Source organism: Arthrobacter sp. EPSL27, from assembly GCF_001512305.1.
Taxonomy (GTDB): Bacteria; Actinomycetota; Actinomycetes; order Actinomycetales; family Micrococcaceae; genus Arthrobacter.
The window spans coordinates 593,774-650,153 of record NZ_LNUT01000005.1 but is presented as its reverse complement, the minus strand read 5'-3'; the positions used below and the strand labels follow the sequence as shown (position 1 = coordinate 650,153).

At 69.0% G+C, this 56,380-nt stretch carries 53 protein-coding genes and 1 tRNA gene (1 of these 54 only partly in view); 34 read left to right on the top strand and 20 right to left on the bottom strand.

What is annotated here, in order from left to right:
- A protein-coding gene (glgA, locus tag AR539_RS13920) for a glycogen synthase (protein ID WP_066438012.1) crosses the window boundary here: on the top strand, positions 1-302 show its 3' end. 904 nt of this gene lie to the left of the window's left edge; 302 of the gene's 1,206 nt are visible here — the last part of the coding sequence; its start codon lies beyond the left edge, outside the window; it ends in the stop codon at positions 300-302.
- Between the two features lie 88 nt (positions 303-390).
- On the opposite strand, the gene AR539_RS13915 is transcribed toward glgA, so the two are convergent.
- Positions 391-2,583 (bottom strand): acyl-CoA dehydrogenase family protein, encoded by a 2,193-nt coding sequence (locus tag AR539_RS13915; RefSeq protein ID WP_066438008.1) that lies wholly within the window; start codon positions 2,581-2,583, stop codon positions 391-393.
- Positions 2,580-3,299: a TetR family transcriptional regulator gene (locus tag AR539_RS13910; protein WP_442854413.1), complete on the bottom strand. Its 720-nt coding sequence runs from the start codon at positions 3,297-3,299 to the stop codon at positions 2,580-2,582. The genes AR539_RS13915 and AR539_RS13910 overlap by 4 nt, the downstream gene beginning before the upstream one ends.
- 131 nt (positions 3,300-3,430) lie before the next feature.
- On the opposite strand from AR539_RS13910, the gene AR539_RS13905 reads away from it, so the two are divergent.
- From AR539_RS13905 to AR539_RS13895, 3 genes are read left to right on the top strand one after another with little or no spacing between them, the layout of a single operon-like run.
- Complete coding sequence (locus AR539_RS13905) at positions 3,431-4,825, top strand: acetyl-CoA C-acetyltransferase (RefSeq protein WP_066438004.1); 1,395 nt, start codon at positions 3,431-3,433, stop codon at positions 4,823-4,825.
- A gap of 9 nt (positions 4,826-4,834) precedes the next feature.
- Positions 4,835-6,220, top strand: a complete 1,386-nt coding sequence (locus AR539_RS13900; protein ID WP_066438001.1) for a 3-oxoacyl-ACP reductase — start codon at positions 4,835-4,837, stop codon at positions 6,218-6,220.
- Complete coding sequence (locus AR539_RS13895; protein WP_066437999.1) at positions 6,217-7,128, top strand: MaoC family dehydratase; 912 nt, start codon at positions 6,217-6,219, stop codon at positions 7,126-7,128. The genes AR539_RS13900 and AR539_RS13895 overlap by 4 nt, the downstream gene beginning before the upstream one ends.
- A 108-nt stretch (positions 7,129-7,236) precedes the next feature.
- On the opposite strand, the gene AR539_RS13890 is transcribed toward AR539_RS13895, so the two are convergent.
- The 4 genes from AR539_RS13890 to AR539_RS13875 form a co-directional block, all read right to left on the bottom strand.
- Positions 7,237-8,370: an FUSC family protein gene (locus tag AR539_RS13890; RefSeq protein WP_082699370.1), complete on the bottom strand. Its 1,134-nt coding sequence runs from the start codon at positions 8,368-8,370 to the stop codon at positions 7,237-7,239.
- A 63-nt stretch (positions 8,371-8,433) separates the two neighbouring features.
- Entirely contained in the window at positions 8,434-9,498 is a 1,065-nt protein-coding gene (locus AR539_RS13885) for a glutathione S-transferase family protein (RefSeq protein ID WP_066437994.1), read from the bottom strand.
- A 9-nt stretch (positions 9,499-9,507) separates the two neighbouring features.
- A complete protein-coding gene (locus tag AR539_RS13880) occupies positions 9,508-10,287 on the bottom strand; it encodes a M50 family metallopeptidase (RefSeq protein WP_066437991.1) in 780 nt (259 codons plus the stop codon).
- Positions 10,284-10,661, bottom strand: a complete 378-nt coding sequence (locus AR539_RS13875) for a TraR/DksA family transcriptional regulator (protein WP_066439992.1) — start codon at positions 10,659-10,661, stop codon at positions 10,284-10,286. The genes AR539_RS13880 and AR539_RS13875 overlap by 4 nt, the downstream gene beginning before the upstream one ends.
- 227 nt (positions 10,662-10,888) lie before the next feature.
- Between AR539_RS13875 and AR539_RS13870 the strand changes: the two genes are divergently transcribed.
- From AR539_RS13870 to AR539_RS13855, 4 genes are all read left to right on the top strand, one after another.
- Complete coding sequence (locus AR539_RS13870; RefSeq protein WP_066437988.1) at positions 10,889-11,428, top strand: hemerythrin domain-containing protein; 540 nt, start codon at positions 10,889-10,891, stop codon at positions 11,426-11,428.
- A gap of 9 nt (positions 11,429-11,437) precedes the next feature.
- A complete protein-coding gene (gene malQ, locus AR539_RS13865) occupies positions 11,438-13,624 on the top strand; it encodes a 4-alpha-glucanotransferase (RefSeq protein WP_066437986.1) in 2,187 nt (728 codons plus the stop codon).
- A gap of 112 nt (positions 13,625-13,736) precedes the next feature.
- On the top strand, positions 13,737-14,138 hold the full coding sequence (locus AR539_RS13860; protein ID WP_066437979.1) for a hypothetical protein: 402 nt from the start codon (positions 13,737-13,739) through the stop codon (positions 14,136-14,138).
- A gap of 26 nt (positions 14,139-14,164) precedes the next feature.
- Positions 14,165-14,902: a hypothetical protein gene (locus tag AR539_RS13855; protein ID WP_066437977.1), complete on the top strand. Its 738-nt coding sequence runs from the start codon at positions 14,165-14,167 to the stop codon at positions 14,900-14,902.
- 104 nt (positions 14,903-15,006) lie between these two features.
- On the opposite strand, the gene AR539_RS13850 is transcribed toward AR539_RS13855, so the two are convergent.
- A tRNA-Leu gene (locus AR539_RS13850) sits at positions 15,007-15,089 on the bottom strand.
- A 163-nt stretch (positions 15,090-15,252) separates the two neighbouring features.
- On the opposite strand from AR539_RS13850, the gene AR539_RS13845 reads away from it, so the two are divergent.
- Positions 15,253-16,557 (top strand): M20/M25/M40 family metallo-hydrolase, encoded by a 1,305-nt coding sequence (locus tag AR539_RS13845; RefSeq protein WP_066437974.1) that lies wholly within the window; start codon positions 15,253-15,255, stop codon positions 16,555-16,557.
- A gap of 15 nt (positions 16,558-16,572) precedes the next feature.
- Positions 16,573-17,748 (top strand): acyl-CoA dehydrogenase family protein, encoded by a 1,176-nt coding sequence (locus AR539_RS13840; protein WP_231728617.1) that lies wholly within the window; start codon positions 16,573-16,575, stop codon positions 17,746-17,748.
- Between the two features lie 30 nt (positions 17,749-17,778).
- Here AR539_RS13840 and AR539_RS13835 read toward each other — a convergent pair whose 3' ends face one another.
- Positions 17,779-18,012: a DUF5703 family protein gene (locus AR539_RS13835; protein ID WP_024366712.1), complete on the bottom strand. Its 234-nt coding sequence runs from the start codon at positions 18,010-18,012 to the stop codon at positions 17,779-17,781.
- A 39-nt stretch (positions 18,013-18,051) separates the two neighbouring features.
- Between AR539_RS13835 and AR539_RS13830 the strand changes: the two genes are divergently transcribed.
- A complete protein-coding gene (locus tag AR539_RS13830) occupies positions 18,052-18,318 on the top strand; it encodes a dehydrogenase (RefSeq protein WP_066437971.1) in 267 nt (88 codons plus the stop codon).
- Between the two features lie 28 nt (positions 18,319-18,346).
- Here AR539_RS13830 and AR539_RS13825 read toward each other — a convergent pair whose 3' ends face one another.
- Positions 18,347-19,282 (bottom strand): aldo/keto reductase, encoded by a 936-nt coding sequence (locus tag AR539_RS13825; protein ID WP_066437970.1) that lies wholly within the window; start codon positions 19,280-19,282, stop codon positions 18,347-18,349.
- 52 nt (positions 19,283-19,334) lie between these two features.
- Here AR539_RS13825 and AR539_RS13820 point away from each other — a divergent pair, with 52 nt between their 5' ends.
- Together AR539_RS13820 and mshC are read left to right on the top strand one after the other, a co-directional pair.
- Complete coding sequence (locus AR539_RS13820; RefSeq protein WP_066437967.1) at positions 19,335-20,168, top strand: undecaprenyl-diphosphate phosphatase; 834 nt, start codon at positions 19,335-19,337, stop codon at positions 20,166-20,168.
- Positions 20,169-20,183: 15 nt separating this feature from the next.
- On the top strand, positions 20,184-21,464 hold the full coding sequence (gene mshC, locus AR539_RS13815) for a cysteine--1-D-myo-inosityl 2-amino-2-deoxy-alpha-D-glucopyranoside ligase (RefSeq protein WP_066437965.1): 1,281 nt from the start codon (positions 20,184-20,186) through the stop codon (positions 21,462-21,464).
- A 64-nt stretch (positions 21,465-21,528) separates the two neighbouring features.
- Here the strand turns inward: mshC and AR539_RS13810 are convergent, their stop codons facing one another.
- A complete protein-coding gene (locus AR539_RS13810) occupies positions 21,529-22,434 on the bottom strand; it encodes a PAC2 family protein (RefSeq protein ID WP_066437963.1) in 906 nt (301 codons plus the stop codon).
- 129 nt (positions 22,435-22,563) lie between these two features.
- Between AR539_RS13810 and AR539_RS13805 the strand changes: the two genes are divergently transcribed.
- From AR539_RS13805 to AR539_RS13720, 18 genes are all read left to right on the top strand, one after another.
- Positions 22,564-23,310 carry an HAD family hydrolase gene (locus AR539_RS13805; RefSeq protein ID WP_066437960.1) on the top strand — a complete coding sequence of 249 codons (747 nt, stop codon included), beginning with the start codon at positions 22,564-22,566 and terminating at the stop codon, positions 23,308-23,310.
- A complete protein-coding gene (locus tag AR539_RS13800) occupies positions 23,303-24,505 on the top strand; it encodes a site-2 protease family protein (RefSeq protein WP_066437957.1) in 1,203 nt (400 codons plus the stop codon). The genes AR539_RS13805 and AR539_RS13800 overlap by 8 nt, the downstream gene beginning before the upstream one ends.
- Before the next feature lie 47 nt (positions 24,506-24,552).
- On the top strand, positions 24,553-25,644 hold the full coding sequence (locus AR539_RS13795; RefSeq protein WP_066437948.1) for a tRNA (adenine-N1)-methyltransferase: 1,092 nt from the start codon (positions 24,553-24,555) through the stop codon (positions 25,642-25,644).
- 82 nt (positions 25,645-25,726) lie between these two features.
- Entirely contained in the window at positions 25,727-27,517 is a 1,791-nt protein-coding gene (gene arc / locus AR539_RS13790) for a proteasome ATPase (protein ID WP_066437946.1), read from the top strand.
- Between the two features lie 38 nt (positions 27,518-27,555).
- On the top strand, positions 27,556-29,166 hold the full coding sequence (gene dop / locus AR539_RS13785; protein ID WP_066439990.1) for a depupylase/deamidase Dop: 1,611 nt from the start codon (positions 27,556-27,558) through the stop codon (positions 29,164-29,166).
- Positions 29,167-29,254: 88 nt separating this feature from the next.
- On the top strand, positions 29,255-29,458 hold the full coding sequence (locus tag AR539_RS13780) for a ubiquitin-like protein Pup (RefSeq protein WP_024365265.1): 204 nt from the start codon (positions 29,255-29,257) through the stop codon (positions 29,456-29,458).
- 88 nt (positions 29,459-29,546) lie between these two features.
- Entirely contained in the window at positions 29,547-30,371 is an 825-nt protein-coding gene (prcB, locus tag AR539_RS13775; RefSeq protein WP_066437945.1) for a proteasome subunit beta, read from the top strand.
- A gap of 1 nt (position 30,372) precedes the next feature.
- Entirely contained in the window at positions 30,373-31,080 is a 708-nt protein-coding gene (gene prcA / locus AR539_RS13770) for a proteasome subunit alpha (RefSeq protein WP_066437943.1), read from the top strand.
- A gap of 1 nt (position 31,081) precedes the next feature.
- Positions 31,082-32,446 (top strand): Pup--protein ligase, encoded by a 1,365-nt coding sequence (gene pafA, locus AR539_RS13765; RefSeq protein ID WP_066437939.1) that lies wholly within the window; start codon positions 31,082-31,084, stop codon positions 32,444-32,446.
- A 110-nt stretch (positions 32,447-32,556) separates the two neighbouring features.
- On the top strand, positions 32,557-33,489 hold the full coding sequence (locus AR539_RS13760; protein WP_066437936.1) for an FKBP-type peptidyl-prolyl cis-trans isomerase: 933 nt from the start codon (positions 32,557-32,559) through the stop codon (positions 33,487-33,489).
- A gap of 44 nt (positions 33,490-33,533) precedes the next feature.
- A complete protein-coding gene (locus tag AR539_RS13755) occupies positions 33,534-33,929 on the top strand; it encodes an FKBP-type peptidyl-prolyl cis-trans isomerase (protein ID WP_066437934.1) in 396 nt (131 codons plus the stop codon).
- Between the two features lie 155 nt (positions 33,930-34,084).
- Positions 34,085-36,085, top strand: coding sequence for a helix-turn-helix transcriptional regulator (locus AR539_RS13750; RefSeq protein WP_066437932.1), 2,001 nt, complete (start codon positions 34,085-34,087; stop codon positions 36,083-36,085).
- Positions 36,086-36,111: 26 nt separating this feature from the next.
- Entirely contained in the window at positions 36,112-36,498 is a 387-nt protein-coding gene (locus tag AR539_RS13745) for a hypothetical protein (protein WP_066437928.1), read from the top strand.
- 41 nt (positions 36,499-36,539) lie between these two features.
- Positions 36,540-36,809: a Sec-independent protein translocase subunit TatA gene (gene tatA, locus AR539_RS13740; RefSeq protein ID WP_066437925.1), complete on the top strand. Its 270-nt coding sequence runs from the start codon at positions 36,540-36,542 to the stop codon at positions 36,807-36,809.
- Between the two features lie 6 nt (positions 36,810-36,815).
- Entirely contained in the window at positions 36,816-37,652 is an 837-nt protein-coding gene (gene tatC, locus AR539_RS13735) for a twin-arginine translocase subunit TatC (RefSeq protein WP_157361019.1), read from the top strand.
- 24 nt (positions 37,653-37,676) lie between these two features.
- Positions 37,677-40,589 (top strand): DEAD/DEAH box helicase, encoded by a 2,913-nt coding sequence (locus AR539_RS13730; RefSeq protein ID WP_066437920.1) that lies wholly within the window; start codon positions 37,677-37,679, stop codon positions 40,587-40,589.
- Between the two features lie 92 nt (positions 40,590-40,681).
- Positions 40,682-42,334, top strand: coding sequence for an amidohydrolase (locus AR539_RS13725; protein ID WP_066437917.1), 1,653 nt, complete (start codon positions 40,682-40,684; stop codon positions 42,332-42,334).
- A gap of 453 nt (positions 42,335-42,787) precedes the next feature.
- Positions 42,788-43,531: a polyprenol monophosphomannose synthase gene (locus tag AR539_RS13720; protein ID WP_066437914.1), complete on the top strand. Its 744-nt coding sequence runs from the start codon at positions 42,788-42,790 to the stop codon at positions 43,529-43,531.
- Positions 43,532-43,620: 89 nt separating this feature from the next.
- On the opposite strand, the gene AR539_RS13715 is transcribed toward AR539_RS13720, so the two are convergent.
- The 4 genes from AR539_RS13715 to AR539_RS13700 form a co-directional block, all read right to left on the bottom strand.
- The gene (locus tag AR539_RS13715; RefSeq protein ID WP_056429445.1) at positions 43,621-43,968 is read right to left on the bottom strand and encodes an RNA polymerase-binding protein RbpA; all 348 of its coding nucleotides are present in this window, start codon (positions 43,966-43,968) and stop codon (positions 43,621-43,623) included.
- Between the two features lie 347 nt (positions 43,969-44,315).
- Positions 44,316-45,347 carry an SPFH domain-containing protein gene (locus tag AR539_RS13710; RefSeq protein ID WP_082699368.1) on the bottom strand — a complete coding sequence of 344 codons (1,032 nt, stop codon included), beginning with the start codon at positions 45,345-45,347 and terminating at the stop codon, positions 44,316-44,318.
- A 97-nt stretch (positions 45,348-45,444) separates the two neighbouring features.
- Positions 45,445-45,906 (bottom strand): NfeD family protein, encoded by a 462-nt coding sequence (locus tag AR539_RS13705; RefSeq protein WP_066437912.1) that lies wholly within the window; start codon positions 45,904-45,906, stop codon positions 45,445-45,447.
- A 128-nt stretch (positions 45,907-46,034) separates the two neighbouring features.
- Positions 46,035-46,928, bottom strand: a complete 894-nt coding sequence (locus tag AR539_RS13700) for a methyltransferase domain-containing protein (RefSeq protein WP_066437909.1) — start codon at positions 46,926-46,928, stop codon at positions 46,035-46,037.
- A 115-nt stretch (positions 46,929-47,043) separates the two neighbouring features.
- Here AR539_RS13700 and AR539_RS13695 point away from each other — a divergent pair, with 115 nt between their 5' ends.
- Positions 47,044-49,134: a S9 family peptidase gene (locus AR539_RS13695; protein ID WP_066437906.1), complete on the top strand. Its 2,091-nt coding sequence runs from the start codon at positions 47,044-47,046 to the stop codon at positions 49,132-49,134.
- A 6-nt stretch (positions 49,135-49,140) separates the two neighbouring features.
- On the opposite strand, the gene AR539_RS13690 is transcribed toward AR539_RS13695, so the two are convergent.
- Together AR539_RS13690 and AR539_RS13685 are read right to left on the bottom strand one after the other, a co-directional pair.
- A complete protein-coding gene (locus AR539_RS13690; protein WP_066437903.1) occupies positions 49,141-49,803 on the bottom strand; it encodes a peptide deformylase in 663 nt (220 codons plus the stop codon).
- 9 nt (positions 49,804-49,812) lie between these two features.
- Positions 49,813-50,841, bottom strand: coding sequence for a hypothetical protein (locus AR539_RS13685; RefSeq protein WP_231728616.1), 1,029 nt, complete (start codon positions 50,839-50,841; stop codon positions 49,813-49,815).
- Positions 50,842-50,967: 126 nt separating this feature from the next.
- Here AR539_RS13685 and AR539_RS13680 point away from each other — a divergent pair, with 126 nt between their 5' ends.
- Positions 50,968-51,387 (top strand): nuclear transport factor 2 family protein, encoded by a 420-nt coding sequence (locus AR539_RS13680; protein ID WP_066437896.1) that lies wholly within the window; start codon positions 50,968-50,970, stop codon positions 51,385-51,387.
- Positions 51,388-51,423: 36 nt separating this feature from the next.
- On the opposite strand, the gene AR539_RS13675 is transcribed toward AR539_RS13680, so the two are convergent.
- Genes AR539_RS13675 through AR539_RS13665 form a run of 3 tightly spaced genes read right to left on the bottom strand, consistent with a single transcriptional unit; the run spans position 51,424 to position 54,517 of the window.
- Positions 51,424-52,566 carry an FAD-dependent oxidoreductase gene (locus AR539_RS13675; protein ID WP_066437894.1) on the bottom strand — a complete coding sequence of 381 codons (1,143 nt, stop codon included), beginning with the start codon at positions 52,564-52,566 and terminating at the stop codon, positions 51,424-51,426.
- Positions 52,559-53,281, bottom strand: a complete 723-nt coding sequence (locus AR539_RS13670; RefSeq protein ID WP_082699367.1) for a class I SAM-dependent methyltransferase — start codon at positions 53,279-53,281, stop codon at positions 52,559-52,561. The genes AR539_RS13675 and AR539_RS13670 overlap by 8 nt, the downstream gene beginning before the upstream one ends.
- Positions 53,282-53,287: 6 nt before the next feature.
- Positions 53,288-54,517: a type III polyketide synthase gene (locus AR539_RS13665; RefSeq protein ID WP_066437888.1), complete on the bottom strand. Its 1,230-nt coding sequence runs from the start codon at positions 54,515-54,517 to the stop codon at positions 53,288-53,290.
- Between the two features lie 524 nt (positions 54,518-55,041).
- Between AR539_RS13665 and AR539_RS13660 the strand changes: the two genes are divergently transcribed.
- On the top strand, positions 55,042-55,344 hold the full coding sequence (locus tag AR539_RS13660) for a hypothetical protein (protein WP_066437885.1): 303 nt from the start codon (positions 55,042-55,044) through the stop codon (positions 55,342-55,344).
- Between the two features lie 14 nt (positions 55,345-55,358).
- Here the strand turns inward: AR539_RS13660 and AR539_RS13655 are convergent, their stop codons facing one another.
- Positions 55,359-56,066, bottom strand: coding sequence for a hypothetical protein (locus AR539_RS13655; protein ID WP_157361018.1), 708 nt, complete (start codon positions 56,064-56,066; stop codon positions 55,359-55,361).
- Positions 56,067-56,380: the final 314 nt, after the last annotated feature.

The window sequence follows — 56,380 nt, the reverse complement described above, 5'->3', positions numbered from 1 at the left end:
TGGCCTGCGGCGCCGCCGTCGTGGCCAGCGCCACCGGCGGGATCCCCGAGGTGGTGCAGCACGGCGAGACCGGCCTGCTGGTCGACATCGAACAGGTCACGGACGGGACCGGCACACCGCTGGACCCGGAAAAGTTCGTCTCGGAGTTCGCCGCGGCACTCACCGAGGTGGTCTCCGATCCTGAGCGGGCCCGCGCCATGGGCCAGGCCGGACGCCGCCGGGCAGAGGAGCACTTCTCCTGGGAATCCATCACGGAAACCACCCTTGAGGTCTACCGGTCGGTGCTCCCCGCGGGTTCCTGACCCCTTCTTAGCAGGACAAACGACGACGACGGCGCCGCCTCCGGTGAATTTCACCGGGGGCGGCGCCGTCGTGGTGTCCCGGGCGGGATCAGCCGCGCGTTGCCGTTACCTGAGTCTTGGTACCGTGAGTCTTAGTTCCCTGAGTCTTGGTTCCGTGGCCCTTGCGGGCGAGCAGGATCTTCTCATCCACCGGGGCGTCGCCGCTGGCGCGCTGCTGCCGGAAGTACTCCCGGGCCTCGTCCTGGCGGACCTTCTCGGCGCCCGTGGCGATGTTCGCCCGGAGGTGCTCGGGGCCAAACCCGAAGGCGTCTACCAGATCGAGGGCATGCGGGCGGATCTTGACCAGGAGCCGGTTAATGTAGTCACCCAGCGTCCGGGCCCGCTGCATGGACAGCCGGCCGTTCATCAGGTACCAGGACAGGTTGGCCTCGATCAGGGAAAGACCGAAGAGGTCGCGCAGCCACGTGAGGACCTTCTTGGTGCCGGGATCCGTGACCTGGCCCAGCGCCTCGGTGAAGGCCTCCCACTGCAGCAGCTCGGCGTGCGCCTGGGCGGCTTCGATGAGCTCGTTCTGGTGCTGGTTGAACAGATCCGCGCCCTGGTGCTGCGGCAGCTTGTTGGCGCCCTTGAGGGCGGACCCGACCTCGGCGACCATGGTCTGCACCCGGTCCGTCAGGAGCGCACGCTGGCTGGCCTCGTCCTTGATGGCGATGGCGGCTTTCTGCACCGAACCGGAGTCAGCCATGAACTGCGCCACGCCGCGCAGGCCGGTCCGGTGGATGGCGGCGTCGGTGGCCTGGCCCACGACGTAGCGGGCCAGCACGCCGAAGTTCACGGTGCGGAACTCCTTGGCGTAGTCGGCCAGCAGCCGCTTGGCCACCAGCTGGAGGAGGACCGTGTTGTCGCCTTCGAAGGTGGCGTAGACGTCCAGGTCCGCCCGCAGCGACGCGAACCGGTTCTCGATCAGGAAGCCGGCGCCGCCGCAGGCTTCGCGGCATTCCTGCAGGGTGTCCAGGGCGTGCCAGGTGCTCAGCGGCTTGAGCGCCGCCGCGAGGGTTTCCAGGTCCTGGCGGTCCTCGTCCGTGTCGGCGCGGCCGGAGAAGACGTCGTCGAACTTCTGCAGCAGCTGTTCGCTGGCGAAGCCGGCGGCGTACGTCGTGGCCAGCCGGGTGAACAGCCGGCGCTGGTGCCGCTGGTAGTCCAGCAGCACCTCCTCGTCGGTCTGCGAGGACGCGTTGAACTGGCGGCGTTCCGTGGCGTACTGGATGGCCGTCTTGAGCGCAAGCTTCGAGGCCGTGACGGCGGCGCCGTCCAGGGAGACCCGGCCCTGCACCAGCGTGCCCAGCATGGTGAAGAAGCGCCGGCCCGGGCTGGCGATGGGGGAGGTGTAGGTGCCGTCGGCGTCGACGTTGCCGTAGCGGTTGAGCAGGTTGGTGCGCGGGATCCGGACGTGGGTGAAGTGCAGCCGGCCGTTGTCGATCCCGTTCAGGCCGCCCTTGACGCCGTCGTCCTCGCCGCCGATGCCGGGCAGGAACTCTTTCGTCTCCGGGTTCCGGAGGTCCATGTAGAACGCGTGGACGCCGTGGTTGACGCCATTGGTGATCAGCTGGGCGAAGACGACGGCGGCCAGGCCGTCGACGGCCGCGTTGCCGATGTAGTCCTTCCACGCCGCACGGAAGGGCGTGTGCACCACGAATTCCTCGGTGGCGGGATCGTACGTGGCGGTCGTGGCGATGCTGGCGACGTCGGAGCCGTGCCCGGTCTCGGTCATGGCGAAGCAGCCGGGGATGTCCAGGCTCATGATGCCGGGCAGCCACTTGGCGTGGTGCTCCTCGGTGCCGAGGTGGTTCACGGCGGAGCCGAAGAGGCCCCACTGCACACCGGCTTTGATCTGCAGTGAGGGGTCGGCGATGACCAGCTCCTGGAAGCCGGCCACGTTGCCGCCGTGCTCGTCGGCGCCGCCGACTGACACGGGGAACGCGCGGTGCACCGCCCCGTTGTCCACGAGGATCTTCAGCTGGCCGAACACGCGCCGGCGGTGTTCGGTGTGGGTGAGGCCCTCGGTCTTGTGCAGTTCCGGCTGGCCGGCAAGTTCCCGGGAGGCACGGCGGATGTCTGCCCACTTTCCCAGCAGCAGCTCGCCCAGTGCGGCGACGTCAACGCCGGGGGCCGACGGACCTGCAGCGGGGGCCGGCGCCGTGCCTGGGGTGGTGCGGCCGGCCGTGGCCTGGGCTGCGGTGGTGCGTTCGGCGCCCGCGGGGCGGTCTGCCAGTTCGGTCATGTCGATTCCTTCTTTGGTTCTGACAAGGTCGGTGCTGATGTCGGTGCTGGTGTGGGTGCTGGAGCGGCGGTGTTGGGGCCGGACCGGAGCGCGGGCGCGATGCCGAGGCAGAGCCAGTCGGTGATCTGGCGGGCCATGGCCTCCTGGTCGGGCTTGGCGGGCGACGGCGGGCTGGCGAGCCATTGTTCGCCGGCGTTCCGGACCAGGCCGATGGCCGCGTTGGGCCAGTATCCGATGGCCGCTTCCCGGCCGGCGGAGTCGCCAAGGTGGCTGTGCATGGGCCGGGCAATCATGTCGCTGATCGCGGCAAAGAAGTGGCCCAGGGCTCCCGCGGTGGCGATGGTGCTGTTGGCGGCGCCGGCGTCACCGGGGGTGTAGCGCGTCACGAAGGTGTAGACGTTCGGGCTGGTTTCGGCCATCTGCAGGTAAGCGGACACCATCGCGAACAGGCCCTCGCGGGGGGTCTGGGCGCCCTGGGCGGCTTCCTGGATGCGGCGCTGCATCTGGCTCAGCACCACTTCGCCGACGGCCTGCTGCAGCCCGGCTTTGTCCCCGAAGTAACGGTAGAACACGGACTTGGACGTGCCCGCGGCGGCGGCGATCTCCTCCATCGAGGCATCGCTGCCGAGCGCATGCACGGCTTTCCGGGCCGACTTAATGAGTTCCCGGCGCCGCTCTTCGCGGTGCGACTGCCAGCGGGAGGCGCGGCCGTCCACACTGCCGGCAGGAGTGCCGGCGGCGTCGGCCGCGGGTCCGCCGGGAAGGCCGGTCTGGGAGTTGTTCACGATACCCAGCGTATCAGGTACGCTGGGTATCGGTAACCCGCTTTGATCGAAGGAGACAGCCCATGTCCGTCAACGGACAGTCCGCACCCGGACCTCAGGACCCTGCCCGCGCAGCAACCACCCCGGCCGCCGGCCCGGTACCGGACCGCGCTGCCACCCCGCAGCTCCGCAAGGCAGTCATCGTGGGCGGCAACCGCATCCCGTTCGCCCGCACCGGCGGCGCCTACACCAAGTCCTCGAACCAGGACATGCTGACCGCCGCCCTCGACGGGCTGATCGCCCGATACGGCCTGCAGGACGAGCGCATCGGCGAAGTTGCCGCGGGAGCTGTGCTTAAGCACTCCCGTGACTTCAACCTGACCCGCGAGGCGGTGCTGGGCTCCGCACTGTCCGCCGAGACCCCGGCGTACGACCTGCAGCAGGCCTGCGCCACCGGGCTTGAGACGGTCCTCGGCCTCGCCAACAAAATCAAGCTGGGCCAGATCGATTCGGCCATTGCCGGCGGCGTGGACTCCGCCTCGGACGCTCCGATCGCCGTCAGCGAGGGCCTGCGCGAGGTGCTCCTGGACCTGAACCGCGCCAAAACACTGCCGCAGCGGCTGCAGGTCCTCAGCCGGCTCCGCCCCAAGGACCTCGCCCCCGATGCCCCCAGCACGGGCGAACCCCGCACCGGCCTCTCCATGGGCGAACACCAGGCCCTCACCACCGCCCAGTGGAAGATCACCCGCGAGGCACAGGACGAGCTGGCCTTCAACAGCCACCGCAACCTCGCGGCCGCCTACGACGCCGGATTCTTCGATGACCTGCTGACCCCGTACCGCGGCCTGGCGCGGGACTCCAACCTCCGTGCCGACACCAGCCTGGAGAAGCTGGCGGCGCTCAAGCCCGTTTTCGGCAAGAGCCTGGGATCCGCGGCAACCATGACGGCCGGCAACTCCACCCCGCTGACCGACGGCGCCTCCACCGTGCTGCTTGGCTCCGAGGAGTGGGCCGACGCCCACGACCTGCCCAAACTGGCTACCGTGGTTGACGGCGAGGCGGCTGCCGTGGACTTCGTCCACGGCAAGGACGGGCTCCTCATGGCACCGGCCTTCGCCGTGCCGCGCCTGCTGGCCCGCAACGGACTCACCCTCTCGGACTTCGACTTCTTCGAAATCCACGAGGCTTTCGCCGGCACCGTGCTCAGCACCCTGGCCGCGTGGGAGGACGAGGAATTCGGCCGCACCCGCCTCGGCCTGGACGGGGCCTTCGGCAGCATCGACCGGTCCAAGCTCAACGTCAACGGCTCGTCCCTCGCCGCAGGCCACCCCTTCGCGGCCACCGGCGGACGGATTGTCGCCTCGCTCGCCAAGATGCTCCACGCGAAGGGCAACGTCGACGGCCGTCCCGCGCGTGGCCTGATCTCCATCTGCGCCGCCGGCGGCCAGGGCGTCGTCGCTATTCTTGAAGCACACTAGGGGGAACCGATGACCGACAAATACACACAGCTGGTGAGCCACGGCCTCGGCCGGGACATCGCCAAAAAACTGGGGCTGCCCCAGCCGATGGCGCTGCGGCGGCACACTCCGGGCCAGCCGCTGGTCACCGGGCCCGTCCTGGTCCAGGGCGCCGGCAGCGGCGCGGATGCGCTGGCCTCGACGCTGCTGTCCTGGAACCTTGACGTGCGCCGCCACGCGGTGCCCAAGGAAAAACTCGGCGCCATCATCCTGGTGCTGGACGAGCTGAGCCGCCCGGAGGACCTGGAGAAGCCGGTCCTGACCGCGGCCACGTCCCTCCGCGACCTGGCAGCCAACGCCCGCGTCGTCACCATCTCCCGCAGTGCAGCGGACGCTGCAAACGCAGACGCTGCAAACGCAGACGCTGCAAACCCAGGCGCTGCCGATCCGGCCGCCGCCGCGGCGCGGCAGGGCGTGGACGGGCTCGTCCGCTCGCTGGCCAAGGAGCTCCGCGCCGGGGCCACGGCCAACGGCATCCTCCTGGCCGACGGCGCCGGCACCACCAGCCCCAGCACCCTCGGCGCGCTCTGGTTCTTCCTGTCCGGCCGCTCAGCCTTCGTCGACGGGCAGTTCCTCACGGTCCGCTCGGCCGAGGGCCAGCTGCCGGCCGACGCCGAGAAGCCGCTGGCGGGCAAGGTCGCCGTCGTGACCGGGGCCGCGCGCGGAATCGGTGCCGCGATTGCCCGCACCCTGCACCGGGACGGCGCCACCGTGGTGGCCGTCGACATCCCGGCCGCCGGGGACCACCTCGCCGCGGTGGCCAACGAGGTCCACGGTACGGCCCTGCAGCTGGACATCACCCGCGAGGACGCCGGGCAGCGGATCATTGACCACGCCGTGGAACGCCACGGGCGGCTGGACATCGTGATCCACAACGCCGGCATCACCCGGGACAAACTGCTTGCCAACATGGACCAGGGACGCTGGAACTCGGTGATCGCGGTCAACATCGCCGCGCAGCTTCGGATCAACGAGGCGCTCCTCGCCTCGGAGCACTTCCGGAACTCACCCCGGATTGTCTCCGTCGCCTCGACCAGCGGCATCGCCGGCAACCGCGGCCAGACCAACTATGGCGCCTCCAAGGGCGGCGTGATGGGCATGGTCCGGGCCACCGCTCCGCTGATCGGCACGCACGGCGGCTCGATCAACGCCGTCGCGCCCGGCTTCATCGAGACGGAAATGACCGCGAAAATCCCCTTTGCCACCCGCGAGATCGCCCGCAGGCTGAACTCGCTGCAGCAGGGCGGCCGGCCGGGCGATGTGGCCGAGGCCATCGCGTTCCTGGCCAGTGACGCCGCCGGCGGCATCTCCGGCGAAGTACTGCGCGTCTGCGGGCAGAACCTGGTGGGGGCATGACCCCAGCGCAGCCCGTCATCCTGGGCGAGATGCCGTCGCTGTCCAAGCTGTACGTCAACGCAGCCGCCACTGCGGCGCGCCGGCGGGTACTGGGCACCCACGCGGGGAACGGGCTGCCGGCGACACGGCACGAGGTCCGCGGCGTCAAGGCGGCAGTGGAGAACCTCACAGCGTACCAGCACCTGATCGGCGAGAGCGCGAGCGACGTGCTGCCGGCCGGTTTCGTCCACGCCCTGGCGTTCCCGCTGGCCATGAGTGTCATGAACCGGGATGACTTCCCGCTGCCGCTGCTGGGCATGATCCACTTGCAGAACCGGGTGGTGCAGTCAGAGCCCCTGCGGTTCACAGACGCCCTGGACATCCGGTCGTGGTCCGAGGACCTGCGCGGCCACCGGGCGGGCACCCAGCTGGACGTTGTCACCGAGGTGCGCCGCACTGGGGAGGACGCCGTCAGCTGGCGCGGTGTGTCGACCTACCTGGCCAAGGGCGTGTACCTGCCCGGCATCGACAAGCCCTCGGCCGCGCCGGCCCCGGCGGCCTTCTCGGCGCCGGATCCCACGGCGCTGTGGCAGCTGGGCGTGGACACCGGGCGCGCCTACGCGGCCGTGTCCGGCGATTTCAACCCGATCCACCTGAGCGTCCTCTCGGCCAAGGCCCTGGGGATGCGGCGGTCCATCGCGCACGGCATGTACCTGGCGTCGAGGGCGCTTGCCGACGTCGGGGCCGCCAAAGGTGATGCCTTCAGCTGGGACGTGTCCTTCGAGGCGCCGGTGTTCCTGCCGGCCCGCGTGGCCCTGGACATCAACACCACGCAGGGCGACGACGGCGCGTGGCAGCGCTCGGACTATGTCGCCTGGAACGCGCGGTCCGGCCGCAAGCACTTCAGCGGTTCAGTGGCAGCGCTCTAACTGCACCCGGCTGCACCAACGACGGCGGTGCCCGCCCCGGAGAGGGGAGGGCACCGCCGTCGTTGTCTGTGCCGGTGCATTCTCCCCCGTCGGGCGACGCGGCGGCGGCTAGGCCCGGTCCGCGGCGGCGGACTTCGCCACGCGGAGCACCCGGTGCAGGCTCAACAGGATCGATTCGACAGCGCTCGGGGCATCCGTTGCCGCTTCCTCGGCGCCCACCCGTACCGTCAGTTCCCGGACGCCGGCGTCGGCGGCCTTGATCTGCTCCACCTGCTTTTCCGGGCTCTCCTCCTCGACCGCGCGCAGGACGTCTCCCACGGAGGCCATGGCGTCAGCGAGGGGGGCCGCGAATTCATCCGGCACCACGAAGGGGGTGTCCTTGGCCCAGATGACGTCCGAGAGGACCTGCGTCACGTCCTGGACGTGGAAGGTCACCCGTTCCAGGTCCCGCAGGTCCCGGTAGTCCTGCTCAATGTCCCGGGGGTGGAGCCGGCGCCGGGGATTGGCGCGGCGGCTGGCGTCGGCCTTCTCCACGGCCAGGCGGACGGACCGCGCGGAGGCCTCAAGCGAGTCGGACCTCTTTGCCCAGTCTTCGTGTTCGGGCGGCCAGCTCTCCTTCAGGGCCTTGGCCATGTCCCAGAGCTGCTCGGCGAGCGCCAGGCGCAGTTCCGCGATGCTGAGCTCGGCGGCGCGGAAGTGCAGCGGCGGGAACACCAGGAGGTTCACCAGGATGCCCACCGAGACCCCCACCCCCATCTGGAGGAGATAGCCGAAGGAGAACTGGTCCGGGTCGTGGCCGCCCACCAGCAGGACCAGCAGCGCCGCCGTCGGGATCCAGTCCCGGCCCGCGCCGATCTTCGGGATACCGGCCAGGATCACGCCGAACGCCATCACAACGCCTACCGTCAGCGGCGACGGGCTGCCGAGGATGAACAGCACAAAGGCCAGACCCACCCCGACAGCCAGGCCTGCGAGCGCCTGGACACCCTGCCGCACCGAACCGGCGACGTGCTCGTACATCGCCACCAGCGCGCCCAGCGGAGCGTAGTAGGGGTAGTTCGCCGCGGAACCGGGCATATAGGGGGCGATCGCGAAGGCGATGCCTGCCGCCAGCCCTGCCTTCAGGGCCAGCTGCAGCCGGGGCCAAAGCAGCGCCGCGCGGATGTTGGCGGACACGGTCCGCCAGAGCCGCGAAGGCAGGGAGGGACCCCCTGTGTGCGTGGCCTCGTCTGTAGTAGTCATCCGGCTCACCCTAGGGGCGGGACGTTGCTGCGACAACTGGACGAACCCGGGGGAGCCGCCGGTTTAGCCTGCCCCGTGCCCCGGGGCCACCTCTTCCCCGGCCCGGACAGGCCCCGGCGGCGTTCCTTCGCCGAAGGGGCGGCCGCCGAGCGCCTCACGGCCGTGGGCGGACAGCCAGCCGTCCAGCGCCGGGCCCGCCGGGACGATGCCTGTGGGGTTGATGTCCTCATGGACGATGTAATAGTGCTGCTTGATCTGCACGAAGTCGATGGTGTCGCCGAACCCGGGTGTCTGGAACAGGTCGCGGGCGTACGCCCACAGTGCGGGCATCTCGGTGAGCTTCTGCCGGTTGCACTTGAAATGCCCGTGGTAGACGGCGTCAAACCGCACCAGCGTGGTGAAAAGCCGGACGTCGGCCTCGGTGATGGTGTCTCCCACCAGGTACCGCTGCGCGGCAAGGCGCTCCTCCAGCCAGTCCAGGGCGGTCCAGAGCCGCTCGTAGGCTGAGTCGTAGGCCTCCTGGGACCCTGCGAAGCCGCAGCGGTAGACGCCGTTGTTCACTTCGGTGAAGACCCTCTTGTTCACCGCGTCGATCTCCGTACGCAGGGCCTCCGGGTACAGGTCGGGTGCGCCCGGCCGGTGGTAGGCGGTCCACTCGGTGGAAAAGTCGAGGGTGATCTGCGGGAAGTTGTTGGTCACCACCTGGCCGCTGGCGACGTCGACGATCGCAGGGACCGTGATGCCGCGGGGATAGTCCGGGAACCGGCGGAAGTAGGCCTCCTGGATCCGTTCCATTCCCAGTACCGGATCCTTGCCGCCGGGATCCAGGTCGAACGTCCAGGAGCGTGCGTCATGGGTGGGCCCGGGCTGGCCGAGGGAGATGGCGTCCTCGAGGCCCAGCAGCCGCCGCACGATCACGGTCCGGTTAGCCCACGGACAGGCTCGGGCCGCGACCAGCCGGTAGCGGCCCGGCTCCACCGGCCAGCCCGGCTCGCCGTTCCGGCCGGGAGCGCCGTCGCGGGTGATCCGGTCCTCGATGTAGTTGGTGTCCCGGGTGAACTCCGCGCCGCCGGTGACGTAGGCACCCTTGGTGCTGAATCCTGGATCGTCCGTGTGTAGTGTGCTCATGGTCCCAGCCTAAGCCGGGGCCGCGCCCTGACCCTGCAGGAGGGCGGACGGCAGGAATGCGAACACCTCCGACATGGGCTGCCAGGCAACCCACCAGGCGGCACCGACGACGGCGGCGAACAGCACGATCCAGACGGCCGCGGGGACCGGGGTGGCGCGGGAGAGCAGGTACGCATCCGACGTCGCCAGCCGGTCCCGCCGTTTCAGGTGCACCGTGGCCAGCTTGCCCAGATCCCGGACGGCGGCCACGAGCAGGGCCAGGCCCAGCACGATCATGACATGGCCGGTGAACTCGGGCGGGACGAACAGCACGAGCAGGACGGCGGCCAGCACCGCAGCGGCAGTGATCAGGAGCCCGGCGCCGTTGCGGATAAAGAGGAACGAGGCCAGGAGGATGAGGGTCCCGACGGACATCGCCGCCGGGCCCCAGCCGTTGAAGCCGCTCCAGACCATCGCCGCGCCCACCACGGCAGGCACCGGATATCCCCAGAACGTGGACCAGACGGCGGCCAGGGGTCTCCGGCTGTACGTGGTGGTGGTACCCGAGTGGTCCAGGCCCAGGCGGATGCCGCCCACACGCTGCCCCGTCATCAGCGCGGCGAAAGCGTGGCCAAGCTCGTGGGTCACGGTGGCCAGCAGCCCGAAGTGCCGCCAGGTGGCCCGCGGAAGGCAAAGGGCGACGGCCAGGAGGATGACCAGGGCCAGTTCCGTGCCCGTAACGGTCGGGGCGGGGGAGTGGGCGAACCCGGCGACGATCCGCTGCCACCAGGTCTCGGCAGCGTCGTTCATGCCCGTGGTCCCGGCGGCCTTCCGGCGGGGCCCGCGCTGTGTTGGATGCAGTAGGGGGTCCAGGGCCTGGCCTCCAGCCTGCCCTCGGCGATGGGTTCCCCGCACACGGCGCAGATGCCGTAGGTGCCGACATCGATCCGCTCCAGGGCCGCGTCGACCTGCGCAAGGCCCTGGCGGCTCTGCTCCAGGAGGGCCGAGGCCTGGGAAAGCTCAAAGGCTATGGTCGCGCCTTCGGGGTCGTGTTCGTCGTCGACGTTCGAATCCTGCCGGGCGGCGTTCACTGAGGAGATATCGCGGCCAAGCGCGGGGAGGAGGGCCAGTTTACGGCGGCGCTCCTCCTGGAGGAGGATCCGGAACTTTTCGACGTCGACCATAGGCTGCAAGGCTAGCGCGGACGCTGCAGCTGCGTCTAAAGGCGCAGCCGTCATCAGCGGCGGAATCAGCGCCGGCATGGTGGCACCTGCGGGGGCGGATGTCCGGGCCGAAAGGCCCGGTGCCCGGGCGGATCCCGGCCGTAGAGTGGGGAAAAGAGCCTCCGGGGCCAGCAGTCAGTACAGCCTTGAGCCAGTACAGCCCGCAGTCAGCAGAAGCAGGAGACGTCATGGATCAGCCAGCGGCCGGCACCGGCCCCAAAAACGCCGATGAGGAAGCGGAAGCCCTGGCAGCGGTGGAGCGCCACCACGCGGGCATGCTTAAGCGCCTCACGGCCTTGACGGAGACGCTCGTGAACGCCGTCCGGGGGCGGGACGCGGTGGCGGAGCACAGCGCGCATGAAGTGCTGGTGGAATGGTGCGAGGACGACCTGGTTCCGCACGCGCTCGCCGAGGAGGGGCCCCTTTATGGCGGGCCCCGCAACCTGCCGGAGGGCCGGCTGCTGGTGGACGGGATGCTGGCTGAGCACCAGGTGATCGTCGGCCTGGTCGAGGAACTGCGGGGATCCACCGGGGTGGACGCCGCTGTGGCTGCCGGATCCATCCGGAACATCTTCGGCCTGCACCTGGAGAAGGAGAACACGCTCCTGATGCCGCTGATCGTCGCCACCCCCGGACTCTCGCTGGCCCGCGCCGTTGAAGGCCTGCACGAACTGGTCGGTGAAGCCCACGTCCACCGGCCCGGGACGGGGAGCGGATCCAGCGTCTAGAGTGGCCCCATGGCTGATGGCATGCATCACGACAACGGGCCCGGCACCACCGATCTGCTGCGCCAGCTCGCGGCAGCACATGGCGTGGGGACTTCCTACTGGGGGTGGGACGGCGTCGAGCGGTCCGTCCCGGACAGCACACTGCGCGGTGTCCTCTCAGCGCTGGGCGTTGCCGCCGGGGATGCGGCAGAGATGGAGACGGCACTGGCGGCGGCCCGGCTGGCACCGTGGCGCCGCCTCCTGCCGCCGGTCGCCGTCGCCCGCGAGGGGCAGGAGCTGCTGGTCCACGTCCACGTCCCGCACGGGAGTGCCGTCAACGTCTGGATCGCCGCCGAAGACGGCAGCAGGTATCCGGTGGAACAGCGGGAGAACTGGGATGCGCCGGTGGACGTCGACGGCGTCCTCACCGGCCGTGCTGCCTTCGCCGTCCCGGCCACGGTGCCCCTCGGCTGGCACCAGCTGGTGGCAGAGAACGAGGGGACCGCCGCGCAATGCCCGCTGGTAGTAACACCCCGGCAGCTCCAGACCACCGCGGCGCTCATTTCATCGGGCAGGTCAGGACGGCGGAACTGGGGACTGACCGCGCAGCTCTACTCCGTCCGTTCATCGCGGTCCTGGGGGATCGGCGACTTCGCCGACCTCGCGGACCTCGCCACCATGTCAGGGCAGGAGGGCGCCGGGTTCGTCCTGGTCAATCCGCTGCACGCCGCCGAGGCCCGGCCGCCGGTCGAAGACTCGCCCTACCTGCCCACCACCCGGCGGTACTTCAACCCGCTCTACCTCCGGGTGGAGGAGATCCCCGAATACGGCTACCTCGACCCGGCCGGACGGTCCGAGGTGGAGCGGCTGGCCGGGCAGCAGCACGCAGCGAACCACTCCGCCGCGCTGCTGGACCGGAACGCCTGCTACGCGGCGAAACTCGCCGCCCTGGAGCTGGTGTTCGGGGTCCCGCGCGACCCGGCACGTGCCCGCGCGTTTGCGGACTTCTGCGCCGGGGAGGGGCAGGGGCTCGATGATTTCGCCCTCTGGTGCGCCCTCTCCGAGAAGCTGGGTCCCGGTGCGCCCGAATGGGCGGGCGTGGCGTCCGCCCCCGACACCGCCTACTGCCGGGAGCAGCGGACCCTGCTCTCCGGCCGGATCGAATTCCACCGCTGGCTGCAGTGGCTGTGCGACCAGCAGCTCGAGGCCGCCCAGCACGCGGCCCGGCGGTCAGGCATGGAGATCGGCGTCATCCACGATCTTGCGGTGGGCGTCAAGCCCGGCGGCGCGGACGACTGGTCCCTGGCCGGGGTGCTGGCACGGAACGTCACCGTGGGCGCACCCCCGGACATGTTCAACCAGCAGGGCCAGGACTGGACGCAGCCGCCTTGGCATCCCGGCCGGCTCGCCGAATCCGGGTACGCCGCCTACCGGGACATGCTGCGGACCGTGCTGCGCCATGCCGGCGGGATCCGGGTGGACCACATTCTGGGCCTGTTCCGGCTGTGGTGGATTCCCGACGGCGCCGGACCCGGCGAGGGCACGTACGTCTACTACGACCATGAGGCGCTGATCGGCATCCTGGCGCTGGAGGCGCAGCGGGCCGGGGCAATAGTGATCGGTGAGGACCTGGGCGTGTTCGAGCCGTGGGTACGGGACTACCTCGCCGAGCGCGGGATCTTCGGCACCTCGATCCTTTGGTTCGAGCACGACGACGACGGCCCGCTCCTGCCGGAACGCTACCGGCAGCAGTGCCTGACCAGCGTCAACACCCATGACCTGCCCCCGACCGCCGGCTACCTCGCCGGGGAACACGTCACCCTGCGCGAATCCTTGGGCCTGCTGCGGCGTCCGGTCCACGAGGAGCGCGCCGAGGCCGCCGCGGAGCAGCAGGCGGTGTTCAAGCTCCTGCGGGAACGCGGCCTCCTGCCGGCGGCCGGGCACCAGGACGTCCAGGGCACGGTCGAGGCGCTCTACGCCTTCACCACCTTGACCCCCTCGTCCCTGCTGGGCGTCGCGCTGGTTGACGCGGTGGGCGAAACCCGGACCCAGAACCAGCCGGGCACCAGCACGGAGTACCCCAACTGGCGCGTCCCGCTGGCCGGCCCGCGCGGACCCGTGCTCCTGGACTCGCTGCAGTCCGACCCCGGTTTCCGGTCGCTCGTCGGCACCGTCCGGTCCGCGCTGCACGCCACGGTGGAGGGCCCTGCCGTCTGAGCGGTCCAGGCTGCAGGGCGCTTGCGCAGGGGAGCAGCGGAGTGCCCCACTGGCTAGACTTCAAACGCGGACCCGACAGATGAAGTATCCAGTGACGACAGGAAAGAACCCAATGAACCCCCTCGACGACCTGAGCCGGCGCCTCACCAAAGAGCACGAAGACTCTCTCTACGGGATCGGGAACCGGCCTCCGAATTCCTCGCTGTGGTTCACCGTGGTGCTTCAGGGGGCGTTCTGCGCCGCAGTCGCCGGCGGCCTGGCCTTCGTCGTTGGTGCCTGCCTCGGCGTCGAGGATGGCTATGCGCTCATGGGAGTCATCGCACTGGGCGGCCTCGCGGGCCTGTGGTGGTGTGTGGGGGCCATGCAGCGCCGCGGACGGAGAGTCAAGGCAGAGTACGTCCGGCACGGCGGCGACCCCGCCGGGACCAGCGACCTGCTCTTCGGTGCGGTGGTCTACAAAATCATGCCGGACGGCCGGTGGAAGTGGCCGGAACCGAGTTCCAGCAGCGAATGATCCGGCCAGCACGAGGGGGAAACACTATGACGAAGAACACCATCCACACCACCCTGGCCGCAGCCGCACTGGCAGGGCTCATCCTTACTACCGGCTGCGCCGCCCCGCAGGCCCCGCAGAACACGCAAATAGCGACAACCACGACAACACCGACAACACCGTCTTCCGCCGGGCCCGCGGTTTCGAGCGGGACGGCGACACCGGCCCCGGAGACACCACAGGCGCCGGCACTGGAGACCTTCACGTTCCCGGATGGCCACGTCTCCTTCACCCACCCGGCAGGCTGGACGGTCAACACCAGGCCGGGGCCAGCCCTCGATGCCGAAGCGCAGAAGACCTCGTTCCACGCGACCGTCCACGACGCCTCCGGCGCTGAAGTGGCCAGCGTGTTCAGTGGAATGTACGGCGACGGCGCCGCCGGCCCGGCCCGGCGGACTGTCCTGGACCACGCACCGGTCCCCGGGATTTCCCCCGCGGCAGGGGAGGCCACGGAGTTCGGCTTCGCGTACGACGAGTACCCGGGAACCGCAGACCCCGCGCATTACTTCATGGACGTCCGGCGCGCCGGCGAATTCCTGGCACCCGACGGCAGCTCCGGATCCAACCAGGTGATGCTGCCCAACGGCGTCCTGACCGCCTCGGTCGTCTTCGGTGGACCAGTATCCAAAGCCGCTTTTGAAACTCCCGCCGCCGCGGAAGCCTGGATGGGCTCAGAACAATACCGCCAGCTGAAGGCAATGCTCCTCAGCCTGACTTATCAGTAGAACCGGGCGGCAGCGGTTCAGCCACCCCCTGGCCCGGCCAGGGGGAGGAAGTCGATAACAGAAAGGCCCTGGAATCCATAGGATTCCAGGGCCTTTTCCTGTTGTGCGCGGAGGGGGACTTGAACCCCCACCCCCTTTCGAGGACTAGCACCTCAAGCTAGCGCGTCTGCCATTCCGCCACCCGCGCAGGTGGTATTCGGGAAACCTTTTCGCCTTTCAGCGTTTTGGATTTCTCCGAAGCAGCGAGAAAGACTCTAGCACGACTTTTCCGTAAACAAATAATCGGGGCCCGGCAGGGTGGTGTGGGTAGGCTGAAGCAACAACAGAGCCGCCGCCACGAGGAGTGAAACATGACTGATATCAGGCCCGAGGACGAGGTAGTCCGCATCTGCCAGGAACTGATCCGGATCGACACGTCCAACTACGGCGACGGCTCCGGCCCGGGGGAGCGGGCGGCCGCCGAATACACCGCGGGGCTGATGGCAGAAGTGGGACTCGACGCCGAAATCTTCGAGGCCGCCCCGGGGCGTGCCAGCGTGGTGACCAGGATGGCAGGGGAGGACCCCTCCGCCAGCGCCCTGGTGGTCCACGGGCACCTTGATGTTGTCCCCGCGCTCCGCGACCAGTGGTCGGTGGATCCGTTTGGCGCCGAACTCAAGGACGGCATGATCTGGGGACGCGGCGCCGTGGACATGAAGGACATGGACGCCATGATCCTCGCCGTCATGCGGAATTTCGCCCGCACCGGCCGCAAGCCCAAGCGGGACCTGATCTTCGCGTTCTTCGCCGACGAGGAAGCCGGCGGCACCTACGGCGCCCGGTACGCGATCGAAAAGCGGCCGGAACTCTTTGAGGGCGCCACCGAGGCCATCTCGGAGGTGGGCGGCTTCTCCGCCACCATCGGCGGCCAGCGCACCTACCTGCTGCAGACGGCGGAGAAAGGCCTCTCCTGGCTCCGCCTCGTGGCCCACGGGCGCGCCGGCCACGGCTCCCAGATCAACACCGACAACGCCGTCACGCGGCTCGCCAGCGCCGTGTCCCGCATCGGGGAGTACAACTGGCCGGTGGAGCTGACCCCCACCACGCGGCAGTTCCTCGACGGCGTGACCGAACTCACGGGCGTGGAATTCGATCCGGACGACCCCGACAAGATCCTCAAGGAACTCGGCACGGTGGCCCGGTTCGTCGGCGCCACCCTGCAGAACACCACCAACCCCACCCTGCTCAAGGGAGGCTACAAGCACAACGTGATCCCCGAATCGGCGGAGGCCCTTATCGATGCCCGGACCCTGCCCGGCCAGGAGGAGCACGTCCTGGAAACCGTCCGGGAGCTGGCCGGCGCCGGTGTGGACGTCAGCTACGTCCACAACGACGTCTCGCTTGAGGTTCCGTTCGCCGGCAACCTGGTGGACGCTATGATCGATGCCCTGCACACCGAGGACCCCGGCGCCAAGGTCCTGCCCTACACACTCTCGGGCGGGACCGACAACAAGTCCCTGAGCCGGCTGGGGATCACCGGCTACGGCTTCGCGCCGCTCCAGCTCCCGGACGAACTGGACTTCACCGGCATGTTCCACGGTGTGGACGAGCGTGTCCCCACCGACTCCCTCAAGTTCGGCGCACGCGTGCTGGACACCCTGCTCACCAACTACTGAGGCTGAGAGCTGACCATGCGCCTTGACGATCTCCTGACCGACGTCCTGCCCGAATCCCTGCTCGACCGGATCCGCGGCCGTGCCGCCGGGTACGACCGCGACAACGCCTTTTTCAGCGAGGACCTGGAGGACCTCGCGGCGGCCGGTTACCTCAAGATCTTCGTCCCGGCGGCCGACGGCGGGCTGGGGCTCGGGCTCGCGGAGGCGGCGCAGCTGCAGCGGCGCCTGGCCACGGCGGCCCCTGCCACCGCGCTGGCGGTCAACATGCACCTCGTGTGGACCGGCGTCGCGCACGTCCTGGCCGCCCGCGGCGACTCCTCGCTGGACTTCGTCCTCAAGGAAGCCGCGCAGGGCGAGATCTTCGCGTTCGGGAACTCGGAGGCGGGGAACGATTCGGTCCTCTTCGACTCCCGGACCGTCGCCGTCCCGGACACGGGCGGCGGCTACTCGTTCACCGGCCGCAAAATCTTTACCAGCCTCTCGCCGGCATGGACCCGGCTGGGGATCTTCGGCAAGGACACCTCGGCCGGCGACGGCGAAGGGCAATTGGTCCACGGCTTCATCACCAGGGACACCCCCGGCTACGAAATCCTGGCCGACTGGGACACCCTGGGCATGCGCGCCAGCCAGTCGAACACCACCGTGCTGGACGGCGCCGTGGTGCCCGCCGAGCGGATCTTCCGGAAGCTTCCCGTCGGTCCCAATGCGGACCCGCTGATCTTCGCCATCTTCGCCTGCTTCGAGACGCTGCTGGCCGCGGTCTACACGGGCATCGGCGAACGGGCGCTGGTGCTGGGGGTCGAGGCAGTGAAGCGGCGCACGTCGTTCAAGAACGGCGGCCGCAGCTACGCCCAGGACCCGGACATCCGCTGGAAGGTGGCCGACGCCGCCATGGCGATGGACGCGCTGTACCCGCAGCTCTCCAGCGTTGCCGCCGACGTCGACGCGCTGGCCGACCACGGCGGCCAGTGGTTCCCGAAACTGGTGGGGTTGAAGGTCAGTGCGACGGAGACGGCCCGCACCGTGGTGGACCTGGCCATCCGGGTATCCGGGGGCTCCAGCTATTTCCGCGGCTCCGAACTGGAACGGCTCTACCGCGACGTGCTGGCGGGAATGTTCCACCCCTCGGACGACGAATCCGCGCACAACACCGTGGCCAACGCCTGGCTGGGACCGCTCGAGACAGCATAGGAACCAGACGGTCCGTTGGACTCCAGAACCCTAGACGGTCCTTTGGACCTGGGTCACCCGGCGGCGCAGCCAGAAGCGGCGGCCGCCGCCCAGGTACAGCACACTGCGCTCAAGTTCCCACTTGCCGTACTCGGAATGCTCCACGAGGCGGCGGCGCGCTTCGGGCAGGGAATCCTCGGGACTGACCGTCAGTACGAGGTACTCGTACTGCCTCACATAGTCCCGTTCCCGCCGGACCGAGCTGCTCAGAAAATGTTCCTTCATTGCTCTCCATTTTCTACCTTTTCCGGCTAACGTGAAGTCATGAGCATCGATCCGCGTGTCGCGCTTCAGTCCCTGACGTCTGCGCTGGAGGAACACCTCGCCAGCGCGTCGGCGCGCCGGGGAGCCGGGGATCCCGCGGTCGAGGCAGCGTTCTTCGCTGTAGCGGATGCCTTTGAAGTCTACGAGGACGCGCTCTACGAAGCGTACGGCGAAGTGACGCCGCTCGAGGTGATCGAAGACGACAGCGACGAGGACGACGACGAGGATATCGACGACGAGGAAGACCTGGAAATCCTCCAGGACTGAGTTCCCCCGCAGCGGGGGAATGGCCCGCTCAGGCGGGACTGGACACGTCTTCCAGCGCCTGCGCGATCTGCGGCGGAAGCGGCGCCAGCGTTGAATCCAGGATTTCCTTCAGCTGCACCGGCGTGCGCGCGCCCACAATGGCCGTCGCCACACCCGGCTGGGCCAGCAGCCAGCTGAGGGACACGTCCAGCGCGGTCCGGCCCAGGCCTTTCGCCGCCATCGCCACGGCTTCCACCACCCGTGACGCCGCGCCCTCCAGGTACGGTTCCACATAGCCGGCCAGCCGCGAATGGGCCGCGCGTGAATCGGCCGGAATGTGCCCGCGGTACTTGCCGCTCAGCACCCCGCGCCCCGCCGGGCCCCAGGCCATCAGGCCCAGGCCGGCGTCCTCGACGGCGGGAATGAGTTCCGCCTCGGGGGAGCGGCGCAGCAGGGAGTACTCCGACTGGTTGGCCACCAGCGGGAACCCCGCCACCGCGGCAGCCTTCGCCGTCTGCCAGCCGTTGAAGTTGGAGACGCCCGCATAGCGGGCCCGGCCCGAGCGGACCGCGAATTCGAGGGCGGAGAGGGTTTCCTCCAGCGGGACGTTGGGGTCCCAGGCGTGGGCGAACCACAGGTCCACGTAGTCGGTGCCCAGCCGGGCCAGGCTGGCGTCCAGTCCGGAGAGCATCCCGTTCCGGGAGGTGTCGACGCTGCGCCGGCCGTCCGACGTCGTCAGCCCCGCCTTGGTGGAGATGACCACCTCGGATCGCGCCACGACGTCGCCCAGCATGCTGCCCAGCATCGCCTCGGCCTGGCCGTCGGCATAGGACGCGGCTGTGTCGATCAGGGTGCCGCCGCCGTCCACGAAGGTGCGGAGCAGCGCCGAAGCATCCTGCTCATCGGTCTCCCGTGCCCAGGACATGGTGCCGAGGGAGAGGGAGGATACGCGCAACCCACTGTTGCCGACATAACGCTGCTGCATGTCAGCAAGCTTACGGGGATTCGGCTGGCTCCATGACGTAGGGTCTATAAACGTGAACTGGTTTGAAGCGGCCTTTCTGGGCCTTGTGCAGGGACTGACAGAATTCCTCCCGATTTCCTCTAGCGCCCATCTGCGGATTGTCGGCTCCTTCCTCCCCAACGCTGCGGATCCCGGGGCCGCCTTCACCGCCATCACCCAGCTCGGCACCGAAACGGCTGTGGTGGTGTACTTCTGGCGGGACATCGTGCGGATCATCAAGGCCTGGACCGGATCCCTGATGGGCAAGGTGCCCCGGAATGATCCCGACGCCCGGATGGGCTGGCTGGTGATCCTGGGCAGCCTCCCGATCATCGTCCTTGGCCTGCTGTTCCAGGACCAGATCGAGTCCGTGCTCCGCAGCCTCTGGATTGTGGCCACCATGCTGATTGTCTTCGGCATGATCCTGGCCGTGGCCGACGCCGTCGGACGCCAGGACCGCGACCTGACCCAGCTGACTTACAAACACGGCATCCTGTACGGCCTGGCGCAGGCCATGGCCCTGATTCCCGGCGTTTCCCGCTCCGGTGGCACCATCACCGCGGGCCTGCTGATGGGCTACACCCGTGAGGCGGCGGCCCGTTACTCGTTCCTGCTGGCCATTCCGGCGGTCTTCGGCAGCGGCCTCTACCAGCTCTACAAGGTGGTCACCAAGGACGGCATCACCGGCCCGTACAGCCTCCCGGAAACAGCCCTCGCCACCGCGGTTGCTTTCGTGGTGGGGTACATCATCATCGGCTGGTTCCTGAAGTACGTGTCCACCCACAGCTACCGGCTCTTCGTCTGGTACCGGATTCTGCTGGGCCTGGCCCTCTACGTGCTGCTCGGTTTCAACGTCATCAGCGCCTAGCACTAGGCTTGGGCTGTGAAGTCCTGGATCTCCCGCCCCGTTCCCCAGCTCCCCGGCAGCATGCCTGCCCTCCGCCTGTTCGACACCGCCAAAGGTGCCGTCGTGACCCTCGGCGCCACGGGCGAACAGTCCATGTATGTCTGCGGAATCACCCCGTATGACGCCACCCACATGGGCCACGCGGCCAGCTACGTCGCGTTCGACCTCCTCAACCGCGCCTGGCGGGACGGCCGGCAGCAGGTGTCCTATGTCCAGAACGTCACCGACGTCGACGATCCCCTGCTGGAGCGCGCCACGGCCACCGGTGTGGACTGGCGCGACCTCGCAGCGAGTCAGATCGAGCTGTTCCAGACGGACATGGAAGCCCTCAACGTCCTGGCCCCGGACCAGTACGTCGGCGCCGTCGAGGCGATCCCGCTGATTGTGCCGGCCATCGAGCTGCTGCTGCAGCGCGGGCTGGCCTACCGTGTGGCCGGCGGCCCCGGCGAACCTGACGGGGATGTCTATTACGACGTCGAAGCGGCGGGCAAGCATTCCGCCGAGACCACGGACGCCTGGACCCTTGGCGCGATTTCCGGGCTGTCCGACGCCGAGATGCTGGAACTTTTCGCCGAACGCGGCGGCGATCCCGGCCGCGCCGGCAAGCGCCAGGCTCTGGACCCGCTGCTCTGGCGGGTGGCCCGCGAGGGCGAACCCAGCTGGCCCGGTGGGGAACTGGGCGCAGGCCGGCCCGGATGGCACATCGAATGCACCGTGATTGCCCAGAAATACCTCCCCGCCCCGTTCACCGTCCAGGGCGGCGGCTCGGACCTGGTCTTCCCGCACCACGAGATGGGTGCCGGGCACGCGTACTCGCTGTCCGGCGTGCCGCTGGCGCAACACTTCGCGCACGCCGGAATGGTGGGCCTCGACGGCGAAAAAATGAGCAAGTCCAAGGGAAACCTGGTCCTCGTCTCCAGGCTCCGCGCTGCCGGTGAGGAACCGGCCGCGATCCGGCTGGCCATCGTGGCCCACCACTACCGCAGCGACTGGTCCTGGACCGATGAGGGTTTCGCGGCCGCGAAGGACCGGCTGCGCACCTGGCGCGCGGCCCTCGACGCGGCCCCTGAGGGCTCCGCCGCCGGGGTGGTTGCGCGGATGCGCGAGGAACTCTCCAACGACCTCAATGCACCGGGGGCCGTCGCGGCCGTCGACGAGTGGGCCGCCACGGCGCTTGCGGACGGCCACAGCGGATCCGCGGCGGACGCCGCCCTGGTGAGCGACGCCGTCAACGCCCTGCTCGGCGTCGAACTCTAGGCGCTGAACACTAAGCGCCGGACGCGAGCCGGGTCCCGCAGGGCGGGGCTCCGGCCGGCGGTCCCTAGGGCTTGTCCTTGCCGCGGCGCTTGAGGTAGCGCTCAAATTCCCGGGCAATCGACTCGCCGCTGGCCTCAGGGAGGTCCGCGGTGTCCTTCGCCTCCTCGAGCTGACGGACGTACGCCGCGATCTCGGGGTCTTCGGTGGCGAGTTCATCAACGCCCCGCTCCCACGCGTCCGATTCCTCGGCGAGTTCCTGGGTGTCAAGCGGGACCTGCAGGAGCTCCTCGATCCGGTGCAGCAGCGCCAGCTGCGCCTTGGGGGAGGGTGCCTGCGCCACGTAGTGCGGCACGGCCGCCCAGAGCGAGACCGTGGGCAGTCCCGCCAGGAGGGCCACCTCCGCGAGCACCCCGACGATCCCCACCGGGCCCTCATACTGCGAGGCCTCAAGGTCCATCCGCTCCCGCAGCGCCGGGTCATCCGTGGACGCGCTCACCGGAATCGGCCGGCTGTGCGGCACGTCGGCCAGCAGGGCGCCGACCAGGATCACATAGTCCACATGGAGCGCCTCGGCATGGACCAGCAGCTCAGCGGTGTACGCCCGCCACTTGTAGGACGGTTCCGTGCCCTGGACGAAAATGACGTCCACGTTGGAGTCCGGCACGCTCGCCTTGAAAATGCGGGTCGAGGGCCACTTGATCTTCCGCTCCCCGGAGGCCGTGCGGCGGATCGTGGGACGCGTGAACTGGAAATCGTAGTACTCGTCCGCGTCGATCGACCCGACCTTCTTGCCGCCCCAGAGCTTGTTGAGGTAGCGCAAAGCATCACTGGCGGCCTCGCCGGCGTCGTTCCAGCCTTCAAAGGCGGCGAGCAGTACCGTGATCCGCCGTCCCGCGGGTACGGGCTGCAACAGCCGTTCCGGCTCGGGCGCGCCGGCCGCTTCCGCTGGGTCTACCTCGAAGCTGTTCATCCCCTCACCCTACGTCCAAGCACCCGCGCCACGCATGGAATGAAGCGCCGGGATCACGGACGGCCAGGCGATATTCGCCGTAGGCGTACTCTCAGGACCCGCACAGGGCCGCACCGTAGACTGGAAAGCATGCAATCCTCAGTGTCCCAGCCCCTGCTCAAAGCCGCACTCTGGGACATGGACGGCACCATCGTCGACACCGAGCCCTACTGGATCGAAGCCGAACACGCCCTGGTGGCCGCGCACGGCGGGCAGTGGTCGCACGAGAAGGCTATGCAGCTGGTGGGACAGTCGCTGGTCTTCTCCGCGGGCCTGCTGCAGGAAGCCGGCGTCCGGCTGGAGCGCCGGGAGATCATCGACACCCTCACCCAGCACGTCATCCGCCAGGTCCGCGAATCCGTGCCCTGGCGCCCCGGCGCCCGCGAACTCCTCGAAGATCTCCATACGGCCGGAATCCGCTGCGTGCTTGTGACCATGTCCGAGGCGCCGCTGGCCCGGGAGATCGTGGCCAGCCTGCCCCGGCCCTACTTCGACTTCCTGGTCACCGGAGACACCGTCACCCAGGGCAAGCCGCACCCCGAGGCTTACCTCACGGCGGTCTCGCTGCTGCAGGAGCAGGACCCGGACCTTGGCCTGCACCACTGCGTGGCGCTCGAGGACTCCGAACCGGGCGTGGCTGCCGCCGTCGCCTCCGGAGTGCCCACGGTCGCCATCCCGCACATCGTTCCCCTGCCCCACGACCCGCGGCGCGCCATGTGGGACACCCTGGAGGGGCGCACCGTGGCCGACCTTGAAGAACTGGTGGCCCTGCGCCACGAATTCCCCGACGCCACGTTCGGCCAGGCCCCCGCCGCGCAGGAGCCGGTCCATGGCTGACACCGGAACCCGCAGCGGGCAGAACCCGCAGAAACCGGCCCGCAGAGAGGGCATCCCGCTGGGGCGCATCGCCGGCATCCCGGTGATCCTCGCCTACTCCTGGTTTATCATCGCGGCGTTCACGGTGATCGCCTACGGGCCCGTCCTGCAGGCCAATAACCCGCGGCTGGGCTTCGGCGCGTACCTCGTGGCGTTCGCCTACGCCGTGCTTCTGGCGGTGTCAGTCCTGGTGCACGAACTCGCCCACGCCCTGACCGCCAAGATCTACCGCTGGCCCAGCGAGAAGATCGTCCTTAACTTGTGGGGCGGACACACCCAGTTCGAGAGCTTTACCGCTTCGCCGGGCCGCTCCGTTGTGGTGGCCATGGCCGGCCCGGCGGCGAACTTTGTCCTCGCCGCCGGAGGCTGGCTCCTGCTGACCGCGGGCGACCTCAGGGGAGTGCCGGCCATTCTGGCCAACATCTTCCTCTGGGCCAACCTGCTGATCGGCATCTTCAATGTCCTGCCCGGATTGCCGCTGGACGGCGGCCGGCTGGTGGAATCCGCCGTCTGGAAGATAACCGGCAGCCAGGAAAAGGGCACCGTGGCGGCCGGCTGGGGCGGCCGGATCATCGTGGTGGCCCTGGTGGGCTGGTTTCTGGCGCTTCCCCTGCTCAGCGGCGGCGAACCGGACCTGCTTATGACAGTCATCACGGTGCTGGTCGGCGGCTTCCTCTGGATGGGGGCCTCGGCCTCCATCCAGCAGGCCAGGCTGCGGGGGCGGCTGCCGCTCGTTGCCGCCGGCGAACTGGCGGAACCCGCGGTGGGCCTGCCCGAGTCGGCCACCGTGGCCGACGTGCTGGCGCTGGCGCCCCATCCTGCTACCGGGGCCGTTCCCAACGTGGTCCTCTACCGCCCGGACGGCCGGCCCGCCGCGGTGGTCGACGCCGGCGCACTTGCCACGGTTCCCGCGGGCGCCACCGCGGCGACGCCCCTCACGGCCGTGTCCTACGCCCTCGGGGACGGCGCCTACGTGCCCGAGTGGTCCCGGGGCCAGGAGCTGATCCAGTACCTGGCCCAGCTCGACGGGCTGGAATACGCCGTCGTCGACCGGGACGGAACCGTCACCGGGCTGCTGCGGCAGTCCGCCGTCGTGGGAGCCCTCACCGGCAAGGGGCCCGGAGCGGGCAAGCGGATGTACGGCCAGAACCGGTAGAGTTACCTGCCGGTCCACACAGCTTTCCAAGAGCGAGGAACATTTTCATGAGCACCGACACCGCCGCCGGCACCAGCCAGGACTACGCCGGAACCGCCGGCACAGCGGCAGCCACGGCAAATGCCGCGTCCCCGGCCGCAGCCTCCCCGGCCGGCGCCGCCCGCCGCCGCGGACCGTTCCGCGAAGGTGAGCGCGTCCAGCTCACCGACGAGCGCGGCCGCATGAACACCATCACTCTCGAGGCCGGCGGCGCCTTCCACACGCACCGCGGCTTCCTGAACCACGATGAGATCATCGGCCAGCCCGACGGCTCGGTGGTGGTCAACAACGTTGGCCAGCAGTACCAGACCCTGCGGCCCCTGCTCTCGGACTTCGTGCTGTCGATGCCCCGCGGCGCAGCCGTCGTCTACCCCAAGGATGCCGGCCAGATCGTCACCATGGCGGACATCTTCCCCGGCGCACGCGTCGTCGAAGCCGGCGTCGGTTCCGGCGCGCTGTCCATCTCGCTGCTCCGCGCGGTGGGGGACAACGGCTACCTGCACTCGTTCGAACGCCGCGAAGAATTCGCCGACATTGCCCGCGGCAACGTCGAGACCATCTTTGGCGGCCCGCACCCGGCCTGGCAGATCTCGCTCGGCGATTTCCAGGAGGAAGTGGTCCGCACCGAAGAGCCCGGCTCCGTGGACCGGGTGGTCCTGGACATGCTGGCCCCGTGGGAATGCCTCGACGCCGTCGCCACCGTGCTGGCGCCGGGCGGCGTGTGGATCAACTATGTCGCCACTGTGACGCAGCTGTCCCGCACCGCCGAGGCCATCCGCGCCGACGGCCGCTTCACTGAGCCTGACGCCTGGGAGTCCATGGTCCGCGGCTGGCACCTCGAAGGCCTGGCCGTGCGCCCGGACCACCGGATGGTGGCGCACACCGGGTTCCTCCTGGTCACCCGGCGGCTGGCCGACGGCGTCACGGGCATCTCCGTCAAGCGCCGCCCGTCCAAGACGGAATTCGCCGAAGCGGACGTCAACGCGTGGACCCCGGGAGCCGTGGGGGAGCGGGCCGTGTCGGACAAGAAGCTGCGGCGGGCCGCCCGGGACGCGATCGCCGGGACAAACGTCAAAGACGCTCCGGATATTACGAAGTAGTCCGTATTTCGGAAGTCTTCAGCGGCACCCGGCTTCTTGGGGCTAATGTCTTAATAGAAGCGTAGGAAGGGGCTGATGCACGATGGAGACTCCGAACACTGATCCGGGCCTGCCGGCAGAGGACGCGGCGGCTGCCGCGGGGCAAACGCAGGGCGAAGGGGAGCGCTACGCCGCCAGCGAGCTGTCCGTGGCCGAGCGGCAGGTCAATATCCTCCGGGACAAGCTCCGGCATATTGACCGCCAGCTCGCCGCCGCCACGCAAAACAACTCCAAGCTCGTGGCCATGCTGGAAACCGCGAAGCAGGAGATCCTCCGGCTGAAGAACGCCCTTGACCAGGAGGGCCAGCCGCCGTACAGCTTCGGCACCATCCTCCAGTTGAACCCGAAACGGATTCCGTCCGCGGTCAACGGCGGGCAGGCCGCCACCGAGGAATCGGTGGACATCTTCAACGCCGGGCGCAAGATGCGGGTGGGCATCAGCCCGCTGGTCAACATCAACCAGCTCGCCGTCGGCCAGGAGGTGCTCCTGAACGAGGCGCTGCTGGTGGTCGCCGGGCTGGGCTACGAACGCGCCGGCGACCTGGTCACGCTGAAGGAAATGCTCGGCACCGACCGTGCGCTGGTGGTGGGCCGCGCGGACGAGGAACGTGTGGTCCGGATTTCCGGCCCCCTGCTCGCGCAAACGCTGCGGGTGGGCGATGCCCTCTCGATCGACTCGCGCACCGGGTACGCCCTCGAGAAGATCCCGCGCTCCGAGGTGGAGAACCTGGTCCTCGAAGAGGTGCCGGACATCACCTACCAGGACATCGGCGGGCTGGGACCGCAGATCGAGCAGATCCGCGACGCCGTGGAACTGCCGTTCCTGCACCCGGACCTCTACCGCGAACATGGCCTCAAGGCGCCCAAGGGCATCCTGCTCTACGGCCCGCCGGGCTGCGGCAAGACACTGATCGCGAAGGCCGTCGCCAATTCGCTCGCCGCCCGGGCCGCCGAACGCACCGGCAAGACGGACATGAAGAGCTACTTCCTGAACATCAAGGGCCCCGAACTGCTGGACAAGTACGTCGGTGAAACCGAACGGCACATCCGGCTGATCTTCGCCCGCGCCCGGGAGAAGGCCTCCGAGGGCAGCCCCGTGGTGGTCTTCTTCGATGAGATGGACTCGCTGTTCCGCACCCGCGGCACCGGCATCTCCTCCGACGTCGAAACCACCATCGTGCCGCAGCTGCTCAGCGAGATCGACGGCGTCGAGCGGCTGGACAACGTCATTGTGATCGGCGCGTCCAACCGCGAGGACATGATCGACCCGGCCATCCTGCGCCCGGGCCGGCTGGACGTGAAGGTAAAGATCCACCGCCCCGACGCGGAAGCCGCGGCGGACATCTTCAACAAGTACATCACCGCCGACCTGCCGTTCCACGAGTCGGACCTCGCCGAGCACCACGGGGACGTCCAGGCCACCGTGGACGCCATGGTCCAGCGCACCGTCGAGGCCATGTACTCCACAGACAAGTCCAACGAGTACCTCGAGGTCACGTACGCCAACGGCGACACCGAGATGCTCTATTTCAAGGACTTCAATTCGGGGGCCGTGGTGCAGAACGTCGTGGACCGGGCCAAGAAGTACGCCATCAAGGACCTCCTCACCGTGGGCCAGAAGGGCATCCGGATCGACCACCTGCTGCGTGCCGTCGTCGACGAGTTCCGCGAGCACGAGGACATGCCGAACACCACCAACCCGGACGACTGGGCACGGATCTCGGGCAAGAAGGGCGAACGCATCACGTACATCCGCACCATCGTCCAGGGCAAGGCGGGGCAGGAGCCCGGCAAATCCATCGAGACGATGCCGAGCACGGGCCAGTACCTGTGACGGCAGGCGTGCCGGGCGGGCTGCCCGCCGGCGGAGCCATGCGGGTCATGGGCTCGGAGACCGAGTACGGCATCCATGCGCCCTCCGCGCCGGGGGCCAACGCCACCATGATGTCCGCCCGGGTGATCCAGGCCTACGCCCAGGTGACCCGGCAGCGCGCCGCGGGCGGCGCCGAAACCCGCTGGGACTACACCGACGAGGAGCCCCTGCATGATGCCCGGGGCTGGACGCTGGAGCGGAGCCGGGCCGAACCGGAACAGCTCACCGACCAGCCTCCCGTGCTCGACGCCGAGGCCGTCGCCCTCGCCTATGGCCGGCAGGAACTGGAAGCCGACGGCGAGGACGAGTCCGGCACGCTGCTGATGAACATGGTCCTCGGCAACGGAGCCCGGCTCTATGTCGACCATGCCCACCCTGAGTACTCCAGCCCGGAGGTGACCAACCCGCGGGACGCCGTGGCGTGGGATGCCGCCGGAGACCTAGTGGCCCTGGCCGCCGTGCGCCGGCTCGCCGCCGACCCGGACCTGCCCCCCATCAACCTGTACAAGAACAACACCGACAACAAGTCGGTCTCCTACGGCTCCCATGAGAACTACCTCATGCCCCGCAGCGTGCCGTTCGGCGACATCGTCCGCGGACTGACCCCGTTCTTCGTCACCCGCCAGGTGATCTGCGGGGCCGGGCGGGTGGGCATGAAGCAGGACGGCTCCCGGCCCGGCTACCAGATCAGCCAGCGGGCCGACTTCTTCGAGACCGAAGTGGGCCTCGAAACCACCATCCGCCGGCCCATCATCAACACCCGCGATGAGCCCCACGCGACGGCGGACAAGTACCGCAGGCTGCACGTGATCATCGGCGACGCCAACCTCAGCCAGGCCTCCAACTACCTCAAATTCGGCAGCACCGCGATGGTGCTGAGCCTCATTGAGGCCGGGCTGGCGCCCAAGATCGAAGTGCACGAACCGGTGGCCGCGTTGCAGGCGGTCAGCCACGACACCACGCTCACGGCCACCCTGCGGCTCCTCGACGGGCGGCGGATCACCGCCCTGGACCTCCAGTGGATCTACTTCGAGGCTGCCGCGAAGCACGCCCAGGACACCGGCGTCGCCGACGCCGTGGACGGCGACGGGCACACCCACGGGGTACTGGAACGCTGGTCGGCGACGCTGACCCAGCTCGGCAGCGACCGGGCGGCGGCCGCATCCTCCGTGGAGTGGCTCGCCAAGCTCTCCCTGCTGGATGGCTACCGGGAACGCGACGGGCTGGACTGGGGCCACGCGCGGCTGGGCCTCGTGGACCTGCAGTGGGCCGACATCCGGCCCGAAAAGGGGCTGTACTACCGGCTGCTGGCCCGGGACCGCATGCAGCGGCTGGTCGACGACGCCGCCATCCAGCGGGCGGTCACCGAACCGCCGTCGGACACGCGGGCGTTCTTCCGGGGCCGCTGCGTCAGCCGCTTCGGCGCCGACGTGGTGGGCGCCAGCTGGGACTCGGTGATCTTCGATGTGCCCGGCCGCGGCAGGCTCCAGCGGGTCCCCACCCGGGAACCGCTGCGCGGAACAGAAGCCCTCACCGGCGGACTTTTCGCCCGCCACCGGGAAGCCGGGCCGTTCCTCTCCGAACTGCTGGGACTCCCTCCCGGTTCCTGACCACAAAGAGCCCCGCGGGAGCCCCGCGCGTGGCAATATGGCTTACAGGAAGTCCCTCGCGACGAGGGGCGGACAGAAGGAGAAAGCAATGGCAGGCCAGGAGCAGCAGCAGCCGCAGTCGCGGGACACCGAGGTCGACGAGGACGTCCCCGCGGCCCCGCCGGCACCCGCGGAAGGACAGGCATCAGCCGCCACCCAGGGCGTGGACGACCTGCTCGACGAGATCGACGGCGTGCTGGAGTCCAACGCCGAAGAGTTCGTCCGGGCCTTCGTCCAAAAGGGCGGCCAATAGGGCGGCCCGGCCACCGCCGGCCAGGAGCTGCGCCGAACGGGGCTGAGGACCGCAAGCCGTTGATCCACTACGTTGAGGGAGTGCACCAGTGCAGGAAACCACCGCCAACCAGGTAGCAGCCACCGCCACGTCCTCCTTCACCGAACACCTCCAGCGCCAGCGCCCCGACCTGTTACCGTTCGGCCAGCACCTGCCGGCCGGCAGCCCCGCAGGTGCAGCGCCGCTTCAGGCGCCGCACGGAACCACCATCGTCGGCCTCAGCTACGCCGGCGGGGTACTCATGGCCGGGGACCGGCGCGCCACCATGGGCAACATCATCGCCAGCAGGCACATCGAAAAGGTCTTTCCCGCGGACCAGTATTCGGTGCTCGGCATCGCCGGCACCGCGGGCATCGCCCTCGACATCACCCGGCTGTTCCAGGTTGAACTCGAACACTACGAGAAGATCGAAGGCACCCTGCTCAGCCTCGACGGCAAGGCCAACCGGCTGGGCGCCATGATCCGCAGCAACCTGCCGATGGCGATGCAGGGCCTCGCCGTGGTTCCCCTGTTCGCGGGCTTCGACCGCCCCGCCGGCGTCGGCCGGCTCTTCTCCTACGACGTCACCGGCGGCCGGTACGAGGAGCAGGAACACCACTCGGTCGGGTCAGGTTCCGTGTTTGCCCGCGGCGCGCTCAAGAAACTCTGGCGGCCCAACCTCTCCGAGCAGGACGCCGTCGCCGTCGCCGTCGAGGCGCTCTACGACGCCGCCGACGACGACTCCGCCACCGGCGGCCCGGACCCCGTCCGCCAGCTGTGGCCCGTGGTGTACATCGTCAACCGCTCAGGCGCCGTCCGCGTCCCGGAGCGGGAACTCGCCGCCATGGCCGGCACCATCATCGAATCCCGGGCCGCAGCCCGGCGGGAGGCCTGAGATGACCCAGCAGTTCTACGTATCGCCCGAGCAGCTGATGAAGGACCGCGCGGATTTCGCGCGGAAAGGCATCGCGCGCGGGCGCTCCGTGGTGGTCATCAGCTGCCGCGACGGGATCGCCCTCGTGGCCGAGAACCCCTCACCGTCACTGCACAAAATCGGCGAGATCTACGACAAGATCGCCTTCGCCGCGGTGGGCAAATACAACGAGTTCGAGAGCCTCCGCCAGGCCGGGGTGCGCTACGCCGACGTGCGCGGCTACTCGTACGACCGCGAGGACGTAACGGCCCGGGGCCTGGCCAGCGTCTACGCCCAAAGCCTGGGCGCCGTCTTCACGGCCGAGCAGAAGCCCTTCGAGGTGGAACTCGCCGTCGCCGAGGTGGGGTCCTCTCCGGACGCGGACCACCTCTACCGGCTGACCTTCGACGGCTCGATCGCCGATGAGAAGGGCTTCATCGTGATGGGCGGGCAGGCGGACAAGGTTTCCGAGGCCGTCGCGGCGGGCTGGCAGGGCGAACTCGATTTCGCCGGGGCCATCAGACTCGCGCTGTCCGGCCTCGTCGCGGACAAGGAAACTGCCACGCTGCCGGCGTCGGCCGTGGAGGTAGCCGTCCTGGACCGCGCCTCGGAAAGCAGCCGCGGCACCCGCCGCGCCTTCCGCCGGCTCGAGGACGAGGACATCACGGCATTGCTGGCTGAGGAGAACTGAGATGGACAAGCGCATTTTCGGCATCGAAACCGAGTTCGGGATTTCCTATTCCTCCCCGGAGTCCCGTCCGCTGGCCCCCGAGGAGGTGGCCCGCTACCTGTTCCGCAAAGTGGTCAGCTGGGGGAGGTCCTCCAACGTGTTCCTCACCAACGGGTCCCGGCTGTACCTCGACGTCGGCTCCCACCCGGAGTACGCCACCGCCGAATGCGACGACCTGGCCCAGCTCATCGCGCACGACCGGGCCGGGGAACTGATCCTGGACGACCTCGTCGACGAGGCGCAGGAACGGCTCGCTGCTGAGGGTTTCAACGGCACCGTGTACCTGTTCAAGAACAACACCGACTCCGCCGGGAACTCCTACGGCAGCCATGAGAACTACCTGATCCCGCGGCGCGGCGAGTTCTCCCGGCAGGCCGAGATCCTCATCCCGTTCCTGGTCACCCGGCAGCTCATCGCGGGCGCCGGCAAGATCCTCAAGACCCCGCACGGGGCCACCTTCGCGTTCTCCCAGCGCGCCGACCACATCTGGGAGGGCGTCTCCTCCGCCACCACCAGGTCCCGGCCCATCATCAACACCCGGGATGAGCCGCACGCCGACGCCGAGTTCTACCGCCGGCTGCACGTGATCGTGGGCGACTCCAACATGTCCGAGACCACCGCGCTGCTCAAGGTCGGCACCGTCGACCTGATCCTGCGCATGATCGAGGCCGGGGTGATCATGCGCGACATGCGGATGGAAAACCCCATCCGCAGCATCCGGGAAATCTCCCACGACCTCAGCGGCCGCGCCCTGGTCCGGCTGGCCAACGGCCGGCAGCTCACCGCCCTGGAAATCCAGCGCGAATACTTGGGCAAAGTCACGGCGTTCGTGGCCGAAAACGGCGCCCACAACGCCCACGTCCCGCTGATCCTGGACCTCTGGGAGCGCACGCTCGACGCGATCGAAAGCGGCGACACCAGCAAGATCGACACCGAGGTGGACTGGGCCATCAAGAAGAAGCTCATGGACAACTACCGCTCCCGGCATAACCTCGGACTGGACGCGCCGCGCATCGCCCAGCTGGACCTGACCTACCACGACATCTCCCGCACCCGCGGGCTGTACTACCTGCTCCAGTCCCGCGGCGCCGTGCGCCGCGTGGTGGACGACACCGCCATCAAGGACGCGGTGGACGCGCCGCCGCAGACCACCCGCGCCAAGCTCCGCGGGGACTTCGTCCGACGGGCCCAGGAACTGGGCCGGGACTACACCGTGGACTGGGTGCACCTGAAGCTCAACGACCGCGCCCACCAGACCCTGCTGTGCAAAGACCCGTTCCGCAGCGTCGACGAACGTGTGGACGCTCTCCTGGACTCTATGGGCTGACACCCAGCTTTCCGCGTTATTCTGGAGAAGTGCCGTTTAACGGCCACGCTTGCTTTGCCGCTGGCAGCTGCCCGGCGAGGCGTCCATCCTGCCCCGACGAAAGTTCCTAAGTGCGCCGACTACTAGCAATTCTTCTTCCCGGACTGCTGCTGCTGACTGCCTGCGGCGGCGGCGAACCTGCAGCACCTGAACCCACCAGCCAGTCCGCCGGCGACACCGCCAAGCTGGACTCCATCAAGCTGACGGAGAACGGCGACAAGAAGGCGCCCGGTGTCGAATTCACCCAGCCCCTCGAGGTCAAGGAACCCACCGTCAAGGTGGTCACGGAGGGCAACGGCGACCGCGTCAAGGCGAACCAGATCGCCGGTATCTCCATCGTTGCCCTCAGTGGCAAAGACGGCTCCACCCTCGAGGACACGTTCCCGAACGACCCCGAGGAACTCGAACTCACCGACGAGCTCAAGAAGGACAGCCCCGTCATCTACAACGCCTTCGTGGGCGCGAAGATCGGTTCCCACCTGGCGCTTGCCGTTCCCGGTGCCGCTGCCGCTGAGGGCGCCGAAGCGCAGCCCACCCAGCTCCTCGTCGTCAAGGTGATCTCCGCCAAGGACGCACCCAAGGTCCTGGACAAGCCTGAGGGCGAGACCGTCACCCCGCCGGCCGGCCTGCCGACCGTCAAAGAAAACGACAAGGGCGTCCCGGAGATCTCCGTCGAAGGCGCAGCCGCCCCGACCGCCCTGGTATCCCAGGACCTCATCAAGGGCAACGGCCCCGTGGTCAAGGAGACCGACACCCTCACCGTGAACTACGTGGGTGTGGCCCTGGCCGGCGGCAAGGTCTTCGACTCCAGCTTTGAACGCGGCGAGAAGGCCACCTTCCCCCTCACCGGCGTGATCAAGGGCTGGACCCAGGGCCTGGCTGGCAAGACCGTGGGCTCACGGGTCCTCCTGGTCATCCCGCAGGACCTTGCCTACGGCGCAGAGGGCCAGGGCGACGCCAAGGGCGACCTCGTCTTCGTCGTCGACATCCTGGGCGTCAAGTAACCCCGCATCTTTTCCCACCCCAAGCCACCCCAGAAGGAGCCACCATGTCATTTGGACAGCGCAACATCGACCGCCAGAAGCCGGAGATTGATTTCCCGGAAGGCGACGTCCCCACCGAACTGGTCATCACCGACCTGATTGAGGGCGACGGCGCCGAAGCCAAGCCGGGCGACACCGTCTCCACCCACTACGTCGGCGTGGCCTGGTCCACCGGCGAAGAGTTTGACGCATCCTGGGGCCGCGGCGCGCCGCTCGACTTCCGCGTCGGCGTCGGCCAGGTCATCCAGGGCTGGGACCAGGGCCTGCTGGGCATGAAGGTCGGCGGCCGCCGCCGGCTGGAAATCCCGTCCGAGCTGGCTTACGGCTCGCGCGGCGCCGGCGGAGCCATCGGCCCCAACGAGGCACTGATCTTCGTGGTGGACCTCGTCGCCGTCCGCTAGTCCCCACCGGCTCCCTGCCCTCGCAAGCTCGGGCCGGGGCCCTCGCCGGCGTGGGCCCACCCACCCGCCAAAAGCGCGGTAACAATCGGAAAGTTTCTTCCGGCTGTTGCCGCGCTTTTGTCTGTTTCGGGCAGCGACTTTAGTACCCTTGCGGGGTGTCAGCCTCACGTACAGAACGCCTCCTGAACCTGCTCATCGCCCTCCTCAACACCACCTACGGCCTGCGCCGCAGCGAGCTGAGGGACAAGGTCTACCACGACACCACCAGCACGGACGTCGCGTTCGGCCGGATGTTCGAGCGGGACAAGAACGAGCTGCGGCGCATCGGCTTCGACGTCGAGACCGTCACGGACAAGGGCTGGGGCTCGGACGATCCGGCCACCACCCGCTACCGGATCGGCAAGGAATCCAACCGGCTTCCGGACGTGAGCCTCACGCCGGCAGAGTGCACCGTCCTCATCCTCGCGGCCCAGCTCTGGGAACACGCCGCCCTGGGCTCCGCGGCGGTCAACGCCGTGCGCAAGCTGCAGGCCTCGGGGGGACTGGCCGACGCCGAACTCCCGGCCGGGGTGCAGCCACGGATCCGCCCCGCCGGCCAGGCCTTTGAAGACCTGGTCGCCGCCATGCACGCCCAGCACCCTGTCAGTTTCCGCTACCTCGCCGGGAGCACCGGCAAAGAAGAGGAGCGGCTGGTGGAACCCTGGGGTCTGGGCAGCCGCTTTGGCCAGTGGTACCTCGTCGGCCATGACCGGGCGCGCGGGGACAAACGCTTCTTCCGGCTCTCCCGCTTCACCTCCGCGGTGACCGTCCTGACGAAGGAACGCTTCGCCCCGCCGTCGGATTTCAACGTCCGCGAGGAACTCTCGTCCCTGCCGGAACTGCCGGTCCAGTCCGCCGTCGTCGACGTCGCGGCGGGCGCGCTGCACGGGCTCCGCACCCGGGCGCACGCCGCCGCACCCGGCCCTGCCGCCGCTCCGCCCCAGGCAGGACGCGACCGCCTCAGCGTGCCGTACCGGGACGTCGAGACCCTGGCGGAGGAGCTTGCCTCCTACGGGCCCCGGGTCCGGGTTGTCTCCCCGCCCGAACTGGTGACGTCCGTGCGGCGCCGCCTCACGGCAGCCGCGGCCTTTACCGCCGCGCCCGTCCCGGCAATCGCCTTCCCGGCGGGATCCCCGCAGGGCGGGGCGCCCCGGCACCCCCGCAAGCGCACCTCCGAGGACCAGCTCGCCCGGATGCTGCAGCTGGTGCCGTTCCTGGTACACAACCAGGGCCTCCACATCAGCGAAGTGGCGGCGAACTTCGGCATCACCCGGCAGGAGCTGGAGGCCGACCTCCGCATCCTGATCTGCTCCGGCCTTCCCGAGGGCTATCCGGACGACCTGCTGGACATCCAGTGGGACGACGACCACGTCACCATCAGCCAGGACCTCGACCTTAAACGGCCCGTCCGGTTCACCGTCGAGGAGGCCTGCGCCCTCCTCACCGGGCTGGAAACACTCAACGGCCTGCCGGAACTGGCCGAGGGCGGCGCGCTGGAATCCGTCACGCTCAAACTCATGGCAGCGGCGGGGGAGGAGGGGCTCAAAGCCGCCGCCCTGTCCGCCCCCGAGGTGGGCCCCGGCAACCTGGCCGCCCTGGAGACGGCACGGGAAGCGATCCGCAGCGGCACGCAGCTGCGGCTGCGCTACTTCTCCCCGCTGCGGGACACCGTCTCCGAACGCGACATCGACCCCCTGCGGCTGTATTCCCTGGACAACACCTGGTACCTGGAGGCCTACTGCCACTCCGCGCAGGGCCTGCGGAACTTCCGGCTGGACCGGATCGAGGCCCTGGCACCCACCGGCCGACCCGCCGCGGAAACGGCGAAAGCCAGCGACAGCGTCCCCGTGAAGCTCTTCACCCCCAACGACGACGACGCCGTCGTGGTAGTGGAGCTCACCCGCCGTGGCGCCGGCCTCGCCGACGAATACTACGCCGAGCGCACGGCGGAACTGCCCGACGGCGGGCTGCTGGCTGAAATCCGTTTCGGCAGCACCGACTGGCTGCCTATGTTCGTGGCCCAGCACGGCGGGACCGCCCGGATCCTGGAACCGGGCGGGGTGGCGGAGGCATCACGCCAGTGGCTTGCCGCCGCCCTGGCCCAATACGAGGACTAGCGGGCGCGGCGGATAGACTACTCAGCATGCCTTGGTGGTCCTGGATCGTGATCTGGATAGCGCTTGTCGCGTTGTCCCTGCTGTTCTTTGTTGTGCTCGGAGCCCGGTTGTACCGGCAGTTCATGGCGACGCTCAAAGACCTCGGAGAGGCGGCAGAGCGGTTCTCCACCGTCCCCGCCGCAGCCCGGCCGGCCGAAGCCGGCGACGGCGACCACCCCGCCGGGTCCGGCCACCAGGACGGCCTGGAGGACCGGCCCGGGCCCGGATCCGCAATTTTTGCGTCACCCGCGCAGATGCGACATGATTACCGCGCATCCAAGTTCGCCCGTCAGGACGCCCGCCGCCAGCGGCGCATCCAGCGCAAGACGGACCGCGGGCAGCCCCAGCGGCTGCGCGACATCGAATTCAGATAGACATCGACGTAGGATGTATTTCAACGAAAGGACCTCCCCCCATGAGGCTTGAAGGCTGGCATCTCATCATCATCATCGTTCTGGCTCTGGTGCTTTTTGCTGCACCGAAGCTGCCCGGCATGGCCCGGAGCCTTGGCCAGTCGATGCGCATCTTCAAGTCCGAGGTCCGGGAGATGAAGAAGGATGGCACCCCGGAGGCCGCCGACGGTTCCGAGCCGGTCGAAGGCCGCGTCGTCAACCACCCGAAGTCCGCCGGCACGGAAACCCGCGCCGGTGACGGAACCGACGTTCCGCCGCCGAACCGCGCCTAGTACCACGTGGCAGTAACCATGGGCCGCCGGTCGAACCCCGAGGGGAGGATGGCGCTCCTCGACCACCTGAAAGAACTGCGGAACAGGCTCTTCAAGTCCGCGATTGCCGTTGTCCTGGCCACCGTCGTTGGCTTCCTCGTCTACCAGCCCATGCTCGAGGCGCTGATCAAGCCCATCAGCGACCTGAACCGGAACGAGGGCCGGCAGGCGACGCTGAACTTCGACGGCGTCGCAAGCTCCTTCGACCTGATGATCCAGGTCTCCGTCTTCCTGGGCCTGATCATCGCCAGCCCCGTATGGCTGTACCAGCTGTGGGCCTTTATTGTCCCCGGCCTGCACAAGAAGGAACGCCGGCTGGCCCTGTCCTTTGTGGCCGCCGCCGTGCCGCTGTTTGTAGGCGGTGTGCTGCTGGCGTGGCTCGTGCTGCCGAACGCCGTCCGGGTGCTCACCGACTTCACGCCGTCCGGCGGATCCAACTTCATCAGCGCGCAGGTCTACCTGTCGTTTGTGCTGCGTCTCCTGCTGGCCTTCGGCATCGCCTTCCTGCTGCCGGTGATCCTGGTCGGGCTGAACCTTGCGGGAATCGTCAAGGGCAAGCAGCTGGTCAAGAGCTGGCGCATCACTGTTTTCCTGGTCTGCCTCTTCGCCGCCATGGCCGCGCCGGGAGCGGACGCAATGAGCATGTTCTACCTTGCCGGGCCGATGCTGCTCCTCTTCTTCGCCGCCATCGGGCTGTGCCTGCTCAATGACCGCCGCCGGGAACGCCGCGCCGTCAAACGCGCCGCCGAGACGGAAGCCACCGCGGACCAGGCGACTCCGAGCTCCGAGCTGGAGAATCTCTAGCCCGACGCGCACTAGGCTGGAAGCATGTCTTCACTATCCGGGCCTGCCTCGCCGTCTGAACGCTACCGCGCAAGTGCCGAGCGGGCCGCTGAAGCCAAAACCTATCTGGGCGGGTTCATCCGTACGCTGGCGTTCGAACTCGACGACTTCCAGCGCGAGGCGTGCCTTTCCCTGCAGGCCGGACGCGGTGTCCTGGTGGCCGCCCCTACGGGCGCCGGCAAGACGATTGTGGGCGAATTCGCCATCTACCTGGCGCTCCAGCGCGGTCTCAAAGCGTTCTACACCACCCCGATCAAGGCCCTCAGCAACCAGAAGTACTCCGAGCTGGCGGACAAGTACGGGGCGGACCGGGTGGGCCTCCTGACCGGCGACACCAGCATCAACGGCGACGCGCCGGTGGTGGTGATGACCACCGAGGTGCTCCGCAACATGCTCTACGCCGACTCCAGCACCCTGGCGGACCTTGGTTTTGTGGTGATGGACGAGGTCCACTACCTGGCTGACCGTTTCCGCGGCGCCGTGTGGGAGGAAGTCATCATCCACCTGCCGAGTGAGGTCCAGGTCGCCTCGCTGAGCGCCACCGTGTCCAATGCGGAGGAATTCGGCGCCTGGCTGGATACGGTCCGCGGGCAGACCGACGTGATTGTGTCCGAGCACCGGCCCGTGCCGCTCTGGCAGCACGTCATGGTGGGCCGGAAGATCGTGGACCTTTTCGCCGGGGACACCACCTTCGACGAGATCGCCCCGGAGGCCGGAAGCGCCGAGGCGGCGGCTACCGCCGCCTCGGCGACCGTAGCGAGCGCGGACACCGGCAGCCGGCCCGGCTTCGAGGTCAACCCCGAACTGCTGTCGATGGCGCGTGCCGAGAGCCAGATGAACTTCCGCGGCCGCTTCGGCCACGGCGGCCGCAACCAGCGCCGGCAGCGCCACCAGCACGGCCAGCGGGACGATGCCCAGCAGTCCGGCCAGCGCAGCCCCGTCCGGAAGGCAAGCCGCCCGCAGGTCATCGCAAGCCTGGACCGGCAGGACCTGCTCCCGGCCATCACCTTCATCTTCTCCCGCGCAGGCTGCGACGCCGCCGTCGCCCAGTGTGTGGCCGCGGGCCTGTGGCTCACCACCGAACAGGAGCAGCTCATCATCGCCCGGCGTGTTGATGAGGCTGCCCAGGACATCCCGCCGGACGACCTGGACGTCCTGGGGTTCTGGAGCTGGCGGGACGGGCTGCTGCGCGGGCTGGCCGCCCACCACGCCGGAATGCTGCCCACCTTCAAGGAAGTTGTGGAGAAGCTCTTCGTCGACGGGCTGGTGAAGGCCGTGTTCGCCACCGAGACCCTGGCGCTTGGCGTCAACATGCCGGCCCGCTCCGTGGTGCTGGAGAAGCTCGACAAATTCAACGGTGAGGCGCACGTCAACATCACCGCGGGGGAGTACACCCAGCTCACCGGCCGCGCCGGCCGGCGGGGGATCGACGTCGAAGGCCATGCCGTGGTCCTGTGGCAGCCCGGCACGGATCCGGCCTCGGTGGCCGGCCTGGCGTCACGGCGCACGTACCCGCTGAACTCCAGCTTCCGGCCCACTTACAACATGTCCATCAACCTGGTGGCGCAGTTCGGCCGGGCCCGGGCGCGGGAGATCCTCGAGTCCTCCTTTGCCCAGTTCCAAGCGGACCGCTCCGTGGTGGGCCTGGCCAAGCAGGTGCGCAGCCGCGAGGAGTCCCTCGCCGGCTTCAGCAAGGCCATGAGCTGCCACCTGGGGGACTTCACCGAGTACTCACGGATCCGGCGGGCGCTCACCGACACGGAAAAGAACGCGTCCAGGACCAGTTCCCGGGCCCGGAAGACCGTCACCGAGGATTCCCTGAGCCGGCTGCAGCCCGGCGACGTCGTGGACGTTCCCACCGGCAAGGCGCCCGGCCTGGCCGTGGTGCTCAGCTCCGACCACCACTCCCGCGAACCGCGGCCCGCCGTGATGACGCTGGACAACCAGCTGCGCCGGATCGGCACCCAGGACGTCGAAGGGCCGCTGGCCCCGATCACCCGGGTCCGGATTCCGAAATCCTTCAACGCCAAGGTGCCCAAGTCGCGGCGCGACCTCGCGTCCTCGGTCCGCAACGCCCTCCGGGAAAACCGGCCGCCGGCGCCGCCGAGCCGGAACGATGACTTCGGCAGGGCCGCGGCACAGCCGGACCAGGAGAAGAAGATCGCCCAGCTGCGCCGCGAACTCCGCGCGCACCCGTGCCACGGCTGCAGCGAACGCGAGGACCACGCCCGCTGGTCGGAGCGCTACTGGAAGCTCCGCCAGGAGACCGACGGGCTGGTCCGCCAGATCCAGGGCCGCACCAACACCATCGCCAAGACTTTCGACCGGGTGTGCGGCGTGCTCTCCAGCTACGGCTACCTGGAAACCTCCGACGCCGGAGTGCCCGCCATCAGCCCGGACGGGCAGCGGCTGCGCCGGATCTACGGCGAAAAGGACCTGCTGATTTCCCAGTCCTTGCGGCTGGGTGCCTTCAGCGACCTCGACGCCGCGGAAGTCGCAGCCCTGGCCAGCGTCCTGGTCTACCAGGCCAAACGCGAGGACCGCGGGCTGCGGCCCAAGATGCCGAGCGTCTCCCTCGAGTCTGCGGTGGACATCGTGGTGCAGGAGTGGTCCGTGCTGGAGGACATCGAGGAAGCCAACAAGCTCCCGCTGACCGGTGAACCCGAACTGGGCCTGGTCTGGCCCATTTTCAAGTGGGCCAAGGGCCGGCACCTGCAGGACGTCCTCAGCGGCACGGACCTGGCCGCCGGCGACTTTGTCCGCTGGGTGAAGCAGGTCATCGACCTGCTGGACCAGCTGGCAAAGATCCCGTCCCTTGACCCGCGCGTCGCGCGCCTGTGCGGCGACGCGATCAAACTCATCAAGCGCGGCGTCGTCGCCTATTCTTCCGTGGCCTGAGCGCCGCGGCCGGCCGTACGGCCGGGCCTATCCACCGCCGTCGAACCCGGCCGGCCCGTGCCGGCTGCCTGCAACCAAGGAGTTCCCTGCCCATGACCGATTCCCCGGCCACCCCCGCGCAGCGCAAAGTCACGCTGTATCGGAACGGCTCCGTCTACACTGCGGCCGACCCCTTCGCGACGGCGATGCTGGTCGACGGCGACACGGTCGCCTGGGTCGGTTCCGAACAGGCTGCCACGTCGATCGCGGATTCCTCCATGGACATCATCGACCTGCACGGCGCGCTCCTGGCGCCCGGATTCGTTGACTCCCACGTCCACCTGACGGAGACGGGCATTGCCCTGGACGGCCTGCAGCTCGGCGGCGTCCGCTCCGCGCGGGAACTGCTCGACGCCGTCGCCGCCTCCAGCGGTACCGGCACCGGCGGCACCCTGATGGGGCATGGCTGGGACGAGACCCAGTGGGACGAATCCGCCCTGCCCTCACGCGAGGAGCTGGAACGCGCCTCGGGCGGCCGCCCGGTGTATCTCTCCCGCGTTGATGTGCACTCGGCGCTTGTTTCCTCGTCGCTGGCGGCGGCTGCAGGCCTCGAGGGGATGGACGGCTCCGGCGCGGGGGGCCAGGTCAAGCGCGCCGCGCACACGGCCGCCCGGCTGGCGGCACGCCGTCTCCCCGCCGACGCGGTCCGCGGCTACCAGCAGCGGGCCCTCGCCGAGGCGGCCGCCAACGGCTACGTGGCCCTGGCGGAAATGGCGGCGCCACACATCGGCGGCGCCGAGGACCTCCGGCTCGCCGCAGCATGGAATGCGGGTCCGGACGCCGCGCCGGAGATCCTGCCCTACTGGGGTGAGCTGGCAACCTCAGAGAAGCACGCACGCTCCATCCTCGACGGGCTGGGCGTGCCCGTGCTCGGCCTGGCGGGAGACCTGAACATGGACGGGTCGATCGGCTCCCGCACCGCCGCACTGCGGGCGGACTACAACGACGCGGCGGGGGAGCGCGGCAGCCTCTACCTTTCGCCAGCGGAAGCCGCGGCCCACCTGGTGGCATGCTCGCTGCTGGGCGTGCAGGCGGGTTTCCACGTCATTGGCGACGCCGGCCTCGACGCCGCGCTCGAAGCGCTGGACCTGGCGGCAGCAGAGGTGGGCGAGCAGAAAATCCGGGCCGCCGGCCACCGGCTGGAACACGTTGAACTCGCCGATGCCAGCGCCATCAGCCGGCTGGCCAAGTATTCGGTGACGGTCAGCGCGCAGCCCGGCTTCGACTCCGCCTGGGGCGGAGACGACGGACTCTACCGCCAGCGGCTGGGAGACCGCGCGCAGGGAATGAACCCCTTTGCGTCCTTCTACTCCGCCGGCGTCCCGGTGTGCTTCGGCAGTGACAGCCCGGTGACGCCGCTGCGCCCCTGGGCCAGCGTCAGGGCCTGCCTGCAGCACAACAGCCCGGCGGAACAGATCTCCGCCCGCGCCGCGTTCCTCGGCCACACACGGGCCGGCTGGCGGGCCGCAAGGTACCGGAATCCGATGGCGGGCCAGCTGGTGCCGGGCGCCCCTGCCAGCTTCGCCGTCTGGGAGGTCGAAGAGCTTATGGTCCAGGTAGCGGACGGGCGCGTCCAGTCCTGGAGCACCGACCCCCGCGCCCGGACGCCGCTGTTGCCCGCCCTGGACACCGGCGCCGAGCCCGTCTGCCTGCAGACCGTCAGGGACGGCCGGGAGCTGTTCTCCAACGGCGCCCTCACCGGCTGACATCCGCTGCGGCAGATGCCGCCGGACAGCGGCCCGCCGCCGAAACTTGAGCGGCACCAAGGCGCCTCTGACCTGCGGCGATGGACGAAACGGCAGGTCACGGACCGGTTGACAGATCAGGGGTCGCCCGTAGCATTGAGGGTCACGGAGGGTCGCGGAAACCGCAGCCTCCGGACGTCCCCCGGTCGGTGCCAGGTTGCCGCGTTCACGGCAGCTTCCCTGGTTGTGGCCATGGGTACTCCCAGGGGGCGGGTCCACTTCGCAGCAGAAAACGGTTCCGGCGGCGTACTTGCACGCCCCGCCGCAACTGGCCCGAAGCGAGTGGACCTGCCCCGGGGACCGGCACCGGCCAGAGCCGGGTCCCGCGACTGCCTATAATGGACAGTTGCGCCTGATCTCCGCTGCCAGCGGTCCGTCCGGCGCTTGACCGCTCCCTCCAAGGAAAGGCCCGCTGTGCGCGTCCTCACCATCATCCCGACCTACAACGAGCTGGAATCGTTGCCCAAGACGCTGGGGCGCCTCCGCACTGCCGTGCCGGGCTCCGACGTCCTGGTTGTCGACGACAACAGCCCCGACGGGACCGGAGAGCTGGCAGACCGCATCGCCGCCGAGGACAGCCAGGTCCACGTCCTGCACCGGGCTGGCAAGGCCGGCCTGGGCGCCGCCTACATCGCAGGCTTCAAGTGGGGCCTCGACGCCGGCTACGACGTCCTCGTAGAGATGGACGCCGACGGCTCGCACCAGCCGGAGCAGCTGCCCCAGCTGCTGGAGGCCGTGGAGCAGGGCGCCGACCTCGCCATGGGCTCCCGCTGGGTTCCGGGCGGCAGCGTGGTCAACTGGCCGCTGTACCGCCAGGCCATTTCACGGGTGGGCAGCACGTACGCCCGGATCATGCTGGGCGTGAAGATCAAGGACGTCACCGGCGGCTTCCGCGCATTCCGGCGCGGCACCCTGGAGAAGCTGGACCTGGACACCGTCGACTCGGTGGGTTACGGCTTCCAGGTGGACCTGGCATGGCGCGTCGCCAAGCTGGGTCTGACCATCGTCGAACGGCCCATCACCTTCGTGGAGCGCGAGCTGGGCGCCTCGAAGATGAGCGGCAACATTGTGGTTGAAGCCATGGTCAACGTCACCAAGTGGGGCCTCGCCGCACGCTGGAACACCCTTGCCGGGAAGCTCCCCGGCAAAAAGGCCTGAGGACCGCAGCCATAGCAAAAGGGCCGGTCAAGTCGTCATTGACGACGTGACCGGCCCTTTTTGCTTAAAACCTACACGGCTGCTGCGGCCTAGGCGGAGCGCCGTTCGCCGCGGCGTTCGCGCAGGATGGTGAGGCGGTCCTCGAGGATCTGCTCCAGCTCAGGAAGCGAGCGGCGCTCCAGGAGCATGTCCCAGTGGGTGCGGACTGCCTTCTCGTTGAGGTTCACGGGGCGTTCGCCGTCGACGAGCAAGGCTTCCTTGCCTGTCTTCGATACCCAGACCGGGGGGATCTCCGCTTCGGAGGAGAAGGTCACGAACACCTGCTCGCCGTCCTCGCAGCGGTACTCGACCCGCTGGCGCGGAGCCGGTTCAACACCGGATTCGGTCTCCATGCTCTGTGCGCCGAGGCGCATACCCCGCAGGCTGCGATCGCTCATCTTTTCTCCCTCTATTCAATCCGCAGGGTCATGCCCTGCGGTGGCCGGGGCCGTGAGGCCTCGCCGGACTCGTGGTGTGCTGTTCGTTGCGTCTGCTTGTTTAGTCGAAACTGGATGCTTATCTCGAAAAGTCGTCACAGGATTCAACGTTTAGCGAAGCTGAATTGTTCCACCGGACTGAACCAGCCGGACAAATACACAATTATACCGGGTGCCGACACCCACGGTAAAGCCGTAGGGCCGCACCCGACGGCCCAGCTCCTGCCCGGCTCCTGCCCAGTGCCGGAAGGGGCAGCAGAACGGGGAGGCACCCGACGCGCGGATGCCTCCCCGTGAACTGTGGCTGCCTAGCCTTCCGGTGTGGCCGGGGCGTTCCCCGCGCCGGGTGCGGAATCTGCCGCAGGCGCAGGGGCAGTGGCGGGGGCGGGTGCCGCCGTGCGGGCCTGGGCCGGCGCGGTTTTGCCGTCGGAATCCGGGCCGAACAGCCCCTCCGCAGGCTGGCCGTCCTTGGCTCCGCCGAGGGCACTGCCGATGCCCTTGAGGGCTTCGCCGACTTCGCTCGGGATGATCCACAGCTTGTTCGCCGATCCCTCGGCGAGCTTGGGCAGCGTCTGCAGGTACTGGTAGGCCAGGAGCTTCTGGTCCGGGTTTCCCTTGTGGATGGCGTCGAACACCTTCTGGATGGCCTGCGCCTCGCCGTCAGCGCGGAGGATGGCCGCCTTCGCGTCACCCTCGGCCTTGAGGATCGAGGACTGCCGCTGGCCTTCAGCGGTGAGGATGGCGGACTGCTTGGTGCCTTCCGCCGTCAGGATGGCAGCGCGGCGGTCACGTTCGGCGCGCATCTGCTTCTCCATGGAATCCTGGATGGAGTGGGGCGGATCAATGGCCTTGAGCTCAACCCGGGAGACCCGGATGCCCCAGCGGCCGGTGGCTTCATCCAGCACGCCGCGCAGCTGCCCGTTGATCTGGTCGCGGGAGGTCAGCGCCTCTTCGAGGTTGAGGCCGCCGACGACGTTGCGCAGGGTGGTGGTGGTCAGCTGCTCCACTGCCTGAATGTAGTTGGCGATCTCGTAGGTGGCCGCACGGGCGTCGGTGACCTGGAAGTAGACCACCGTGTCGATCGAGACCACCAGGTTGTCCTCGGTGATGACGGGCTGCGGCGGGAAGGAGACCACCTGTTCACGCAGGTCGAGCAGCGGCAGCAGCCGGTCCACGAACGGGATCAGGATCGTGAGGCCGGGATTCAGCGTCCGCTGGTATTTACCCAGCCGTTCGACGACGCCGGCGCGGGCCTGCGGGACGATCCGCACCGCCCGGACCAGCACGATTATTACGAACGCAACGAGCACCAGCAGCACGATTGCGACTGCGATATCCATACATCACCTATTCCCCAGATTTGGTCTTGCCATGGTCTGCGGCGGTGTCCCGCCGCATGCCCGGGGCCGGTGCCGGCCGCCGGAATTCTTGTGCGTGCTATTGGGCGGCGGTCTCCGGCTGCGGGGCGACGACGGCGGTGGCGCCGTCGATCGCGCTGACCACGGCATGCTGGCCGGGGGCCAGGACTCCGGTCTCCGAACGGGCGCTCCAGACGTCCCCGCCGATCTTGACCAGTCCGCCGCTGGCGCTGACGGGTTCCATGACCAGGGCGGATTCGCCGATGAGGCGCTCGACGTTGCTCCGGCGGTCGGCCGGTCCTTTGTGGAGGTGCTTCAGCGCGACGGGCCGTACGAAGCCGATCATCAGGAGGGAGACCACACAGAAGGCGATGATCTGCAGGCCAAGGTCGGCGCCGGCCAGTGATGCGACGAGTCCGGCCAGGGCCCCGCCGCCGAGCATGATGAAGAACAGGTCAAGGGTGAGCATCTCCACCACGGCGAACACCAAAAACACCGTGAGCCAGAGGGCCCACCAGTTTTCAGGCAGCCATTCCAACATCTTTCCCCCTTCGCTCCCGGGGGCTGCAGGCACAGACCCTCAGTAACTGTGCTTCCATCCTAAGCCGAACGGCTCCGGCCGCGGAGGGCTGCGGAAGACGGGTGCCGAAAGTGGCCAACTCGTAACCTTCAGGTAACCGGACCGTGATGGTGAAGCGGCTCAAAGACGCTGATCCGGAAGCGGGCGGACACGTCCGTCACCGGCGGAAGTCCGGCGGTCATGGCTGCGAGCGCGCCGCGGTCCAGATGATGCCCGGCCGGGCCCATGAGGGCCAGCCTGCCGACGTCGGCCGGCTGCAGTGCGAGCGGCACATCCAGGTCCGTGGCGGAAAGGGCCGAAAAGCTGTGCCCCAGCGAGGCGGCGAGGCGCTGGTCCTTGGCCGGGTCGATCCCGAGCAGTCCCGCTTCGCCCGCGATTTCACCGAGGTGGCCGGGCCGGGGGGTCACCACAACGAGGCGGCCACCGGGGCGGAGCACCCGGGCGAATTCCGCCGCGTTGCGCGGCGCGAAGACGACGGTGACGACGTCGACCACCCCGTCCGGGACCGGCAGGGGCTGCCACACGTCGGCGACGATATTCACCGCTTCCGGGTTCAGCCGGGCGGCCCGGCGTAGTGCGAACTTCGAGATGTCCAGGCCCACGGCTTCCGCGCGCGTCCCGGCTGCCGTCAGCCGGTCCAGCAGCACGCGGAGGTAGTGGCCGGTGCCGGTGCCGGCGTCGAGTACCGTTCCCGGCGTCGCCGGGGTGCTGCCGGCGAAAGCCGGTAACGCCGCGTCCGCGACGGCGTCGGCGAGGGGCCGGTAGTGGCCGGCGGACAGGAAGTCGAAGCGCGCCGCCACCATGTCCGCCGAGTCCGCCTCGAAAACGGTGCCTTTGCCCACGAGGAAATTGAAATAGCCCTGCCTGGCCGGGTCGAAACTGTGCCCCGCCGGGCACACCAGCGTGCGGCGGGTCCCGCCGCGGAAGTGCAGGCGGTCCCGGCAGACCGGGCACAGCAGGGAGGCGGAGGAAGCGGGGGGCATAATGTCCATCCTAGGTGCGGCGCCGCCCCGGCGGGCACCACCGGGCAGGGCCGCCCGCGCCGGCGCAAACGTGAGGTATTTCACTGCCGGGAGAACTGGGGCTAGGCTCTCACTCGTGAAATCCGAACATCTTCCTCTGCTGAATTCCGTGTCCGCCCCTGCCGTCCACCCGGACGGGACCTGCGCCGTGGTCTCGGTGGTGCGGCCCGACTTCGACGCCGACTCCTACGTCGGCCAGCTGTGGACGGTGCCGCTGGGCACGTCCCCGGACGGCGGCCAGCCGGCGCGCCGGCTGACCCGCGGTTTCCGCGACACGGCCCCCGCCTTCTCGCCGGACGGACAGTCGCTGGCGTTCCTGCGGGCCGCGGCCGGCGGCAAGCCCCAGCTCCACATCGTGGAGGCCGGGGGCGGGGAGCCGCAGCTTGTCACGGCGGCGCCCCTGGGCGTGACGGAGTTCGCGTGGTCGCCGGACTCCAGGCACGTTGTCTACAGCGCCCGCACCCCGGAAGCCGGCCGGTACGGCACCACCGACGGGGTCTCCGCCGGCGGCGAGGACGCGCGGCTCATCACGGATTACCAGTACCGGATGAACGGGGTGGGGTACACGGCGGACAAGCCGGTGCAGCTCTTCCTCGTTGAGGCGCCGGAGCCGGGCGCGGAACCCAAGGTGGCGCCCGCCGGCCGGGCCCTGAAGGCCGCGTCCGCTGAACCGTCCGCTGCCGGGGAGCAGGCCGCGGGTGCCGCGCTGCTGCCGGCGGCGCGGCAGCTGACTACCGCAGCCACTGACCACAACGGCGCGTCATACAGCACCGACGGCCGGGCCATCTACTTCACAGCCGCCCTGCACGAGGGCAGCGACGCCGATCTGGCCAGCGGCATCTACCGCATTCCGGCGGGTAAATGCCCCCCAGGAACAGAAACGGCAGCGGAACCGGAGGCGATCGTTCCGGCCAACACCGGCCGGCTGGCCGTGCACGCCGTACGCCAGTCGCAGGACGGGCAGTGGCTGTTCTTCCTCGCCCAGGACATGGGGGCCACGGGCCAGGACTTCGTGGCCCGCAACACCGCGCTGTACGTGATGCCAACGGCCGGCGGTGACGCCACTCGGCTCAGTGACGTGGAGACGATGGACCTTGGCTCCAATGGCAGGATCGAGCTGCGGGGCCCGGACTCGGCGCTGGTGCTGAACACCTCCCGCGGAACGGTGGAGCTGGTGGAGTTCTCCGCTGCCGGGAACCAGGAAGTGCTGGTGGACGGCCCGCGCACCGTCATCGGGGCGGCCGCCGGCGGCGGATCGCTCGTGGTCAGTTTCGCCGATGCGCAGACCGCCGGGGACGTGGCGGTGCCCGACGGCGGGCGGCTGCGCGTCCTGACCGATTTCTCCGGGCGGCTGCGCTCCGAGGCCGGCATCATCGAGCCGGTGGAGCTCACGTTCCCCTCGGCCGACGGCTACCCGGTGCACGGCTGGCTGGTGCGGCCTGCCGGGCCGGGCCCCCACCCGGTGCTCCTGAACATCCACGGGGGCCCGTTTGCACAGTTCACGGGTGCGCTCTTCGACGAAGCGCAGGTTTATGCCGCCGCCGGATACGCCGTCCTGATGTGCAACCCCCGCGGTTCCGCAGGGTACGGGCAGGCCCACGGCCGGGCCATCAAGGAAAAGATGGGCACCCTGGACATGCAGGACGTCCTGGCCTATCTTGACGGTGCGCTGGGCAAGTTCGACGAGCTCGACGCCGGCGCGGTCGGCATCATGGGCGGCTCCTACGGGGGCTACCTCACGGCCTGGACCATCAGCCACGACCACCGGTTCAAAGCCGCCATTGTGGAGCGTGGCTTCCTGGATCCTGTCAGCTTCACCGGCTCCTCCGACATCGGCTGGTTCTTCGGCGGCGAGTACACGGGCCGCTCCGCCGAGCAGATGGCGGCGCAAAGCCCGATGGCGCGGGTGGAGCAGGTGCGCACCCCGGCCCTGGTCATCCACAGCGAAGAGGACCTCCGCTGCCCGGTGGAGCAGGGCCAGCGGTACTTCACCGCGCTCAAGCAGCTGGGCGTGGAGTCCGCGTTCCTGGTCTTCCCGGGAGAGAACCACGAGCTCTCGCGCTCGGGAACCCCGCACCACCGCAAGCAGCGCTTCGACCAGATCCTGGCGTGGTGGGCGCGCTACCTGCCGACGGCGGCGAACCCCGCCCCTGCCGCGGGCTCCTGAACCGGCTCAGCCGCCCGGCAGGAATCCAAGTTCCTGCCGGGCGAGGCTGATGTCCGGCTGCGCCCAGCGCGCGGAGTATTCGGCGTTGCTGCTGATGGACCGCAGCTCGGCGCGGTCCAGATACAGGATGCCGTGTACGTGGTCGGTTTCGTGCTGGACAATCCTTGCCTGCCAGCCGCTGAACTCCCGCTGCTGCGCGTTCCCGTCCGGGGCGGTGAAGTCCAGCCGCACCGCTTCGGGCCGGGCGACGGCGGCCTGGAGCCCGTTGACGGACAGGCAGCCTTCGTAGAACGCGACGGAGGATCCGCCCAGCGCCTCGTAGGACGGGTTGAGCATGGCGAAGAACGGCAGCGGCTCCCGGCCGCGGACAGCGGCGACGTCGGGGTCGACGTCGAACTGGTCCTCCAGCACCGCAAGCTGCAGCGGGATGCCGAGCTGCGGCGCTGCCAGTCCAACCCCGGGGGCCTTGTGCATGACGCTGCGCATCAGGTCGATCAGCTGGCCCAGTTCGGCGTCGCTCAGCTGTCCGTCGAAGGGCGCGGCGAGCTGCCGGAGCACCGGGTGGCCGGCCTGGACGATGCCGGGAAGCACCCCCGCGGTCAGTATCTGCTGGACAGTTTCGTGGATGCGGGCGGCGCTGAAGTCAGTCGGCTTGGCGTCAGGAGACATGGCAACAGACTACTGGCGTCCGCAAGCCGCCGTCATGAATTCGTAAATGCGGCCCCGCAGGAGCGTGCCGGCGTCGATCTTCAGGACGCCGTCCCGGCCGCCCACGGACACCCTCAGCGGCAGCAGTGTTCCCACTTTGTCGTCGGCGATTGCGTGCGGATCGCAGCGGGCGGGCCGGATGCCCAGCCCGAAGTGCTGGGGGGCGCCGCCCGTGTGGACCGACACGGACCGCGGCCAGGGGGCTGCGGGGTCTTCGCCGAGGAGGGTGGTCCCGTCGATCCAGTTGATCGTGAGGGTGGACGTTGAGTCGGGGTTCACGGCGCCGGGGGTAGTGCGCGGTGTGATGACCAGCCCCAGGATGGCGCTTTGCCCGTCGGCCGACACCGCCAGCTCGGGGTCCAGCCGGATTCCGGCGACGGCGGCGGCAGCTGCCGCGAGGCACATCTCCGCGTTGTTACGGCCCAGCACGCCGTAAGGGTCGGCGGCGGGCACCGTGGCGGCGGCCATGGCCGCGTCGAGGTCCAGTTTCACGGTGGCGCCCTCGTCCGGGCCGGCCGTCTGGAGCCCGCATTCGGGATCGCGCAGTTGGGCCGGCAGGATCTTCGTCTGGCCGGGCGGCAGTTCGATCCCGCCAGGCGTTGCCGGCCATTCGATGGTCTCGGCGAAGAGCGCGCTGGTGAGCCCCGCGCCGAGGACGGTCACCGGGCCGGCGGTGGTGTTCGTCAGCTGGATGGCGATGATGTGGTTGCCGTAGTTGTCACGGAGCTGGTTGATGGTGGCGGTGACCGGGCCGGCAGGGGCAACGGCAGCCGCCGTCGAAGCCTCCAACGCAGCCGTGGCAGGCGGTGCGGACGGACCGCCGGCGTCGGTGGGTTCCGTGGGGCCTGCGCTGCAGGACACGGTCAGGGCCAGGACCGCCGCCGCGGCTGCGCTGCGCAGGACCGGGAACCGGGACCGGCGGGCGGGACGGACGGCGGGACGGATGGCGGAGCGCAGAGGCAGCGGGGGTACCCGGAGCAGGGGAGGGAAACAGCCCATGGGGCCAGTGTATTCCGGCGCAGCCCCGCAGTGGTTGTGCTTTCCTGTGACCGCTGTTCCCGCCCTGATGGGCCCTGCCGGGCCGAAATGGCGGCGCCGGCGGGCGGGGTTGGTTAGTGTCGATCCATGACTTCTTCCGGCCCCGTGGCCCAGACCCCGTTGAATTGTGTGCTCGGCCTGCTGCGCACCCTGGAAGCAGGCGGCGGCGCGGAGGCCGTCGCCCCCTTCCTGGCGGAAGACTATGTGCTGCGCGAGGCGCCGCATCTGCTGGCTCCCGCCGGCGCGACCCGCAGCCGCAGCGACGTGCTGGCCGGGGCGGACGCTGCGCGCGGCGTCGTCTCCGGGCAGCGTTTCGAGGTGCAGCGGACCACGTGTGAGGGCAGCCGGGTTGTGGTGGAAGCCGAGTGGACGGCCACCACGCTGATGGACCTGCCCCACTGGGACGCCGGAGATGTGCTCCGCGCGCGGATCGTGTCCGTCTTCGAGGTCCGGGACGGCCGGGTGGCCAGCCAGGACAGCTACGACTGCTACTTCACACCCGCCTGATCCCCGGACGCCTCCCGGAAAATAGAACCGCGCGGCTTACTGCATGGTGAAGCGGCGTGCCGCGAATCCGTTCACCGCGGGTACGGCCCCGGCCGCGGCGATGGCGCGGCACCGCACCTGCCAGCGCAGCCCCGGCAGGGGCCGCCCCAGCGCCATGTTGATCTCGGACTGGCGCACCGCGCGGGCGGCGGCGGCCATGCGGCGGGCCTCGAAGTCCCGCAACGCCGCCACCGGAGGTGTGCCGCGCAGCCAGTCGAGGACCACGGGAGCAAGTGCGGCGGCGTCCAGCCAGCCCAGGTTCATGCCCTGGCCCCCGATGGGGCTGATCTCGTGCGCGGCGTCGCCGATCAACACCGTGCGGCCGGCCACCATCCGTCGCACCAGCCGCGACCTGACCCCGAACCGGCTCAGCATGCTGTTGCCCGCCGGATCCACACCGATGCCGGTCCGTTCGCGGATCCTGTCCGCGAGCCAGCCGGCGTCCCGGGCATTGCCGGCATTCCCGGACCCAGCCAGCCGCACCACCCAGCGGCGCAGGTTCCCGGGCAGCGGGAAGGACTCCACGATTCCCGCCGGTTCGAGGAACAGAGCCGCGTCGGGGCCGAAGCCGGTGGAGTCGGCGAAGTCGCCCATGAGATAGCTGTCCGAATAGTCCCTGGCCCGGACCGGGATGCCGGACTGTGCGCGGACGGCGGACCGGACGCCGTCGGCGGCTATGGCGACGGCGGCCGTGTACCGGACCGGAGCCCCGTCCGACGTGGCATCCACGGTGACCCGGGCGCCGTCGTCGTGCACGTGCGTGACGTGCACACCGCGGTGGAGGGCTGCGGGGTCGAGGTGCCGGACCCGCTGCTCCAGGAGGGCGGCCGTCCGGGCCTGCGGCAGGGCGAGGACGAACGGGAAACTGTCCGAGACCCCGGCAAAGGACATCTCAGCAAGTGTCCGGCCGCCGGCCAGGGCGAGGCCGCGCCGGATCTGCACCCCCTCCGCCACCAGGCCGGGCGCCAGGCCGATGCCCTGCAGCGCGTCCAGCGACGGGGGATGGATCCCGATGGCCCGGGAGTGCGGCTCGGCGTAGGTGCGTTGTTCCAGGACCCGGACGGTGACCCCCTCCTGCAGCAGCAGGGCCGCCGTGAACAGTCCCACGGGTCCGCCGCCGATCACCAGCACATCAAGCACGGGCGGTCCCGGCTGCTCGTCCGTCTGTCGTCACGTCAAAGACCAGCAGGTTGCGGAACGGTGCGCGGCGGCGGACGTCCCAGCCCGGGGGAGCGGCCGCCTGGAGTTCGGCGGGGGTGTAGCTGCGGCGGATGGACGTCAGCCCGTCCTGCCGGATGTAGGAGCCGGTGAAGGGAAGGGCACCGGCGTAGAAGAGGGCGTAAGCGGCGGGGCTGCGCCGGAGGTCGTTGTGGATGACCCTGCCGCGGCAGAGCGCGGCCGACTCGGCCAGGAATCCCGGCAGTTCGTCCTCCGCCAGGTGGTGCAGCACATGGTTGGATACCACCAGGTCGAAACTGAGCCCCTCGGCGGCTAGATCGGCGGCCGTGGCCTGCCGGAACGTCACGCCCGCGGCCGTGTGGCGGGCCGAGGCGAAGCGGCTGGCCCGCGGATCGGGATCGATGGCGGTGATCTCCAGGCGGAGCGAGTCCCGTGATGCCCAGCGGGCCAGCATGACCGGCACGTCCCCGCCCCCGCAGCCGATGTCCAGCAGGGTGGCCGGCGTGCCCCGGCGGAGCCCGGGCCTGATCTGGGAGACATAGATGCCCCGCCAGCCGGACACCGCCCGGTTGACCAGCGCAAACTGTGCGTAGGTCCGGTCCAGCCGGGCAGGGTCACAGCCGGGCAGGTCCATTTCCTCGACGGCGTGGGCCGCCCGCGACTGCAGGAGGTCCACCGGGCCTCAGGCCAGCGCCGATTCCGGCTGCGCCGCCTCGGACTCCGAGACTGCCGCAGGCCGTGCGGCCGGCTGGGCTGCCTCCCCGCGGCCTGGGCTGGCCAGCTTGGTAAACAGCGCGGTTTCCACGGTCAGCCCCGGGCCGAAAGCCATCGAGCAGATGCGCTCCGCGCCTCCGTCGGGGCCTTCCGCCGGGGGAAGGTCCAGGATGTGCCGGAGGACAAACAGCACGGTGGCGCTGCTCATGTTCCCGTAATTGCGCAGGGTTTCCCGGGCGGGCACCAGCTGCTCGTCGCTCAGGTCCAGCCGGGACTGCACCTTGTCCAGGATGCTGCGGCCGCCGGGATGGATGGCCCAGTGCCGGATGTCGCGGTAGGGGAGTCCCGGGAGGTGCGGCTCCCGGGAGAGGAGCGGTTCCAGGGCGCTGATGATGTGGTCGTCGATGATGTGCGGGACGTAGTTGCCCAGGACCATCTCGAATCCTTCGTCCCCGATGTTCCACGCCATGGATTCCTCACCCACCGGCGTCAGGACCGTCTCAAAGTGGTCCAGTTGCAGCAGCGCAGGGTGGTCCGGGTCCTCGCGGGCGGTCACAATGGCCGCCGCCGCGCCGTCGGCGAACAGGGCCGAGCCCATGATGGTGTCCGGGTCATTGGAGGTCCGCACGTGCAGCGAGCAGAGCTCCGCGCAGACCACCAGCACGACGGCGTCCGGGTCCGCGTCGCAGAATGACTTGGCGGCCCGCAGCGCGGGGAATGCCGCGTAGCAGCCCATGAATCCGAGGTGGTAGCGCTGCACCGCGGGATTCAGGCCCAGGGCGCGGACGATTTTGTAGTCGGGTCCGGGGTTGAAAAACCCGGTGCAGGAGACCGTTACGAGGTGAGTTATGTCAAGTAAACTGATTTCCGGGCAGGCTTCCAGGGCCTTGGCGGCCGCCTCGACGAAGAGTTTGGTGGCTTCAGTGGCGAAGATATCGTTGCGGGCTTTTGTGCTGGGGCTGAGCAGCAGGCCGGTGCCGGCGTCGAAGAACTGCGGGTTTTCGGCCTGGCGGTCACTGGTCAGTTCCGCCACAGCGGTGTAGCGGGTGTCGATGGCGGCGGAGTCAAAGCAGGTGGCGACCAGCCGGGTGCCGAGCCGCGTCAGGCCCGGCTGGGCGGCAAAAACATCGCGGGCTTCGGTTTGGACCAGGACAGTTGGCGGGACAGCGGTTTCGAGGGACCTCAGGTAGACCGTCATGGTTCATTCTCAATGAGGCTGGCGCAGATGACAATGGAACAGTCCGCAGAGATGCCTGTGATTCCATCGGTCAGGAACTACCGGAGAACCCGCCCGGACAAGCCCTCCTGAGGCAGTTACCAGAACGCCGATAATCAACATTATGTCAACTTGAGTTGATTCAACTGCAGAATTTGCCCACCAGGCCTCGGTGATGCGCCTCCCCCTTTACGCCGGCGCATGCATTTGACATCCGCACTGTTGCAGAGTCCGGGCTCCGTGCGATCGAGCGCCGCGCTTCGGTCCGGGGCATGAATCGTCGACAACGAGCCTGAGTCGAGCAGGACTTCCAGCAGGGTGCTCGGCCAGGGCGGTCATTCGAGGCTGGACAGCGATCCAGCGCACCAGCCACAATCCCCCGCTATTGAGGCCCGCGCGGCCTAGACAAACTACTAAGCATGCATAACACTAGACAAACTAGCGAAATTTGAATGGATCGTGGAGTGACAGTGACGGCGACGGTATCTGCAGGTGTTAGGTCACCAATGGACGACAACCAGAAAGAGGAACTCGTGCGCCTGCTTGCAGCCGTGGCATCCGCCGACCGACCTTCGTTTGAGAGGTTCTATACGCATACGTCTGCTCGCTGCTACGGCCTCATCCGCCGGATCATCCCGGAAGCGAAACTGGCGCAAACGGTCCTCGAGGCGACCTATCTGGCCATCTGGTGCGAGGCCCCGGCCTACAGGCCCTCGGAGGGTACTCCGCTGACGTGGGCGCTGTCCCTTGCCTACAGCCAGGCAATCCAGGCACGCGCTCATTACTTGCCTGCTCCCGCCAGCGCCTGACTAAGTTCATGCCGTCAGCGGACCCGGGGCGCTGCGTTCTTCTCGTTCTTGCTGTCGATCCTCTTGCGTCTCCGCACACCGGCTAAAGCCGCGGCTGCCACAGCTGCGCCGGCCACCAGCGCGGCAACCCCCGGTATTGGGTGGTCCGGAATGTTCCGGACTGCAACCGCGACGAGACCCCAGCTGACGGCTGCGGCATAGGCGAAAGACACCGGCCGCCGCCACGCAATGGCGCCTGCTGCCGCACCGGCTCCTAGCAGCACCGCCGAGCTCCACGCCTCCACCCCGGGCCACGGTGCGCGGATACCGGCTGCGATGAGAGCTTCACCCCCGCCGGCGACAGTGGCGACCGATATCCAACCGGCAAAAAGTCCCAACGGCACGCGCACCAGCCAGTGATCCCGGCTTGTCCGGGCTCCGGTTTCCTGCTGCGGACTCGACCGAAGATACGCCGTCAAAGCAGCCGTCGTCGTTGCGGCAATGAGCACCAGTTCAAGGCCGGGGATGTCCTGGGTCCACACCCAGAACCCTGAAATCCCCACGGCGCAGGCGGTGGCCCATCCGGTCCGGCGCAACAGCGGATCACGGCGTTGGGCCGGCAATACCTGGTAAATGGCGTGGCTGAAGAGACCGGCGTATATCGGAGTCCAGATAGCGAAGGCATACCCGGACGGCAGCACCAGGCTGGGGCTGGTCCTGCTGTCCCCGTAATCCCCGCTCACGCCAACCAGGAACCCGCCGCCTATGGCGCCTGCTGTCACAATCTGACGTACTAGATCCCGGTCCGGCATCAGCTGACCTGCTTTCGGTAGACCCCTCCATGATGCCTTCACTGCATCAGCCAGGATAGAGCCGTGGGGCTGACCGGTCTCTTGACATCCGCAGCTGCGCGTCCCCATACTCCGTTGACGCGAACATTCCCACGGCCCCTGGAGCGCGCATGCCCCTGCATGTCCGACCTTTTGCGACGACGCTCGCGCTCGTGGCGCTGTCCTTGCCGACCCTGTCCGGCTGCACCCCATCCCCTCCCCCGCCG

Excerpts from the sequence above, each read along its gene's own strand:
- AR539_RS13915 (WP_066438008.1), bottom strand. The coding sequence starts at position 2,583 with ATGACCGAACTGGCAGACCGCCCCGCGGGCGCCGAACGCACCACCGCA.
- AR539_RS13905 (WP_066438004.1), top strand. The coding sequence starts at position 3,431 with ATGTCCGTCAACGGACAGTCCGCACCCGGACCTCAGGACCCTGCCCGC.
- AR539_RS13900 (WP_066438001.1), top strand. The coding sequence starts at position 4,835 with ATGACCGACAAATACACACAGCTGGTGAGCCACGGCCTCGGCCGGGAC.
- AR539_RS13895 (WP_066437999.1), top strand. The coding sequence starts at position 6,217 with ATGACCCCAGCGCAGCCCGTCATCCTGGGCGAGATGCCGTCGCTGTCC.
- AR539_RS13890 (WP_082699370.1), bottom strand. The coding sequence starts at position 8,370 with ATGACTACTACAGACGAGGCCACGCACACAGGGGGTCCCTCCCTGCCT.
- AR539_RS13885 (WP_066437994.1), bottom strand. The coding sequence starts at position 9,498 with ATGAGCACACTACACACGGACGATCCAGGATTCAGCACCAAGGGTGCC.
- AR539_RS13880 (WP_066437991.1), bottom strand. The coding sequence starts at position 10,287 with ATGAACGACGCTGCCGAGACCTGGTGGCAGCGGATCGTCGCCGGGTTC.
- AR539_RS13875 (WP_066439992.1), bottom strand. The coding sequence starts at position 10,661 with ATGGTCGACGTCGAAAAGTTCCGGATCCTCCTCCAGGAGGAGCGCCGC.
- AR539_RS13870 (WP_066437988.1), top strand. The coding sequence starts at position 10,889 with ATGGATCAGCCAGCGGCCGGCACCGGCCCCAAAAACGCCGATGAGGAA.
- malQ (WP_066437986.1), top strand. The coding sequence starts at position 11,438 with ATGGCTGATGGCATGCATCACGACAACGGGCCCGGCACCACCGATCTG.
- AR539_RS13860 (WP_066437979.1), top strand. The coding sequence starts at position 13,737 with ATGAACCCCCTCGACGACCTGAGCCGGCGCCTCACCAAAGAGCACGAA.
- AR539_RS13855 (WP_066437977.1), top strand. The coding sequence starts at position 14,165 with ATGACGAAGAACACCATCCACACCACCCTGGCCGCAGCCGCACTGGCA.
- AR539_RS13845 (WP_066437974.1), top strand. The coding sequence starts at position 15,253 with ATGACTGATATCAGGCCCGAGGACGAGGTAGTCCGCATCTGCCAGGAA.
- AR539_RS13840 (WP_231728617.1), top strand. The coding sequence starts at position 16,573 with ATGCGCCTTGACGATCTCCTGACCGACGTCCTGCCCGAATCCCTGCTC.
- AR539_RS13835 (WP_024366712.1), bottom strand. The coding sequence starts at position 18,012 with ATGAAGGAACATTTTCTGAGCAGCTCGGTCCGGCGGGAACGGGACTAT.
- AR539_RS13830 (WP_066437971.1), top strand. The coding sequence starts at position 18,052 with ATGAGCATCGATCCGCGTGTCGCGCTTCAGTCCCTGACGTCTGCGCTG.
- AR539_RS13825 (WP_066437970.1), bottom strand. The coding sequence starts at position 19,282 with ATGCAGCAGCGTTATGTCGGCAACAGTGGGTTGCGCGTATCCTCCCTC.
- AR539_RS13810 (WP_066437963.1), bottom strand. The coding sequence starts at position 22,434 with ATGAACAGCTTCGAGGTAGACCCAGCGGAAGCGGCCGGCGCGCCCGAG.
- AR539_RS13805 (WP_066437960.1), top strand. The coding sequence starts at position 22,564 with ATGCAATCCTCAGTGTCCCAGCCCCTGCTCAAAGCCGCACTCTGGGAC.
- AR539_RS13800 (WP_066437957.1), top strand. The coding sequence starts at position 23,303 with ATGGCTGACACCGGAACCCGCAGCGGGCAGAACCCGCAGAAACCGGCC.
- AR539_RS13795 (WP_066437948.1), top strand. The coding sequence starts at position 24,553 with ATGAGCACCGACACCGCCGCCGGCACCAGCCAGGACTACGCCGGAACC.
- arc (WP_066437946.1), top strand. The coding sequence starts at position 25,727 with ATGGAGACTCCGAACACTGATCCGGGCCTGCCGGCAGAGGACGCGGCG.
- dop (WP_066439990.1), top strand. The coding sequence starts at position 27,556 with ATGCGGGTCATGGGCTCGGAGACCGAGTACGGCATCCATGCGCCCTCC.
- AR539_RS13780 (WP_024365265.1), top strand. The coding sequence starts at position 29,255 with ATGGCAGGCCAGGAGCAGCAGCAGCCGCAGTCGCGGGACACCGAGGTC.
- prcA (WP_066437943.1), top strand. The coding sequence starts at position 30,373 with ATGACCCAGCAGTTCTACGTATCGCCCGAGCAGCTGATGAAGGACCGC.
- pafA (WP_066437939.1), top strand. The coding sequence starts at position 31,082 with ATGGACAAGCGCATTTTCGGCATCGAAACCGAGTTCGGGATTTCCTAT.
- AR539_RS13755 (WP_066437934.1), top strand. The coding sequence starts at position 33,534 with ATGTCATTTGGACAGCGCAACATCGACCGCCAGAAGCCGGAGATTGAT.
- AR539_RS13745 (WP_066437928.1), top strand. The coding sequence starts at position 36,112 with ATGCCTTGGTGGTCCTGGATCGTGATCTGGATAGCGCTTGTCGCGTTG.
- tatA (WP_066437925.1), top strand. The coding sequence starts at position 36,540 with ATGAGGCTTGAAGGCTGGCATCTCATCATCATCATCGTTCTGGCTCTG.
- AR539_RS13730 (WP_066437920.1), top strand. The coding sequence starts at position 37,677 with ATGTCTTCACTATCCGGGCCTGCCTCGCCGTCTGAACGCTACCGCGCA.
- AR539_RS13725 (WP_066437917.1), top strand. The coding sequence starts at position 40,682 with ATGACCGATTCCCCGGCCACCCCCGCGCAGCGCAAAGTCACGCTGTAT.
- AR539_RS13715 (WP_056429445.1), bottom strand. The coding sequence starts at position 43,968 with ATGAGCGATCGCAGCCTGCGGGGTATGCGCCTCGGCGCACAGAGCATG.
- AR539_RS13710 (WP_082699368.1), bottom strand. The coding sequence starts at position 45,347 with ATGGATATCGCAGTCGCAATCGTGCTGCTGGTGCTCGTTGCGTTCGTA.
- AR539_RS13705 (WP_066437912.1), bottom strand. The coding sequence starts at position 45,906 with ATGTTGGAATGGCTGCCTGAAAACTGGTGGGCCCTCTGGCTCACGGTG.
- AR539_RS13700 (WP_066437909.1), bottom strand. The coding sequence starts at position 46,928 with ATGCCCCCCGCTTCCTCCGCCTCCCTGCTGTGCCCGGTCTGCCGGGAC.
- AR539_RS13690 (WP_066437903.1), bottom strand. The coding sequence starts at position 49,803 with ATGTCTCCTGACGCCAAGCCGACTGACTTCAGCGCCGCCCGCATCCAC.
- AR539_RS13685 (WP_231728616.1), bottom strand. The coding sequence starts at position 50,841 with ATGGGCTGTTTCCCTCCCCTGCTCCGGGTACCCCCGCTGCCTCTGCGC.
- AR539_RS13680 (WP_066437896.1), top strand. The coding sequence starts at position 50,968 with ATGACTTCTTCCGGCCCCGTGGCCCAGACCCCGTTGAATTGTGTGCTC.
- AR539_RS13665 (WP_066437888.1), bottom strand. The coding sequence starts at position 54,517 with ATGACGGTCTACCTGAGGTCCCTCGAAACCGCTGTCCCGCCAACTGTC.
- AR539_RS13660 (WP_066437885.1), top strand. The coding sequence starts at position 55,042 with ATGGACGACAACCAGAAAGAGGAACTCGTGCGCCTGCTTGCAGCCGTG.